56 protein-coding genes and 5 tRNA genes (1 of these 61 cut by a window edge) are annotated in these 56,800 nt (G+C 53.7%); 37 read left to right on the forward strand and 24 right to left on the reverse strand.

Translation table 11 applies throughout. The features are described 5' to 3' along the window. Positions 1-385: 385 nt before the first annotated feature. Both IMQ48_RS17640 and tctD read right to left on the reverse strand, forming a co-directional pair. Positions 386-1,798, reverse strand: coding sequence for a sensor histidine kinase (locus IMQ48_RS17640; RefSeq protein ID WP_196210049.1), 1,413 nt, complete (start codon positions 1,796-1,798; stop codon positions 386-388). Then, positions 1,785-2,459 (reverse strand): transcriptional regulator TctD, encoded by a 675-nt coding sequence (tctD, locus tag IMQ48_RS17645; protein WP_196210050.1) that lies wholly within the window; start codon positions 2,457-2,459, stop codon positions 1,785-1,787. The genes IMQ48_RS17640 and tctD overlap by 14 nt, the downstream gene beginning before the upstream one ends. Positions 2,460-2,611: 152 nt before the next feature. Between tctD and IMQ48_RS17650 the strand changes: the two genes are divergently transcribed. From IMQ48_RS17650 to IMQ48_RS17660, 3 genes are read left to right on the forward strand one after another with little or no spacing between them, the layout of a single operon-like run. Then, positions 2,612-3,589 carry a tripartite tricarboxylate transporter substrate binding protein gene (locus tag IMQ48_RS17650; RefSeq protein WP_196210051.1) on the forward strand — a complete coding sequence of 326 codons (978 nt, stop codon included), beginning with the start codon at positions 2,612-2,614 and terminating at the stop codon, positions 3,587-3,589. Between the two features lie 14 nt (positions 3,590-3,603). Continuing rightward, positions 3,604-4,038 carry a tripartite tricarboxylate transporter TctB family protein gene (locus IMQ48_RS17655; protein ID WP_196210052.1) on the forward strand — a complete coding sequence of 145 codons (435 nt, stop codon included), beginning with the start codon at positions 3,604-3,606 and terminating at the stop codon, positions 4,036-4,038. 10 nt (positions 4,039-4,048) lie between these two features. Beyond that, on the forward strand, positions 4,049-5,563 hold the full coding sequence (locus IMQ48_RS17660) for a tripartite tricarboxylate transporter permease (RefSeq protein ID WP_096756024.1): 1,515 nt from the start codon (positions 4,049-4,051) through the stop codon (positions 5,561-5,563). A gap of 99 nt (positions 5,564-5,662) precedes the next feature. Here the strand turns inward: IMQ48_RS17660 and IMQ48_RS17665 are convergent, their stop codons facing one another. Continuing rightward, a complete protein-coding gene (locus IMQ48_RS17665) occupies positions 5,663-6,553 on the reverse strand; it encodes a LysR family transcriptional regulator (protein WP_196210053.1) in 891 nt (296 codons plus the stop codon). 98 nt (positions 6,554-6,651) lie between these two features. Between IMQ48_RS17665 and IMQ48_RS17670 the strand changes: the two genes are divergently transcribed. From IMQ48_RS17670 to csiR, 7 genes are all read left to right on the forward strand, one after another. Further along, on the forward strand, positions 6,652-7,254 hold the full coding sequence (locus IMQ48_RS17670) for a short chain dehydrogenase (protein ID WP_181695343.1): 603 nt from the start codon (positions 6,652-6,654) through the stop codon (positions 7,252-7,254). Positions 7,255-7,514: 260 nt separating this feature from the next. Further along, complete coding sequence (glaH, locus tag IMQ48_RS17675; protein WP_196210054.1) at positions 7,515-8,492, forward strand: glutarate dioxygenase GlaH; 978 nt, start codon at positions 7,515-7,517, stop codon at positions 8,490-8,492. 19 nt (positions 8,493-8,511) lie between these two features. Next, a complete protein-coding gene (gene lhgO / locus IMQ48_RS17680; RefSeq protein WP_196210055.1) occupies positions 8,512-9,780 on the forward strand; it encodes an L-2-hydroxyglutarate oxidase in 1,269 nt (422 codons plus the stop codon). Positions 9,781-9,803: 23 nt separating this feature from the next. After that, entirely contained in the window at positions 9,804-11,252 is a 1,449-nt protein-coding gene (gabD, locus tag IMQ48_RS17685) for an NADP-dependent succinate-semialdehyde dehydrogenase (RefSeq protein ID WP_096756019.1), read from the forward strand. A 24-nt stretch (positions 11,253-11,276) separates the two neighbouring features. Beyond that, a complete protein-coding gene (gabT, locus tag IMQ48_RS17690) occupies positions 11,277-12,560 on the forward strand; it encodes a 4-aminobutyrate--2-oxoglutarate transaminase (protein ID WP_196210056.1) in 1,284 nt (427 codons plus the stop codon). A 144-nt stretch (positions 12,561-12,704) separates the two neighbouring features. Beyond that, positions 12,705-14,105, forward strand: coding sequence for a GABA permease (gene gabP / locus IMQ48_RS17695; RefSeq protein ID WP_196210057.1), 1,401 nt, complete (start codon positions 12,705-12,707; stop codon positions 14,103-14,105). A 45-nt stretch (positions 14,106-14,150) separates the two neighbouring features. Beyond that, positions 14,151-14,843: a DNA-binding transcriptional regulator CsiR gene (csiR, locus tag IMQ48_RS17700; protein WP_196210058.1), complete on the forward strand. Its 693-nt coding sequence runs from the start codon at positions 14,151-14,153 to the stop codon at positions 14,841-14,843. Here the strand turns inward: csiR and IMQ48_RS17705 are convergent. Beyond that, the gene (locus IMQ48_RS17705; RefSeq protein ID WP_015585265.1) at positions 14,840-14,998 is read right to left on the reverse strand and encodes a YqaE/Pmp3 family membrane protein; all 159 of its coding nucleotides are present in this window, start codon (positions 14,996-14,998) and stop codon (positions 14,840-14,842) included. The genes csiR and IMQ48_RS17705 overlap by 4 nt on opposite strands. A gap of 184 nt (positions 14,999-15,182) precedes the next feature. On the opposite strand from IMQ48_RS17705, the gene IMQ48_RS17710 reads away from it, so the two are divergent. The 3 genes from IMQ48_RS17710 to IMQ48_RS17720 all read left to right on the forward strand — a co-directional run bounded on the left by IMQ48_RS17710 (position 15,183) and on the right by IMQ48_RS17720 (position 16,279). Further along, positions 15,183-15,482 (forward strand): helix-turn-helix transcriptional regulator, encoded by a 300-nt coding sequence (locus IMQ48_RS17710; protein ID WP_196210059.1) that lies wholly within the window; start codon positions 15,183-15,185, stop codon positions 15,480-15,482. Between the two features lie 9 nt (positions 15,483-15,491). Further along, positions 15,492-16,019, forward strand: coding sequence for a rhodanese family protein (locus IMQ48_RS17715; protein WP_196210060.1), 528 nt, complete (start codon positions 15,492-15,494; stop codon positions 16,017-16,019). A gap of 80 nt (positions 16,020-16,099) precedes the next feature. Next, complete coding sequence (locus tag IMQ48_RS17720; protein ID WP_115257657.1) at positions 16,100-16,279, forward strand: hypothetical protein; 180 nt, start codon at positions 16,100-16,102, stop codon at positions 16,277-16,279. A gap of 35 nt (positions 16,280-16,314) precedes the next feature. Here IMQ48_RS17720 and stpA read toward each other — a convergent pair whose 3' ends face one another. Further along, positions 16,315-16,716 (reverse strand): DNA-binding protein StpA, encoded by a 402-nt coding sequence (gene stpA, locus IMQ48_RS17725; RefSeq protein WP_196210061.1) that lies wholly within the window; start codon positions 16,714-16,716, stop codon positions 16,315-16,317. 487 nt (positions 16,717-17,203) lie between these two features. Here stpA and alaE point away from each other — a divergent pair, with 487 nt between their 5' ends. After that, entirely contained in the window at positions 17,204-17,653 is a 450-nt protein-coding gene (gene alaE, locus IMQ48_RS17730; protein WP_096756011.1) for an L-alanine exporter AlaE, read from the forward strand. 35 nt (positions 17,654-17,688) lie between these two features. Here alaE and IMQ48_RS17735 read toward each other — a convergent pair whose 3' ends face one another. Both IMQ48_RS17735 and IMQ48_RS17740 read right to left on the reverse strand, forming a co-directional pair. Beyond that, positions 17,689-18,039 carry a DUF2002 family protein gene (locus IMQ48_RS17735; RefSeq protein ID WP_196210062.1) on the reverse strand — a complete coding sequence of 117 codons (351 nt, stop codon included), beginning with the start codon at positions 18,037-18,039 and terminating at the stop codon, positions 17,689-17,691. Positions 18,040-18,162: 123 nt separating this feature from the next. Continuing rightward, a complete protein-coding gene (locus tag IMQ48_RS17740; protein ID WP_196210063.1) occupies positions 18,163-19,497 on the reverse strand; it encodes a PLP-dependent aminotransferase family protein in 1,335 nt (444 codons plus the stop codon). Positions 19,498-19,587: 90 nt separating this feature from the next. Here IMQ48_RS17740 and IMQ48_RS17745 point away from each other — a divergent pair, with 90 nt between their 5' ends. From IMQ48_RS17745 to emrB, 14 genes are all read left to right on the forward strand, one after another. Then, a complete protein-coding gene (locus tag IMQ48_RS17745) occupies positions 19,588-20,019 on the forward strand; it encodes a carboxymuconolactone decarboxylase family protein (RefSeq protein WP_196210064.1) in 432 nt (143 codons plus the stop codon). A gap of 225 nt (positions 20,020-20,244) precedes the next feature. Beyond that, positions 20,245-20,490: a glutaredoxin-like protein NrdH gene (gene nrdH / locus IMQ48_RS17750; RefSeq protein WP_196210065.1), complete on the forward strand. Its 246-nt coding sequence runs from the start codon at positions 20,245-20,247 to the stop codon at positions 20,488-20,490. Beyond that, entirely contained in the window at positions 20,487-20,882 is a 396-nt protein-coding gene (gene nrdI / locus IMQ48_RS17755) for a class Ib ribonucleoside-diphosphate reductase assembly flavoprotein NrdI (RefSeq protein ID WP_196210066.1), read from the forward strand. Before nrdH ends, nrdI begins: the two co-directional genes overlap by 4 nt. A gap of 26 nt (positions 20,883-20,908) precedes the next feature. Continuing rightward, positions 20,909-23,014 carry a class 1b ribonucleoside-diphosphate reductase subunit alpha gene (gene nrdE / locus IMQ48_RS17760; RefSeq protein WP_370551868.1) on the forward strand — a complete coding sequence of 702 codons (2,106 nt, stop codon included), beginning with the start codon at positions 20,909-20,911 and terminating at the stop codon, positions 23,012-23,014. A 10-nt stretch (positions 23,015-23,024) separates the two neighbouring features. Beyond that, positions 23,025-23,984, forward strand: a complete 960-nt coding sequence (nrdF, locus tag IMQ48_RS17765) for a class 1b ribonucleoside-diphosphate reductase subunit beta (RefSeq protein ID WP_196210068.1) — start codon at positions 23,025-23,027, stop codon at positions 23,982-23,984. A 354-nt stretch (positions 23,985-24,338) separates the two neighbouring features. Next, complete coding sequence (gene proV / locus IMQ48_RS17770; protein ID WP_196210069.1) at positions 24,339-25,541, forward strand: glycine betaine/L-proline ABC transporter ATP-binding protein ProV; 1,203 nt, start codon at positions 24,339-24,341, stop codon at positions 25,539-25,541. Beyond that, positions 25,534-26,598: a glycine betaine/L-proline ABC transporter permease ProW gene (gene proW, locus IMQ48_RS17775; RefSeq protein ID WP_196210070.1), complete on the forward strand. Its 1,065-nt coding sequence runs from the start codon at positions 25,534-25,536 to the stop codon at positions 26,596-26,598. Before proV ends, proW begins: the two co-directional genes overlap by 8 nt. Before the next feature lie 189 nt (positions 26,599-26,787). Next, positions 26,788-27,783, forward strand: coding sequence for a glycine betaine/L-proline ABC transporter substrate-binding protein ProX (gene proX, locus IMQ48_RS17780; protein WP_196210071.1), 996 nt, complete (start codon positions 26,788-26,790; stop codon positions 27,781-27,783). Positions 27,784-27,983: 200 nt separating this feature from the next. Next, positions 27,984-29,168, forward strand: coding sequence for an MFS transporter (locus IMQ48_RS17785; protein WP_196210072.1), 1,185 nt, complete (start codon positions 27,984-27,986; stop codon positions 29,166-29,168). Positions 29,169-29,290: 122 nt separating this feature from the next. Further along, positions 29,291-30,028 carry an AzlC family ABC transporter permease gene (locus IMQ48_RS17790; protein WP_196210073.1) on the forward strand — a complete coding sequence of 246 codons (738 nt, stop codon included), beginning with the start codon at positions 29,291-29,293 and terminating at the stop codon, positions 30,026-30,028. Then, entirely contained in the window at positions 30,018-30,353 is a 336-nt protein-coding gene (gene ygaH / locus IMQ48_RS17795; RefSeq protein WP_196210074.1) for an L-valine transporter subunit YgaH, read from the forward strand. Before IMQ48_RS17790 ends, ygaH begins: the two co-directional genes overlap by 11 nt. A gap of 90 nt (positions 30,354-30,443) precedes the next feature. Then, a complete protein-coding gene (gene mprA, locus IMQ48_RS17800) occupies positions 30,444-30,974 on the forward strand; it encodes a transcriptional repressor MprA (RefSeq protein ID WP_196210075.1) in 531 nt (176 codons plus the stop codon). A gap of 129 nt (positions 30,975-31,103) precedes the next feature. Continuing rightward, positions 31,104-32,276, forward strand: coding sequence for a multidrug efflux MFS transporter periplasmic adaptor subunit EmrA (emrA, locus tag IMQ48_RS17805; protein ID WP_196210076.1), 1,173 nt, complete (start codon positions 31,104-31,106; stop codon positions 32,274-32,276). Positions 32,277-32,292: 16 nt separating this feature from the next. Then, positions 32,293-33,831: a multidrug efflux MFS transporter permease subunit EmrB gene (gene emrB, locus IMQ48_RS17810; protein ID WP_181596333.1), complete on the forward strand. Its 1,539-nt coding sequence runs from the start codon at positions 32,293-32,295 to the stop codon at positions 33,829-33,831. A 47-nt stretch (positions 33,832-33,878) separates the two neighbouring features. Here emrB and IMQ48_RS17815 read toward each other — a convergent pair whose 3' ends face one another. The 16 genes from IMQ48_RS17815 to mltB all read right to left on the reverse strand — a co-directional run bounded on the left by IMQ48_RS17815 (position 33,879) and on the right by mltB (position 47,219). After that, positions 33,879-35,249 carry a carbohydrate porin gene (locus tag IMQ48_RS17815; RefSeq protein ID WP_196210077.1) on the reverse strand — a complete coding sequence of 457 codons (1,371 nt, stop codon included), beginning with the start codon at positions 35,247-35,249 and terminating at the stop codon, positions 33,879-33,881. Between the two features lie 470 nt (positions 35,250-35,719). Next, entirely contained in the window at positions 35,720-36,235 is a 516-nt protein-coding gene (gene luxS, locus IMQ48_RS17820; protein ID WP_016154160.1) for an S-ribosylhomocysteine lyase, read from the reverse strand. Between the two features lie 149 nt (positions 36,236-36,384). Beyond that, a complete protein-coding gene (gene gshA / locus IMQ48_RS17825; RefSeq protein WP_196210078.1) occupies positions 36,385-37,941 on the reverse strand; it encodes a glutamate--cysteine ligase in 1,557 nt (518 codons plus the stop codon). A 77-nt stretch (positions 37,942-38,018) separates the two neighbouring features. After that, positions 38,019-38,447, reverse strand: a complete 429-nt coding sequence (locus IMQ48_RS17830) for a YqaA family protein (protein WP_038633018.1) — start codon at positions 38,445-38,447, stop codon at positions 38,019-38,021. Next, positions 38,444-39,010, reverse strand: a complete 567-nt coding sequence (gene yqaB / locus IMQ48_RS17835) for a fructose-1-phosphate/6-phosphogluconate phosphatase (protein WP_196210079.1) — start codon at positions 39,008-39,010, stop codon at positions 38,444-38,446. Before yqaB ends, IMQ48_RS17830 begins: the two co-directional genes overlap by 4 nt. Before the next feature lie 301 nt (positions 39,011-39,311). Then, a tRNA-Arg gene (locus IMQ48_RS17840) sits at positions 39,312-39,388 on the reverse strand. A 194-nt stretch (positions 39,389-39,582) separates the two neighbouring features. After that, positions 39,583-39,659: transfer RNA gene (locus tag IMQ48_RS17845), tRNA-Arg, on the reverse strand. Between the two features lie 194 nt (positions 39,660-39,853). Then, positions 39,854-39,930 (reverse strand) — tRNA-Arg (locus IMQ48_RS17850). Between the two features lie 60 nt (positions 39,931-39,990). After that, positions 39,991-40,067: transfer RNA gene (locus IMQ48_RS17855), tRNA-Arg, on the reverse strand. A gap of 3 nt (positions 40,068-40,070) precedes the next feature. Then, a tRNA-Ser gene (locus IMQ48_RS17860) sits at positions 40,071-40,163 on the reverse strand. A 379-nt stretch (positions 40,164-40,542) separates the two neighbouring features. Next, the gene (gene csrA, locus IMQ48_RS17865) at positions 40,543-40,728 is read right to left on the reverse strand and encodes a carbon storage regulator CsrA (RefSeq protein ID WP_000906486.1); all 186 of its coding nucleotides are present in this window, start codon (positions 40,726-40,728) and stop codon (positions 40,543-40,545) included. Positions 40,729-40,966: 238 nt separating this feature from the next. Continuing rightward, the gene (gene alaS, locus IMQ48_RS17870) at positions 40,967-43,594 is read right to left on the reverse strand and encodes an alanine--tRNA ligase (protein WP_196210080.1); all 2,628 of its coding nucleotides are present in this window, start codon (positions 43,592-43,594) and stop codon (positions 40,967-40,969) included. Positions 43,595-43,722: 128 nt separating this feature from the next. Next, positions 43,723-44,223 (reverse strand): recombination regulator RecX, encoded by a 501-nt coding sequence (gene recX, locus IMQ48_RS17875; RefSeq protein WP_196210081.1) that lies wholly within the window; start codon positions 44,221-44,223, stop codon positions 43,723-43,725. Between the two features lie 68 nt (positions 44,224-44,291). Then, positions 44,292-45,356 carry a recombinase RecA gene (gene recA / locus IMQ48_RS17880; protein WP_196210082.1) on the reverse strand — a complete coding sequence of 355 codons (1,065 nt, stop codon included), beginning with the start codon at positions 45,354-45,356 and terminating at the stop codon, positions 44,292-44,294. A gap of 92 nt (positions 45,357-45,448) precedes the next feature. Then, entirely contained in the window at positions 45,449-45,946 is a 498-nt protein-coding gene (pncC, locus tag IMQ48_RS17885) for a nicotinamide-nucleotide amidase (protein ID WP_196210083.1), read from the reverse strand. Between the two features lie 193 nt (positions 45,947-46,139). After that, a complete protein-coding gene (gene mltB / locus IMQ48_RS17890) occupies positions 46,140-47,219 on the reverse strand; it encodes a lytic murein transglycosylase B (RefSeq protein ID WP_096755985.1) in 1,080 nt (359 codons plus the stop codon). Positions 47,220-47,481: 262 nt separating this feature from the next. Here mltB and srlA point away from each other — a divergent pair, with 262 nt between their 5' ends. The 7 genes from srlA to gutQ all read left to right on the forward strand — a co-directional run bounded on the left by srlA (position 47,482) and on the right by gutQ (position 52,585). Next, complete coding sequence (srlA, locus tag IMQ48_RS17895) at positions 47,482-48,045, forward strand: PTS glucitol/sorbitol transporter subunit IIC (RefSeq protein WP_196210084.1); 564 nt, start codon at positions 47,482-47,484, stop codon at positions 48,043-48,045. Then, positions 48,042-49,013, forward strand: coding sequence for a PTS glucitol/sorbitol transporter subunit IIB (locus IMQ48_RS17900; RefSeq protein ID WP_196210085.1), 972 nt, complete (start codon positions 48,042-48,044; stop codon positions 49,011-49,013). The genes srlA and IMQ48_RS17900 overlap by 4 nt, the downstream gene beginning before the upstream one ends. Positions 49,014-49,026: 13 nt before the next feature. Further along, positions 49,027-49,389 carry a PTS glucitol/sorbitol transporter subunit IIA gene (gene srlB, locus IMQ48_RS17905; protein ID WP_196210086.1) on the forward strand — a complete coding sequence of 121 codons (363 nt, stop codon included), beginning with the start codon at positions 49,027-49,029 and terminating at the stop codon, positions 49,387-49,389. A 17-nt stretch (positions 49,390-49,406) separates the two neighbouring features. Further along, positions 49,407-50,186, forward strand: a complete 780-nt coding sequence (gene srlD, locus IMQ48_RS17910) for a sorbitol-6-phosphate dehydrogenase (protein ID WP_196210087.1) — start codon at positions 49,407-49,409, stop codon at positions 50,184-50,186. A 101-nt stretch (positions 50,187-50,287) separates the two neighbouring features. Further along, on the forward strand, positions 50,288-50,647 hold the full coding sequence (gutM, locus tag IMQ48_RS17915; protein WP_196210088.1) for a transcriptional regulator GutM: 360 nt from the start codon (positions 50,288-50,290) through the stop codon (positions 50,645-50,647). 206 nt (positions 50,648-50,853) lie between these two features. Further along, the gene (gene srlR, locus IMQ48_RS17920) at positions 50,854-51,627 is read left to right on the forward strand and encodes a glucitol operon DNA-binding transcriptional repressor SrlR (protein ID WP_196210089.1); all 774 of its coding nucleotides are present in this window, start codon (positions 50,854-50,856) and stop codon (positions 51,625-51,627) included. After that, complete coding sequence (gene gutQ, locus IMQ48_RS17925) at positions 51,620-52,585, forward strand: arabinose-5-phosphate isomerase GutQ (RefSeq protein ID WP_096755978.1); 966 nt, start codon at positions 51,620-51,622, stop codon at positions 52,583-52,585. The genes srlR and gutQ overlap by 8 nt, the downstream gene beginning before the upstream one ends. On the opposite strand, the gene norR is transcribed toward gutQ, so the two are convergent. Next, a complete protein-coding gene (gene norR / locus IMQ48_RS17930) occupies positions 52,582-54,105 on the reverse strand; it encodes a nitric oxide reductase transcriptional regulator NorR (RefSeq protein ID WP_196210090.1) in 1,524 nt (507 codons plus the stop codon). The two genes, gutQ and norR, sit on opposite strands and share 4 nt — an antisense overlap. A 191-nt stretch (positions 54,106-54,296) precedes the next feature. On the opposite strand from norR, the gene norV reads away from it, so the two are divergent. Then, positions 54,297-55,745: an anaerobic nitric oxide reductase flavorubredoxin gene (gene norV, locus IMQ48_RS17935; RefSeq protein WP_096755976.1), complete on the forward strand. Its 1,449-nt coding sequence runs from the start codon at positions 54,297-54,299 to the stop codon at positions 55,743-55,745. Further along, positions 55,742-56,800: the 5' portion of an NADH:flavorubredoxin reductase NorW gene (norW, locus tag IMQ48_RS17940; protein ID WP_196210091.1), read on the forward strand. Its footprint extends 75 nt past the window's final position; 1,059 of the gene's 1,134 nt are visible here — the first part of the coding sequence; the start codon lies at positions 55,742-55,744; the stop codon falls past the right edge of the window. Before norV ends, norW begins: the two co-directional genes overlap by 4 nt.

Genomic DNA, 56,800 nt, shown 5'->3' on the forward strand with positions numbered 1-56,800 from the left:
GTTTGGCGCTAAAAATTAGAGTAAAATTGATCACAAGGAAATCGACCAGTTTTATATAAACTGGATATCCTTGACTGCTAATCTTTAGCGAATTTTTAAGCATATCTCAGCCTATTATCGATTGATTTTAATTATTTTTTTATCGCTTGATATGGCTAATTATATCACAAGTTCAAAAATCGCAATGTCAGAGTGTCAGTAAATGTAATCCTTGGTATTACAAATTGTGACTACAGTCTCACGTAAAATTCATACCCATATGATTTAATTGAATATTAATTTCATGGCGATTTAATTTTACTCATTAGAAATATATGGTTATCTACAACGGATATATTATTGACAGATAGCCACGCCTCGACTACCAAAATAGTTTATAGCTCTTTTAACCCGCTACGCATAAAAACCTCACCCGCACGCTTAACCCTCCCAATATTTCACTGCGCGACAATTGCGGATGCGTGCGGTGCAAGCGGGCAATATCATTGACCAGGGCCAACCCAATCCCCGCCCCGGGGACGTTGCCCACATTATCCAGGCGATGAAACGGTAACAGCGCCTGATGCACCCGATCGTCATCAATACCAGGCCCGCTGTCCTCAACCACCAGCACCACACCTTCTCCCTCGCGTAGCAGTCGGGCGGTCACTATCCCCTGTGATGGCGTGTATTTCAGCGCATTGTCCAGCAGATTCCCGCACAGTTCGCCGAGCAGAACATCATCTCCTTCAATCCACACCGCCTCTTGTTCCCCTTCATAGCCGAGATCGATGGCTTTGCTGCGCGCCTGCGCCAGGCGGGTAAAACAGCTGGTTTGCACCACCTCAAACAGATTGACCGGTGAAAAGTGCCTTTCTCCCTGCTCTTTGCGCTTCACGGCAGAAAGCTGTAACAATCTCTCCGTCAGTTGAATAGTGCTATCCAGCGTGGTGCTCATAGCCTGTAAACTCTCATACCACTGCTGCGGCTGCGGACTGGCCAGTGCCACCGCAGCCTGGGTTTTTAGCACCGCCAGCGGAGTTTTTAACTGATGCGATGCATCTGCGCTGAAGCGCTCCTGGCGTGAAATCATCGCACGTAGCCGGTCAATGTAGCGGTTGAAGGCCACAATCAGCAGACGAGTTTCCGACCACGGCAGCAGCTCCGGCAGCGGCGTCAGCAGACCCGGCTCGCGGCGCACCATCAGTGATGACAGCTGGCGCATCGGGCGTAATACCCGTCGCAGCAGCCAGCCGACCAGCACCAGCGTCAGCAGTACCAGCAGTCCCTGGGATACCCAGGATGAGAACAGCAGCTGTCGGGCCAGATAGCGTCGTGATTGCAGCGTTTCAGCGACATAAATCTCCGCCATACCGACAATCCCGCCTTCGTTCACCGGCTGGAGCAGGCGGGCCACACGAATAGCCTCCCCGCGATACTCGGTATGATAAAACCACGCCAGCGCCGGGTATAACCGAGTGCGCGAGGTAGAAGGCGGCATCGCCGGCAAATCGTCATAGCCAGAAATGACCTTCCCCGCCGGGTCCACCACCTTGTAGTACAACCGATCGTTCATGTTCAGCTCAAAGCTGTCCAGCACCACCCACGGTACGTTGACTTCCAGGCGTTTATTGCGCACCACCAGCCGCTCGGAAACCGTTCTTGCCGATGAAAGCAGCGTCCGGTCATACGCCTGGGTCGCCGCCTGTAGGGCACTGACGTAGCTGTTAAACGCCGACAGCCCCCACAGCAGTAGCAGCGGTAAGCCAAGGAACATCAGCAGCTGCAGATACAGCGACTGCGGCTTAACCCACTTCATCGCTGCGCTCCAGCACATAGCCCAGGCCGCGCAGGGTCGCGATACGCACGTCGCTGCCGTGCAGTTTTTTACGCAGACGGTGGATGTAGAGTTCAATACTTTCGGGGCTGACCTCATCGCTCAGGCTGAAGACCTGTTCAAACAACTGCTGGCGCGAGACCGGACGCAACCGTCTGTACATCAGCACCGTCAGCAGCGCCTGTTCGCGCGGCGTCAGCGCCAGCGGTTGTCCCTGCAGCAGAAAATAACCCTCATCATGAAACGCCAGCTCACCGAGTTGCTGTATACCCTGCACTTGTCCCGCGCTACGCCGCAGCAGCGCCCGCAGCCGGGCATCCAGCTCTTCAAGCTCAAACGGTTTTGCCAGGTAATCATCCGCACCGGCGTTAAGCCCCTTTACCCGATCCGCCACCGCACTACGTGCTGTCAGCAGTAAAACGGGAAGTGTTTGCCCGCGCTTACGCAGCCGCTGAATCACCTCAAGACCGTCCAGCCCAGGCATATTGATGTCCAGCACCGCCAGCGCGTAGGTTTCTCTGTGCAAAAGGTGATCGGCCGCCAGACCGTCAAACACGCAGTCAACGGCAAACCCGTTTTGCACCAGCGCTTTCTCCAGCCAGTGAGCGAGCTCACGGTTATCTTCCGCTAATAAGAGACGCATATCACATCCTGTAAAGTTTCTGCCGCATTGAAAGGGAATTGAAAGGTTAATGTTTTAACAATCACGCAACCGAACTGCTACACATCGGCTCACATAATCACAAAAATAATCTTGCGTACCCGAAATCCGGTCATCCGGCGTGAGGATAAATAATGAAAAAACAATTACTTCGTACCCTTACTGCAAGCATGTTACTGATGAGTACCTCTGTTCTGGCGGAACAAGCGCCTTCGCGCACCGAATGTATCGCCCCGGCAAAACCCGGCGGCGGTTTTGACCTCACCTGTAAGCTAATTCAGGTGAGCATGATGGAAACCGGCGCCATCGAAAAACCGATGCGCGTGACCTATATGCCTGGCGGCGTCGGGGCGGTCGCGTATAACGCCATCGTCGCCCAACGCCCTGCCGAAGCGGGCACCGTGGTGGCCTTCTCCGGCGGGTCACTGTTGAACCTGTCGCAGGGTAAATTTGGCCGCTACGGCGTCGACGATGTGCGCTGGCTGGCGAGCGTCGGCACCGACTACGGCATGATTGCCGTGCGCAACGATGCCCCATGGAAAACGCTGAAAGATCTGCTGACAGCCATGGAGAAAGATCCCAACAGCGTGGTGATTGGCGCAGGCGCCTCTATCGGTAGCCAGGACTGGATGAAGTCGGCGCTACTGGCGCAAAAAGCTAACGTCGATCCGCACAAAATGCGTTACGTAGCGTTCGAAGGCGGCGGCGAGCCGGTCACAGCGCTGATGGGCAATCACGTGCAGGTGGTCTCTGGCGATCTCAGCGAGATGGTGCCCTACCTTAGCGGCGACAAAATCCGCGTCCTGGCGGTGTTCTCCGACCAGCGTTTACCGGGTCAGTTAGCCAGTGTACCTACCGCCAAAGAGCAAGGATATGACCTCGTATGGCCAATAATCCGCGGCTTCTACGTCGGACCAAAAGTCAGCGACGCCGAGTATCAGTGGTGGGTGGACGCCTTTGCCAAACTCCAGCAAACCGATGAATTTAAAAAGCAGCGCGATCTGCGCGGTCTGTTTGAATTCAACATGAGCGGGAAGCAACTCGACGCCTATGTGAAAAAGCAGGTCACCGATTATCGTGAGCAGGCAAAAGCCTTCGGTCTGGCTAAGTAAGCGCGGGAGCCACAATGATGAGCGATCGTATTTTTGCGGGTATCTGGCTGTTGCTCTGTATAGCCGGGCTGTTCGTGGCCTGGCAAATTACCAGCGAATACAGCTATGAGCCGGTCGGGCCACGTCCCTTCCCGCTGGGCATTATCGGCCTGATGCTGCTGTGCGCCGCAGCGTTGTTACTGCGCCACCCGGACACCATCAGCTGGCCTCGTCGTCACGTGCTGCAAAAACTGCTGACGATGGTGATTATTCTGTTTATGTACGCCTGGGGGTTCGAATGGCTGGGCTTTCCCATTGCCACTGCCATTCTCACCGTGGTAATTGGCCTGCTGTTCGGGGCCACCATCCCGGCGGCAGGTATTTCCGGCTCGGTTCTTGGCATTTTGCTGTGGTATGCCTTCGATCGGCTGCTTGACGTCACCTTACCTCTCGGCGCCTGGCTGAGTTAACGGAGAAACGATGGATACCTGGATATATCTTTCTCAGGGTTTTGCGGTGGCAATGACGCCGGAAAACCTGGTTATCGCGCTGATCGGCTGCTTTGTTGGCACCATTGTCGGGCTGCTGCCGGGGCTTGGGCCGATCAACGGCGTGGCGATCCTGCTGCCGCTGGCCTTTGCGTTACACCTGCCCGCAGAATCTGCGCTGATCTTATTAGCAACCGTCTACATCGGCTGTGAATACGGTGGGCGAATCTCGTCGATTCTGCTGAATGTGCCCGGCGACGCTGCCGCTATTATGACCGCCCTCGACGGCTACCCGATGGCACAACAAGGACGCGGCGGCGTCGCGCTTTCTATTTCTGCGGTCAGCTCTTTCTTTGGTTCTCTCATCGCCATCGGCGGCATCATTCTATTTGCCCCGGCGCTGGCCCAATGGTCGCTGGCCTTCGGCCCGGCAGAATACTTTGCCTTAATGGTCTTCGCCATTGCCTGCCTCGGCAGCATGATGGCACAAAATCCGCTGAAATCATTTCTGGCAGCGCTGATCGGTCTTGGTCTTGCGACCGTCGGCGTAGACGCCAACACCGGGGTATATCGCTTCACCTTTGACAGTGTCCATCTCTCCGACGGCGTGCAGTTTATCGTGGTGGTGATTGGGCTGTTCTCTGTCTCAGAAATACTATTAATGCTGGAACATACCAGCAGCGGCCAGGCGTTAGTGCGTAAAACAGGCCGCATGATGTTCAATGCCAAGGAAGGCGCGCAATGCGTGGGCGCGACGCTGCGCTCGTCGGTAATAGGCTTTTTTGTCGGCGTGTTGCCCGGCGCCGGGGCTACCATCGCCAGCGCCATCACCTACATGACCGAGAAAAAGCTCAGCGGTAACAGCGACAGCTTCGGTAAAGGGGATATTCGCGGCGTTGCCGCACCGGAGGCGGCAAACAACGCCTCGGCCTGCGGCTCGTTTATTCCTATGCTGACGCTCGGCGTACCGGGCTCCGGCACCACGGCGGTAATGATGGGCGCGCTGACGCTGTACAACATCACGCCGGGGCCGGCGATGTTCACCGAGCAACCGGACATCGTCTGGGGATTGATTGCGGCACTGTTGATTGCCAACGTGATGCTGCTGGTGATGAACATCCCGCTGATCGGCCTGTTTACCCGCATGTTGACCATCCCGCTGTGGTTTTTGGTGCCGGCCATCGCGGCGGTCTCCGCAGTTGGTGTGTACGCGGTACACAGTACGACGTTCGATCTGGTGCTAATGGTCGGGCTCGGCGTCTTCGGCTACATTTTGCGTAAAATGCACTTCCCGATGTCGCCGTTGATTTTAGGCTTTGTACTGGGCGAAATGCTGGAGCAGAACCTGCGCCGTGCGCTGTCGATCAGCAACGGCAGTATGGATATCCTGTGGGCCAGCGGCGTGGCAAAAGTCCTGCTGGCGATGGCGGTGATGGTTATCGTGATCCCGCCGGTGCTGCGCCTGATCCGCAAGCGCAACCGCAAACCGCAGGTGGATATCGGCTAATAATAGGCCGGATGGGACGCTGACGCGTCTAATTCGGCCTACAACAGCTACCTCCCGTAGGCCGGATAAGCACAGCGCTGCCATCCGGCATTTTTATTTTCAGCGTAACTCTTGCGTGCCTTCCAACATATGCTCGACAAACTGCGTCAGTTTCGGCAAGGGGCGTAAATCCTGACGCCAAAGCAGATGAATCGGTCTCGGCTCTGGCGTAAAATCCTCCAGCACCCGAACCAGTTTGCCGCTGGCAAGCTCGTCTGCCAGCAACACTTCCGGCTGTAACAGCAGCCCCGCGCCCGCCACCGCCGCCATGCGCAGACCGTGTCCATCGTTACAGCGCAGGATCGCATCGCGTTTCCATCTGACTTCACCTTCCATACCCGGCAACGTCCATTCGTTACGCGCCGTCCACACCGTGTGGGACAAGCACAGATGATCCACCAGATCCGCAGGCGTCCGGGGCGTACCGTAACGCGCCAGATAGTCCGCTGACGCGCAGATCGCCATACGGTACGGGCACAGGTATTTCGCCACCACATCCGTCTGGTGAATATCACCGATACGGATCGCCAGATCGACCCCCTCGTTCACCAGATCAACCATCCGGTTGGTCAGATCCAGCTCAATGCGTACCTCCGGCCAGCGTTGTAAAAACGCCGCGGCCAGCGGCGAAACGACACAGGCGCCAAAAGAGGTGGGCGCGCTGATACGCAACGTCCCCGCCGGTGCCAGCCGCAGTCGTTCCACCGAGCGTTCGGCTATCGACACCTGTTCCAGCACCCGCCGGGCTTCCTCAACATAGACTCGCCCGGCGTCGGTCAGACTTTGACGACGGGTGTTGCGCTCCAGCAGCCGCGTCCCGAGCTGCGCTTCCAGCTGCGCGATATATTTCCCCACCATCACCGCCGACATTTCCAACCGCGTTGCCGCCCCGGTAAAGCTGCCGCTTTCCACCACAGCGACAAACGTTTCCATACCGCGTAGCTTATCCATATTACAAACCTTTGGTTAGCAATCATCTAACTTTTAGCCAGTTTATCTGATTTCATTTTCATTAAAGAATAGTGCCTCACACAATTGCGGAGGTGGTTATGAAAATCGTCATTATTGGTGCCAGCGGTACCGTCGGTCGCGCAGTCGCAGAAGAACTGGGCCGCAAACATGAGATTGTTCGCGTGGGCCGCACGCAGGGTGATTACCAGGTCGATATCACCTCACAACACAGCGTGCAGGCGCTGTTTGAAAAAATCGGTCGGGTAGATGCCATCGTTTCCGCCACCGGTAGCCTGTTCTTTGGCCCCCTGTCGACCATGACCGACAGCGAGTTTAATCAGGGTTTGCAGGATAAGCTGCTAGGCCAGGTACGGTTGGCATTAACCGGTCAACATTACCTCAACGAGGGCGGGTCGATTACGCTGATTAGCGGCATTATCGCCCATGAGCCGATTGCACAAGGGGCAAGTGCTGCCACGGTCAACGCCGGACTGGAAGGGTTTGTACGCGCCGCAGCCTGTGAATTAGGGCGCGGCATACGCATTAACCTGATAAGCCCCACCGTGCTGAGTGAATCCGCCGCAGCGTATGACGGTTTCTTCCCAGGCTTTGAAAGCGTCCCCGCCGCCACGGTCGCTAACGCCTATCGCCGCAGCGTCGAAGGCATTCAAACCGGTCGTATTTACAAAGTCGGTTACTGATATTTTGGCTGTCGCGGCACTCCGCCAGCGGCAGCCTGATTAACCCTCTGTTTTAAAAGATCCTTCTCCGTATTTCCTCCCGTTCTGCGTAATTACCCTCACCTTTTATAATGTTAAATATTTGCTGTTTTTGATCACAAATAATAAACAAACAAGTTCATTCTGTGCGCGTTTTCCAAAAATGTAGATATTTTTAATTTATGGCTACGAAACGAGCAGCGCCATGTCTCCCTGACAATCTACTGAGAGGATCGATTCTGATGAACGCACTGACTGCCGTACAACCGACCGCTGAAGATCCAGCCCAGCACTACCGTGGCTTCACGCTGAAACCGTCAGCCCAGTCTCCACGCCTGCTGGAGCTGACGTTTTCTGCCCAAACCGCTGAGCAATTTCTGCAGGCCGTGGCGCAGTGGCCGGTGCAGGCGCTGGAATATAAATCCTTCCTGCGCTTCAAAGTGGCAAACATCCTCGACGACTTGTGCGGCAATCAGCTGCAACCGTTGCTGCTAAAAACGCTGCTGGATCGCGCCGAAGGTGCATTGCTGATCAACGCGGAAGGCGTCGATGACGTGGCGCAGGCGGAGGAGATGGTCAAACTGGCAACGGCGGTGGCGCATCTGATCGGCCGCTCCAACTTTGATGCGATGAGCGGTCAGTACTACGCGCGTTTCGTGGTGAAAAACGTCGATAACTCCGACAGTTACCTGCGCCAGCCGCACCGCGTGATGGAGCTGCATAACGACGGCACCTACCTCGAAGAGATCACCGACTACGTGCTGATGATGAAAATCGATGAGCAGAACATGACCGGTGGTAACTCGCTGCTGCTGCACCTCGACGACTGGGAACATCTGGAGAACTACTTCACCCATCCGCTGGCCCGCCGCCCAATGCGCTTTGCCGCGCCGCCAAGCAAAAACGTCAGCCAGGACGTGTTCCATCCGGTGTTTGACGTAGACCAGCAGGGGCGTCCGGTAATGCGCTACATCGATCAGTTCGTCCAGCCAAAAGATTATGAAGAGGGTGTCTGGTTGAGCGATTTGTCCGATGCGCTGGAAACCAGCAAGAGCATTATTTCCGTTCCGGTTTCGGTCGGTAAATTCCTGCTGATCAACAACCTGTTCTGGCTGCACGGTCGCGATCGCTTTACGTCGCATCCGGACCTGCGCCGCGAACTGATGCGCCAGCGTGGTTACTTTGCCTACGCGACAAACCACTACCAGACGCATCAGTAAGCGCGAAGGAATTAAGCGGATGTATGATTTTGTGATTATTGGCGGCGGCATTATCGGCATGTCGACCGCCATGCAGCTGATTGATGTCTACCCGGACGCCAGAATTGTGCTGCTGGAAAAAGAGTCCGGTCCGGCCTGCCATCAGACAGGCCACAACAGCGGAGTGATCCATGCGGGGGTCTATTACACCCCCGGCAGCCTGAAGGCGAAGTTTTGTCTGGCCGGCAATCTCGCCACCAAAGCCTTTTGCGATCAAAACGGCATCCGCTATGACGTCTGCGGAAAGATGCTGGTCGCCACCTCAACGCTTGAAATGGAGCGTATGCGCGCCCTGTGGGATCGCACCGCCGCCAACGGTCTTGAGCGCGAATGGCTCAATGCCGAAGAACTGCACGAACGCGAGCCTAACATCACCGGGCTGGGCGGGATTTTTGTGCCATCAAGCGGGATTGTCAGCTACCGCGACGTCACCGCCGCGATGGCGAGAATTTTCCAGGCCAAAGGCGGCGAGATTGTTTACAACGCCGAAGTCAGCGGCCTGAAAGAACACGCCGCAGGCGTTATCGTACACACCCGCCAGGGCCAGGAGTATGAGGGCGCGACGCTGATTAGCTGCTCCGGGTTGATGGCTGACCGACTGGTGAAAATGCTCGGCGTTGAGCCGGGCTTTATCATCTGTCCGTTTCGCGGGGAATATTTCCGTCTGGCGCCGGAACATAACCACATCGTCAACCACCTGATCTACCCGATCCCCGATCCGGCGATGCCGTTTCTCGGCGTGCATCTCACCCGCATGATCGACGGCAGCGTCACGGTCGGCCCTAACGCGGTGCTGGCGTTTAAGCGTGAAGGCTATCGTAAACGTGATATTTCGTTGAGTGACACGCTGGAAATCCTCGGCTCTTCCGGCATCCGTCGGGTGCTGCAAAACAATTTACGTTCCGGCTTAAGCGAGATGAAAAACTCGCTGTGCAAAAGCGGCTACCTGCGCCGGGTACAAAAATACTGCCCGAGCCTGACGCTAAAAGACCTACAACCCTGGCCTGCAGGCGTGCGGGCACAAGCGGTATCGCCGGATGGCAAACTGATTGACGATTTCCTGTTTGTCACCACGCCGCGTTCGATTCACACCTGCAACGCACCTTCTCCGGCGGCGACGTCGGCTCTCCCCATCGGGGCGCATATCGTCAGCAAAGTTCATGCGCTACTGGAAAACCAGAGTAATCCCGGACGCACGCTACGTGCGGCACGTAGCGTGGAGACATTACACGCCGCCTTTACCCGTTAACCCTTTTACGACAGGACGCTATTATGCAACTTAACGATCCCACTTTATTTCGCCAGCAGGCGCTGATTGACGGCCACTGGCGCGACGCCAACGGCGGCGAAACTATCGCGGTGACCAATCCCGCCAACGGTCAGCAATTGGGTAGCGTACCGAAAATGGGCGCGGATGAAACCCGCGAAGCCATTGAGGCGGCTAACCGTGCGCTGCCTGCCTGGCGTGCGCTAACCGCCAAAGAACGGGCGACTATTCTGCGCCGCTGGTTCAACCTGATGATTGAGCACCAGGACGATCTCGCCCGTCTTATGACCCTCGAACAAGGTAAGCCGCTGGCGGAAGCCAAAGGCGAAATCACCTATGCCGCCTCCTTTATTGAATGGTTTGCCGAAGAGGGTAAACGCATTTATGGCGACACCATTCCCGGCCATCAGGCCGATAAACGCCTGATCGTCATTAAGCAGCCCATCGGCGTCACCGCCGCGATTACGCCATGGAACTTCCCGTCGGCAATGATCACCCGCAAAGCCGGTCCGGCGCTGGCCGCAGGCTGCACCATGGTGCTTAAACCCGCCAGCCAGACTCCATTCTCCGCGCTGGCGCTGGCAGAGCTGGCTAACCGCGCCGGGATCCCGGCGGGCGTCTTCAGTGTGGTCACCGGTTCGGCGGGCGCGGTCGGCAATGAGCTCACCAGCAACCCGCTGGTGCGCAAGCTGTCGTTTACCGGCTCCACTGAAATTGGTCGTCAGCTCATGCAGCAGTGTGCCAAAGACATCAAAAAAGTGTCGCTGGAGCTGGGCGGCAACGCGCCGTTTATCGTTTTTGACGATGCCGATCTCGACAAAGCGGTCGAAGGCGCGCTGGCCTCGAAGTTCCGCAATGCCGGGCAGACCTGCGTCTGCGCCAACCGTCTGTATGTCCAGGATGGCGTGTATGAGCGCTTTGCCGAAAAACTTCAGCAAGCCGTAAGCAAGCTGCACCTCGGCGACGGCCTGCAACCTGACGTCACCACCGGACCGCTGATCGATGAAAAGGCAGTCGCCAAAGTAGAGGAACACATTGCCGACGCACTGGATAAAGGCGCCCGGATTATCAGCGGCGGTAAGGCTCACGCGCTGGGCGGTAATTTCTTCCAGCCAACCATCCTGGTCGACGTGCCCAACCATGCCAAAGTTGCCAAAGAAGAGACGTTCGGCCCGCTGGCACCGCTGTTCCGCTTTAAAGACGAAGCTGACGTCATCGCGCAGGCCAACGATACCGAGTTCGGCCTGGCCGCCTATTTCTACGCCCGTGATTTGAGCCGCGTTTTCCGCGTCGGTGAAGCGCTGGAGTACGGCATTGTCGGCATTAATACCGGCATTATCTCCAACGAAGTCGCTCCCTTTGGTGGCATCAAAGCCTCCGGTCTTGGCCGTGAAGGATCGAAATACGGTATCGAAGACTATTTAGAAATCAAATACATGTGTATCGGACTTTAATAAAACAATACTGGAGAACACCTGATGAGCACCAATAAAGAACTCATGCAACGTCGTAGCAACGCAGTTCCACGTGGCGTAGGACAGATCCACCCGATTTTTGCCGAACGCGCAGAAAACTGCCGGGTCTGGGACGTTGAAGGCCGTGAATTCCTTGATTTTGCTGGCGGCATCGCAGTGCTGAACACCGGCCACCTGCACCCACAGATTGTCTCGGCGGTAGAAGCGCAGTTGAAAAAGCTGTCGCATACCTGCTTCCAGGTACTGGCCTACGAACCGTACCTCGAACTGTGTGAAATCATGAACCAAAAGGTGCCGGGCGATTTCGCCAAGAAAACCCTGCTGGTGACAACCGGCTCCGAAGCGGTAGAGAACGCGGTAAAAATCGCCCGCGCCGCCACCAAACGCAGCGGTACCATTGCCTTTAGCGGCGCTTACCATGGTCGTACCCACTACACCCTGTCGCTGACCGGAAAGGTAAACCCTTACTCTGCCGGTATGGGGCTGATGCCGGGCCACGTTTATCGCGCCCTGTATCCTTGTGCGCTGCATGACATCAGCGAAGACGATGCCATCGCCAGTATCCACCGCATCTTCAAAAACGATGCCGCACCGGAAGACATTGCCGCCATTGTCATTGAACCTATCCAGGGCGAAGGCGGTTTCTATGCCGCCTCCCCTGCCTTTATGCGGCGCCTGCGCGCCATTTGTGACGAGCATGGGATCATGCTGATTGCCGATGAAGTTCAGAGTGGCGCGGGCCGTACCGGCACGCTGTTCGCGATGGAACAAATGGGCGTCGCGCCGGATATCACCACGTTCGCCAAATCCATCGCCGGCGGCTTCCCGCTGGCGGGCGTAACCGGACGCGCCGAGGTAATGGACGCGATCCCACCGGGCGGTCTGGGCGGCACCTATGCCGGGAACCCGATTGCCTGTGCCGCCGCACTGGCGGTGCTGAACATCTTCGAGCAGGAAAATCTGCTGCAAAAAGCCAATGACCTCGGCAACACCCTGCGCAACGGCCTGCTGGCGATTGCCGAAACCCACCGTGAGATTGGTGACGTGCGTGGCCTGGGGGCGATGATTGCGATTGAACTGTTCGAAGACGGCGATCGCCATAAGCCTAATGCGAAATTGACCGCCGAAATTGTCGCCCGCGCCCGTGATAAAGGGCTGATCCTGCTCTCCTGCGGACCGTACTACAACGTGCTGCGCATTCTCGTTCCACTGACCATTGAAGACGGGCAAATCCGCCAGGGGCTGGACATTATCGCCGAGTGTTTTGCCGAGGCGAAACAAGGCTAAACCCCGTATCTGAGCGGGGATTGTAGGCCGGATAAAGCGCACGCGCCGCCTCCGGCAATATTGTGATGCCCGGTGGCGCTCCGCTTACCGGGCCTACGGGTAAGGTGCAGGAAGCGACGTCAATAACAATAACGAGGTTAAAAGATGGGGCAAGTGTCACAATCACATGATTTAGGGGGCGGGCTGAAATCACGCCACGTCACCATGTTGTCTATTGCCGGGGTTATCGGCGCCAGCCTGTTTGTCGGTTCAAGCGTAGCGATTGCTGAAGCCGGTCCTGCGGTGCTACTGGCCTATCTGTTCGCCGGGTTACTGGTGGTGATGATTATGCGCATGCTGGCCGAAATGGCCGTCGCCACGCCGGATACCGGATCGTTTTCCACCTATGCCGATAAGGCCATCGGCCCGTGGGCTGGGTATACCATTGGCTGGCTGTACTGGTGGTTCTGGGTGCTGGTTATTCCGCTGGAAGCCAACATTGCCGCCATCATTCTGCACTCCTGGATCCCGGGCGTGCCCATCTGGTTATTTTCCCTGGTTATCACGCTGGCGTTAACCGGCAGTAATTTGCTGAGCGTCAAAAATTACGGCGAGTTTGAGTTCTGGCTGGCGCTGTGCAAAGTGATTGCCATCCTGGCGTTTATCGCCCTCGGTGCGGCGGCGATTAGCGGGTTTTATCCGTACGCCGAGGTTAGCGGAGTATCGAGGCTATGGGATCAGGGCGGCTTTATGCCCAACGGTTTTGGCGCAGTGCTGAGCGCGATGCTGATCACCATGTTCTCTTTTATGGGCGCAGAAATTGTCACCATTGCAGCCGCCGAGTCCGACACGCCGGATAAACACATCGTGCGCGCCACAAATTCGGTCATCTGGCGTATCTCCATTTTCTATCTGTGTTCCATTTTTGTGGTGGTCGCGCTAATCCCCTGGAACATGCCGGGGCTGAAAGAGGTGGGCTCTTACCGCTCGGTGCTGGAGTTACTGCACATCCCGCACGCTAAGCTGATCATGGACTGTGTCATTTTGCTGTCAGTCACCAGCTGTCTGAACTCCGCGCTGTATACCTCCTCCCGTATGCTGTTTTCCCTGAGCCGTCGCGGCGATGCCCCGGCCTTTATGGGTAAACTCAACCGCAGTAAAACGCCTTATGTGGCCGTGCTACTCTCTACCGGGGCGGCGTTTCTCACCGTGATTGTGAATTATTACGCACCGGCAAAAGTGTTTAAATTTCTCATCGACAGCTCCGGTGCCATCGCACTGCTGGTCTATCTGGTGATTGCTGTTTCCCAGCTGCGGATGCGCAAAATCCTGCTGGTGGAAGGTGCAGATATCAAGATGAAAATGTGGCTCTATCCGTGGCTGACGTGGCTGGTGATCGCCTTTATTGGCTTTGTGCTGGTGGCGATGCTGTTTCGTCCGGCGCAACAGCTGGAAGTCATCTCAACCGGGCTGCTCGCCATCGCGATTATTAGCACCGTGCCGATTATGGCGCGCTGGAAAAAACTGCTATCGTGGCAAAAAGCACCTTTGCACAGTACGCGCTAACCCCTTTCCCGGCGCAGGCCGGGACACCTTTTCAGGAGTAAGACCATGACCGCCATTTCCCAACCGACGGCCATTGATGGATACCGCTGGCTCAAGAACGACATTATCCGCGGGGTGTTTCAGCCCGATGAAAAATTGCGAATGAGTCTGCTGACGTCACGCTATGAACTCGGCGTAGGACCGTTGCGCGAGGCGCTTTCGCAGCTGGTGGCGGAGCGGCTGGTCACGGTGGTCAATCAGAAAGGGTATCGTGTGGCGTCAATGTCTGAGCAGGAGCTGCTGGATATTTTTGACGCCCGCGCCAATATGGAAGCCATGCTGGTCAGTCTGGCTATCGAACGCGGCGACGACGCCTGGGAAGCAGAAATTCTGGCGCGCGCGCATATGCTCAGCAAACTGGAAGCCGTTGATGCCAGTGAAGAGATGTTGGATGAATGGGATCAGCGCCATCAGGCGTTTCATACGGCGATTGTTGCCGGCTGTGGGTCGCAGTATCTGCTGCAAATGCGTGAACGGCTGTTCTCTCTGGCGGCGCGCTACCGGTTTATCTGGCTGCGTAAAACGGTGCTGTCGGTGGAAATGCTGGAAGATAAACACGATCAGCATCAGACGCTGACCGACGCAATTCTGGCGCGCGATGCCGTACGCGCCAGTGAATTAATGCGCCAGCACCTGCTGACGCCGATTCCGATTATTCAGCAGGCGATGTCCGGCAAACTGCTGACAGAAAAAGTTTAATCGCGGGTCTGTACCCAGAAAGCGTGGATCAGACCAGGGATATAGCCCAGCAGCGTCAGCACAATATTGAGGATAAACGCCCAGCCAAAACCTTTGCCCAGCAGCACGCCAAGCGGAGGTAAAATGATCGTTAAAACAATTCTCCAGAAACCCATACACACTCCCTACAAGCAAAAAATTAATCATTGTTTAGAAAGAGATTTTATCTCTAAGAGTAATCAGTGTAGCTAACTCCACCCATCTCGCCCTGCTGTTTTACCCTCCTTTACGCTCTTGACGCTGGCGTACGTTGCTTCATTATTTTAGAATATGCTTAACTTAGTAATTGCTTAAATAAATATGACTGAACTCGAACAACTCCAGGCCAGCGCTGAACAGGCCGCCAGCTTGTTAAAAGCAATGAGCAACCCGAAGCGGCTGCTGATTTTGTGCATGCTCTGCGGGTCGCCGGGGACCAGCGCGGGTGAGCTTGCGCGGATCACCGGACTCAGCCCCTCTGCCACCTCCCAGCATCTGGCGCGGATGCGCGAGGAAGGGTTAATAGACAGCCAACGTGATGCCCAGCGCATTCTCTACTTCATCAAAAATGCGGCGGTGAATTCCCTCATCGCCACATTAAAAACACTGTATTGCCCGTAAGGAGCCAACATGACCATTGGGACGATTTCCCCGCGCGAGACGCAGACGCTGTTAGCGCAAGGTGCCAAACTGATTGATATTCGTGATGCCGATGAGTATCTGCGCGAACATATTCCGCAGGCACATCTGGCACCGTTGTCCGCGCTCGACCAGGGTTCATTGCCGGATAACTTACGCGCCGAGCGCATTATTTTTCACTGCCAGTCGGGTAAGCGCACACAAAATGCGGCCACAAAACTGAGTGCAATTGCTGCACCAGCCCAGTCCTGGCTGCTTGAGGGGGGAATCGACGGCTGGAAAGCAGCAGGTTTGCCGGTCGTAGAAGATAAATCACAGCCGTTACCGCTGATGCGCCAGGTACAGATTGCCGCAGGCAGCCTTATCTTACTCGGCGTAGTTCTCGGTTACGCCGTTGGCAGCACCTTCTTCCTGCTCAGCGGTGTTGTCGGCGCGGGGCTTATCCTGGCGGGCGTTACCGGCTTTTGCGGCATGGCGCGGTTGCTGGATAAAATGCCCTGGAATCGGCGTACTCATTAAGCAGTAATCGGTGAAACAGCGCTGTACCCGCCGATTGCCCTGATCTATGGTGGGTTTTGCCATCAAGAACGGAGGACAATATGTTTAAACCCGGCGATCTGGTTCAACCGCGTATGGGCGGACCAAAATTGAAAGTTGTTGAAGTGAATGACGAGCAGATTGTGGCCGTGCAGGCCAGTAATGAAAGCGGTGAAAAATTCACCCTGAAAGCAGCAGACGTCACCCGATATAGCGAAGACGGCGATTTTGGCGTTTGCTGAAAATAAGCGGTGAGTTCCTCTCACCGCCTTGCCAATTAGATCAAAAAATCATCGAGTGATTTACCGGCAGCCAGCGCCTGCGCAATAGGTTTTGGCGTGCGGCCTTGTCCAGTCCAGGTTTTCACTTCACCATTGAGATCGGTAAAACGATATTTTGCCGGGCGCGGCTGACGCTTTTTAACGGCTCGTGACGTAGCGGGCGTCATACTCAGCAGCTCTTCAGGATCAATCCCGTCCGCTTTCATCAGCGCCAGCAACGTATCAATTTTTTCCTGCTGCTCTGCACGCTGGCGTTGTAGCTGTTCTTCCTCGTCACGTCTTTCTTTGGTGACAACCCTGAATTTTTCCAGCATATCTTCCAGTACATCGACCGGAAATTCACGAGCCATTGCACGCAGCGAGCGGATATTATTTAAGTTTTTTAACATTGAACTCATATTAATAAAACCTCTTTAACGCATAAAGCAAAAATGGTATTACAGAAAAATTGTATTCGATTGATTATTCTATTTCCAGCCCCAGTGGTTCACAAACTATTAAGCCAACACGTCAGCTTAATATTTATCACGCTATCGCTGGGGCGGTTGCAACACTATTTTATAATAACCTGACAATAGAAATAAATATGTTGGCGTAATGTTCGAAAACATTGAGAAAGGAGCGTAAAAAAACCAGAAAAACAAATCTGTATAACATAATGATTTGCAAGACATTTAATCAACATGACAACGAAAATGCCAAAACGAACAAAAAACAAACCATTACAGAGCATTTTATCGACAAAAAGGCAATAAATAAAAATTTTAAGCTAGTTGCCAGTTATTATGCAGGCAGATATCCTATTGAAACGCGAAAGCAGCAAAACAAATCACTAGCAACAAGGTATGCGATACCTTTTTACCTCTTCTTACAAGGAGCATTAACATGTTCTCTCCGCAGTCACGCTTGCGTCATGCTGTAGCAGACACGTTCGCGATGGTTGTTTACTGTTCTGTCGTGAACATGTTGATTGAAGTATTCCTTTCCGGAATGACCTTTGAGCAGTCGCTCTCTTCCCGATTGGTGGCAATTCCTGTCAACATTCTGATCGCCTGGCCTTACGGTATGTACCGCGATCTGTTTATGCGTGCGGCGCGTAAAGCCACACCGGCGGGATGGGCAAAAAATCTGGCGGATGTGTTGGCATACGTGACCTTCCAGTCACCGGTGTATGTGGTCATTCTGCTCACGGTTGGCGCAGACTGGCACCAGATCACGGCGGCCGTCAGTTCCAACATCGTGGTTTCAATGTTGATGGGTGCGGTGTACGGCTACTTCCTTGATTATTGCCGCCGCCTGTTTAAAGTCAGCAGCTATCATCAGGCGAAAGCCTAAACGTCTCTTAGCGACTGGCCCCGCCAGTCGCGTCTTTAGTTTGCACTTACGTCGCCAAACAACCCATTTAAGTAACGTTCCAGCGCAATACGCGAACTAAAGCCGTGCGGAATACCATAATGCTCATGGGTTTCTCCGGCTAAATAAAGCGGAAATTGCTGATAGTGATCGCAGGTTTTAATATCCGTTGACGGATCTGCTAACGAAGAACTTCGTTCTTTTAACGTGGGGTGGATCACTAATGCTGTGCGTCCCATGCGCGCTTCACGATTAACATACACATAGTTTTCGCCACGCCGATAACCGTAAGTTTTCTGCGTTACTACATCTACGGTAAAGCCCACTTTCTCAAGTACGCGCGCCACCTCATCGGGTCTTAAATACATATATTTTTCCTCGTTATCTTTTACTGCGGGCTTACCTTACCTGATTCAGCATTAACAACGCTTTCAGAAAAGTCCATAAACGCATGAATAGAATGAGGTGGCTGTCTTAAGCATGGCGCTGAATCAGGTTATTGCCAGCCGAAGTTGACGAGCGGCCTGCCGGGCCATTTCCAACGCTGGAATATTGGTAAATGACAGTAATATGCCGCCCTCTCCCGTTGAGGTTATTCGCCATTGGCTTAACGCCTGAACCGCCAGGCCTGCCTGATTTGCTTTGCGCACCAACGCCGTATCTTCGCCGCTTACCGACATCACCAGCTGGATGCCCCCTTGCTGAGGTACAACGGTAAAGCCGTATTCCGTCAGCGCACTTTCCATCCACTGACGCCGCTGGGCATAGTGTTGGCGCATTTTTTTCAGGTGCCGCCAGAAATGGCCATCACGAATAAAATCCGCCAGCGTTTGCTGCCATAACAGCGGCACGTTACAGGCCGTTAGCGCTGCCTGGCGGCGAAAGCGTGCGACCTCCGTCACCGGCACCACCAGCCAGGCTGTACGTAAAGCCGGAAATAATGATTTACTGAAGGTACCGGCATAAATCACCCGCTGCGGCGCATCCAGGCTTTTTAGCGGCGGCAGCGGTTTTCCGTGGTAGCGAAACTCACTGTCGTAGTCATCTTCAATGATCCATGCCCGTGCACGGGCGGCCCACTCCAGCAGTTGGTGTCGACGGGCAAGCGAGAGTGCCACGCCCAACGGGCTTTGATGGGCTGGCGTGAGGAGGGCGAAACGCGCTTGTGGGTAGTTACGGATCCCGGCACTCACATCCAGACCCTCGCCATCGACCGGGACGGGTAGCAGTTCAACCTGTTCTTGCGTTATAACGGGGCGGATCAGCGGAAAACCAGGATCTTCTACCCACATCCCATCTCCAGGCGTTGCCAGCGCGCGCAGGATTAAGGTCATGGAGGCCGCATAGCCCGAAGTGATAAAAATCTGCTCAGGCAGGCACTCAATACTGCGGGATACGCGCAGATAATCAACTATCGCCTGGCGTAGTAACAGTTCGCCGCCGACATCGCCCAAGGCGAGATCAAAGCGTGTCTGCGTGCGTAAACGCCGCCCCATCACCCGCGCCCAGACCTCGCGGGAAAAGAGATCGAGCGCCGGTAATCCCATCTGAAAAAGTTGCAGTGTAGGGTTTTCTCCGGCAAAGACCGTTGGTGCGACGGGCGCGGTGTCCAGTCGCAGTTGCTGACTGACAAACGTCCCGGCCTGCCCGCGTCGTTCCAGCCAGCCTTGCGCCACCAGATCTGCGTAGGCATTTTCCACCGTCGAGCGCGAAACGCCCAGTTCCAGTGACCAGGTGCGGCTGGACGGCAAGCGTGTGCCGGGCTTAAGCTCCCCTTTCTCAATAGCGGTTTTTAACTGACGGGCGATCTGCTGATAGCGTGGCATTTATGGTCTGCTTTTTTGATAACAATATGGCTCTCTTTAGCAGACCATTATAGTGCTACATTGCGGGTCATCAAAACGAGGAGAAATACCATGACGATGTTACGCCAGCCCTATTATGAACTTAGCCCTGAAATCTATAACGCCCTGGTTCAGGCCAGCAAAGCGCTGGAAAACTGTGCGCTGGAGCCTACGCTGACGGAGTTGATTTACCTGCGAGTCTCGCAAATCAACGGTTGCGCGTTTTGTCTGGAAATGCACAGCAAAGCTCTGCGTAAGTCTGGCGTCGAGCAGGCCAAACTGGATGCGCTGGCAGGATGGCGCGTCAGCCACCATTTCAGTGAGCAGGAACGCGCAGCGCTGGCCTGGGCCGAATCCGTTACCCACATCGCCTCAACGCACGCCGAAGACGACGTTTATTTACCGCTGCTGGACCATTTTAGCGCCAAAGAGATAAGCGATCTGACGTTCGCCATTAGCCTGATGAACTGCTTTAACCGCCTGGCGGTAGGCATGCGCATGTAATTCTGTGGTGCCGGATGACGGCGGAAACGCCTTATCCGGCAACCAGTCATGCTACATACCCCTTCCTCCGCCACGCTCATCCCCCGACCCCTCACCACTCTAAAATCCCATATCTTGTATGGTTGAATCTTTTATAAACTACATCTAGTATTACTTGCATCAAGACACACACAACCCGACGCTATTTTCGCGCCGCTTTCTCACCCACAAATGGAAATACGAATCATGCGTATTATTATTTACAATCGCAATAACTGTGTTCAGTGTCACGCCACGAAACGGGCGATGGAAAGCCGTGGGTTTGACATCGAGATGATCAATGTCGAGCAAGCCCCCGAGCTGGCAGAAACCCTGCGCGAGCAGGGGTTTCGACAATTACCGGTGGTGGTAGCAGGGGAAACCCGCTGGTCAGGATTTCGCCCGGACATGATCAATCGTCTGCGTCCGCAGCCCCACGTGGCCAACACATGAGCACCCTCGTCTACTTCTCCAGCAGCTCTGAAAATACCCATCGCTTTATGCAGCGTCTGGGGCTGCCCGCCGTGCGAATTCCGCTTAACGAACGCGAGCGGATCCAGGTAGACGAACCTTACATTTTAGTCGTGCCGTCTTACGGCGGCGGCGGTACGGCAGGCGCGGTCCCACGACAGGTGATCCGCTTTTTAAACGATCCCCACAATCGGGCGTTAATTCGCGGCGTCATCGCCGCCGGCAATCGCAATTTCGGCGACGCCTACGGCCGCGCGGGTGACGTGATTTCACAAAAATGCGCCGTGCCGTGGCTCTATCGCTTTGAGCTGATGGGGACGCCAGGCGACATCGACAACGTGCGAAAAGGAGTGAGCGAATTTTGGCAACAATAACCACAGAACGTGTAGTTCAGCCCACGCTGGATTATCACGCACTTAACGCCATGCTGAATCTGTACGATAACGCCGGGCGTATTCAGTTTGAGAAAAACCATCAGGCGGTGGACGCGTTTATGACAAACCACGTACGGCCCAACTCGGTGGTTTTTGTCAGCCAGGACGCGCGTCTGGATACGCTGGTGAGCGAAGGCTATTACGACGAAAGCGTTTTAACTCGTTACGATCGCGCTTTCGTGGTGAAGCTGTTTGCCCACGCCCACACCAGCGGGTTTCGCTTCCAGACCTTTCTCGGCGCATGGAAGTACTACACCAGCTATACGCTGAAAACCTTTGACGGCAAACGCTACCTTGAAGATTTTGCCGATCGCGTGACGATGGTGGCACTGACGCTGGCGCAGGGTGATGAGACGCTTGCCCTGCGACTCACCGACGATATACTCGCCGGGCGTTTTCAGCCCGCCACACCAACCTTCCTCAATTGCGGCAAAGCCCAGCGCGGCGAACTGGTCTCCTGCTTTCTGTTACGCATTGAAGACAACATGGAATCCATTGGTCGGGCGGTAAATTCGGCACTGCAGCTTTCTAAACGCGGCGGCGGCGTAGCGTTTCTGCTCTCCAGCCTGCGCGAAGCCGGGGCACCGATTAAGCGTATTGAAAATCAGTCTTCCGGCGTGATCCCGGTAATGAAGATGCTGGAAGATGCTTTTTCGTATGCCAACCAGTTGGGCGCGCGTCAGGGCGCGGGCGCGGTGTATCTGCACGCGCACCATCCGGATATTCTGCGCTTTCTCGATACCAAGCGCGAAAACGCCGATGAAAAAATTCGCATTAAAACGCTGTCACTCGGCGTGGTGATCCCGGATGTTACCTTCCGTCTGGCAAAAGAGAATGCGCAGATGGCGCTGTTCTCCCCCTATGACGTGGAGCGTATTTACGGCAAACCATTTAGCGACATCGCCGTCAGCGAACGCTATGACGAATTACTCGCCGACGCACGCGTGCGAAAGCAGTACATAAATGCCCGCGACTTCTTCCAGCGGCTGGCGGAAATCCAGTTTGAATCCGGCTACCCCTACATCATGTTTGAAGACACGGTTAACCGCTCCAACCCGATTGCCGGTCGCATCAATATGAGCAACCTGTGCGCGGAAATTTTGCAGGTCAACAGCGCTTCGACCTACGATGAAAACCTCGACTACGCGCAGATCGGACGCGACATCTCCTGCAATCTCGGCTCGCTGAACATAGCCCACACTATGGATTCGCCGGATTTTGGCCGCACCGTTGAAACAGCAGTTCGCGGCTTAACCGCCGTCTCCGACATGAGCCACATCCGCAGCGTTCCGTCGATTGAAGCCGGGAACAGCGCCTCGCACGCGATTGGGCTGGGGCAGATGAACCTGCATGGTTATCTGGCGCGCGAAGGTATTGCCTATGGTTCACCGGAGGGGCTGGATTTCACCAATCTCTATTTCTACACCGTCACCTGGCATGCCCTGCATACCTCTATGTTGCTGGCCAAAGAGCGCGGCCAGACCTTTGCCGGATTCAGCCAGTCGCGCTACGCCAGCGGCGAGTATTTTGAACGCTATTTAAGCGGCGACTGGCAGCCAAAAACCGAGAAAGTCCGCGCGCTGTTTGCCACTCGCGGCGTGACGCTGCCGACGCGTGAAATGTGGGCACAGCTGCGTGAGGATGTGATGCGCTACGGTATTTATAACCAGAATTTACAGGCGGTGCCGCCAACCGGCTCCATCTCCTACATCAACCATGCCACCTCAAGTATTCACCCGATTGTGTCTAAGATTGAGATTCGTAAAGAGGGTAAAACCGGGCGTGTGTATTACCCGGCCCCGTTTATGACCAACGAAAATCTGGCGCTCTATCAGGATGCCTACGAGATTGGCCCGCAGAAAATCATCGATACCTACGCCGAGGCGACCAAACACGTCGATCAGGGGCTGTCGCTGACGCTATTTTTCCCGGATACCGCCACCACCCGCGATATCAACAAAGCGCAAATCTACGCGTGGAAAAAAGGCATCAAAACGCTGTATTACATCCGACTACGCCAACTGGCGCTGGAAGGCACTGAAATTGAAGGCTGCGTGTCATGCGCGCTGTAAGGAGAGCAGGATGAAGCTAAACCGCGTGAGCGCCATCAACTGGAACAAGATTGAGGATGATAAAGATCTGGAGGTGTGGAACCGGCTGACCAGTAATTTCTGGTTGCCGGAAAAAGTCCCGCTGTCGAATGATATTCCCGCCTGGCAAACGCTGAGCGTCGCCGAGCAGCAGCTCACCATTCGTGTCTTTACCGGGCTGACGCTGCTCGACACCATTCAGAATATTGCCGGCGCGCCCGCGTTGATGGCAGATGCATTAACCCCACATGAAGAAGCGGTGTTGTCGAATATCAGCTTTATGGAAGCGGTACATGCCCGTTCCTATAGCTCTATTTTCTCCACACTTTGCCAGACCAAAGATGTGGATGCGGCCTACGCCTGGAGTGAGGAAAACGCCCCGCTGCAACGCAAAGCGCAGATTATTTTGCAGCATTACGCCAGCGATAATCCACTGAAGAAGAAAATTGCCAGCGTATTTCTGGAATCGTTCCTGTTCTATTCCGGCTTCTGGCTGCCGATGTATTTCTCCAGCCGCGGTAAGCTGACCAATACCGCCGATCTCATCCGCCTGATTATTCGTGATGAAGCGGTTCACGGTTATTACATTGGTTATAAATATCAAAAGGGGCTGGAGCATATTTCACTGTCTGCTCGTGAGGAACTGAAGAATTTTGCCCTCGATCTGCTGATGGATTTGTACGATAACGAAGTTCACTACACGGAAGCGTTGTATGCCGAAACCGCCTGGGCCGACGAGGTGAAAGCGTTTCTGTGTTACAACGCCAATAAGGCCTTGATGAACCTGGGTTATGAGGCCCTGTTCCCGGCGGAAATGGCGGATGTCAACCCGGCAATCCTCGCCGCGCTGTCGCCAAACGCCGATGAAAATCACGATTTTTTCTCCGGTTCGGGTTCGTCCTACGTGATGGGAAAAGCCGTCGAAACTGAAGACGACGACTGGAATTTCTAGATCTCATTTTCGCTGGAAATACCCTACATTTTCCGCGTTAATATTTTAACGGGATCACATTTTTATCACACAAATATCATTGTGTGATCTACACTCAATATTAGCCGCATTATTCGCCTGAATTTCAACAATTCAGGCGACTTTTTACTGCCATTTACAAAAAATATCAAAGAAGTTTCATCCACGCTCAGCCCTTATATCATGGGAAATCTCGCCGTCTGGACTTTGGCAATATTCATGCCACAGCCAAATTCAGGGTTGTCTCAGATTCTCAGTATGTTAGGGTAGAAAAAGGTTACTATTTTCACCAGGTACTATATCGATATAAACAAATAACAGGAATAATTCTATTGCATGGCAATTAAATTAGAAGTTAAAAATCTCTATAAGATATTTGGCGAGCATCCCCAGAGAGCGTTCAAATATATTGAAAAAGGATTTTCAAAAGAGCAGATTCTGGAAAAAACAGGGCTATCGCTTGGCGTTAAAGACGCCAGTCTGGCCATTGAAGAAGGCGAGATATTTGTCATCATGGGATTATCCGGTTCGGGTAAATCCACAATGGTACGCCTTCTCAATCGCCTGATTGAACCCACCCGCGGGCAGGTACTGATTGACGGCGTAGATATCGCCAGGATATCCGATGCCGAGCTTCGCGAGGTGCGCAGAAAAAAGATTGCGATGGTATTCCAGTCCTTTGCCCTGATGCCGCACATGACGGTACTCGACAATACGGCGTTCGGTATGGAGTTAGCCGGTATTGCTGCGGATGAACGCCGTGAAAAAGCGCTGGATGCTTTGCGCCAGGTCGGGCTTGAGAATTACGCTCACGGATACCCGGATGAACTTTCCGGTGGTATGCGCCAGCGTGTCGGTCTCGCCCGCGCATTAGCCATTAACCCTGACATCTTATTAATGGATGAAGCCTTCTCTGCGCTCGATCCCTTAATTCGTACCGAGATGCAGGATGAGCTGGTAAAACTGCAGGCGAAGCATCAGCGTACCGTGGTCTTTATTTCCCACGATCTCGATGAAGCCATGCGCATTGGTGATCGCATCGCCATTATGCAAAATGGCGAAGTGGTACAGGTCGGTACTCCGGATGAGATCCTGAATAATCCGGCCAATGATTATGTACGCACCTTCTTCCGTGGCGTTGATATTAGCCAGGTATTTAGCGCGAAAGATATTTCCCGCCGTAGTCCGGAAGGCTTAATTCGTAAAACACCGGGGATTGGCCCACGTTCGGCGCTGCAATTATTGCAGGATAAAGATCGTGAATTTGGTTACGTAATTGAACGCGGAAATAAGTTTGTTGGCGTGGTCTCCATCGACTCATTAAAAACCGCCTTACGTCAGGCGCAGGGTATTGAAGCCGCACTGATCGACGAACCATTAGCCGTGGAGGCGAAAACGCCGCTGAGCGAGCTGCTTTCTCATGTCGGGCAAGCACCATGCGCGGTGCCGGTTGTCGATGAGGAACATCAGTATGTGGGCATTATTTCCAAACGCATGCTGCTACAGGCTTTAGATCGCGAGGGGGCAAACAATGGCTGATCAAACAAATCCGTGGGACACCACACCGGTGGCAGATAGCGCCGCACAATCTGCTGATGCCTGGGGTACCGCGTCAAGCGCACCTGCCGACGGCGGCAGCGCAGACTGGCTGACCAGTGCGCCTGCACCAGCACCTGAGCATTTCAATATTATGGATCCGTTCCATAAAACGCTGATCCCGCTCGATAGCTGGGTTACTGAAGGGATCGACTGGGTGGTGACCCATTTTCGTCCTGTCTTCCAGGGGATTCGTGTCCCGGTGGATTACATTCTCAACGGTTTCCAGCAACTGCTGCTGGGAATGCCAGCGCCGGTGGCGATTGTTCTTTTCGCTTTAATCGCCTGGCAGATTTCCGGCGTAGGAATGGGCGTTGCAACGCTGATTTCGCTGGTCGCGATTGGGGCGATTGGCGCCTGGTCGCAAGCGATGATTACTCTGGCACTGGTGCTGACCGCACTGCTGTTCTGCGTGTTAATCGGTTTACCGATGGGGATTTGGCTGGCGCGCAGTCCACGGGCGGCAAAGATTGTTCGTCCCCTGCTCGATGCCATGCAAACCACACCTGCGTTCGTCTATCTGGTGCCGATTGTGATGTTATTCGGCATTGGTAACGTGCCGGGGGTAGTAGTGACGATTATCTTCGCCCTGCCACCGATTGTGCGTCTGACCATTCTGGGTATTAACCAGGTGCCAGCCGATCTGATTGAAGCTTCGCGCTCCTTTGGTGCCAGCCCGCGTCAGATGCTGTTCAAAGTCCAGCTGCCGCTGGCGATGCCCACCATTATGGCGGGAGTTAACCAGACACTGATGCTGGCGCTTTCCATGGTCGTCATCGCCTCGATGATCGCCGTCGGTGGGTTGGGTCAGATGGTGCTACGCGGTATCGGGCGTCTCGATATGGGGCTGGCTACCGTCGGAGGGGTTGGGATAGTAATCCTTGCCATTATTCTGGACCGCCTGACGCAGGCCGTCGGTCGCGATTCTCGCAGCCGGGGCAACCGTCGCTGGTATTCCACCGGTCCTGTTGGGCTTATCACCCGCCCTTTCATTAAGTAATTCACCTGTTGCCCGGTGGCGCATGGCTTACCGGGCCTACAATTCATTAACTTACACAAAATCATTCAAGTTACATTGCGGCGGCAAACGAATGTATCCCCAGGAGCGTACAAGCAGTACGTGACTGGGGGGCATGAGTGCAGCCAACAAAGAGGCAGCTTGAAGGATGAAGTGTAATAAGGAACAACGATGCGACATACCGTACTTTTTGCCACAGCGTTTGCCACCCTTGTCTCCACCAGCACTTTCGCTGCCGACCTGCCGGGCAAAGGCATTACCGTGCAACCTATCCAGAGCACGATCTCTGAAGAATCTTTCCAGACACAGCTGGTCGCTCGTGCGCTGGAAAAACTGGGTTATACCGTCAACAAAGCCAGCGAAGTTGATTACAACGTCGGCTACACCTCTATTGCTTCTGGCGATGCCACCTTTACCGCCGTGAACTGGCAGCCACTGCATGACGACATGTACGCCGCCGCGGGCGGAGACAAAAAGTTCTACCGCGAAGGGGTATTCGTGACGGGTGCAGCGCAGGGGTATCTGATCGACAAAAAAACCGCTGAGCAGTACAAAATCACCAATATCGCCCAGTTGAAAGATCCAAAGATTGCCAAAATCTTTGATACCAACGGCGACGGTAAAGCCGACATGATGGGCTGTTCACCAGGCTGGGGCTGCGAAGCGGTCATCAACCACCAGAACAAAGCCTTCGATCTGGAAAAAACGGTCGACGTCAGCCACGGTAACTACGCGGCGATGATGGCTGACACCATCACGCGCTTTAAAGAAGGCAAACCGATTCTGTACTACACCTGGACACCATACTGGGTCAGCGACGTGATGAAGCCGGGCAAAGACGTGGTGTGGCTGCAGGTGCCGTTCTCTTCCCTGCCCGGTGAGCAAAAAGACATTGATACCAAGCTGCCAAACGGCGCGAACTACGGCTTCCCGGTCAACACCATGCATATCGTAGCCAATAAGGCGTGGGCAGAGAAAAACCCGGCCGCGGCAAAGCTGTTTGCCATCATCAAGCTGCCTCTGGCGGACATCAACGCGCAGAACGCGATGATGCATGAGGGCAAAGCTTCCGAAGCCGACGTGCAGGGTCACGTTGATGGTTGGATCAAAGCCCACCAGCAGCAGTTCGACGGCTGGGTAAAAGAAGCATTAGCTGCGCAGAAGTAACCCACTCGTAGGCCTGATAAGCGTAGCGCCATCAGGCACAGTAAGTAACCACACCAATGCCGGATGGTGGCGCAATGCGCCTTATCCGGCACGCAGCTCTCCACTCCCCCTAAACCGCACAATCCATCACCTAACAAATCAGCAACATTTATCCACTTCCGTTATGATTGTTTCAGAAATCCATTATTCAGCTGAAAACAATGACAAATTCCTCTCAGGGACTTAGCCGATCGCTGATCCTGCTCATGTCCATCGCCACGGGTCTCGCCGTCGCCAGTAACTATTACGCCCAGCCGCTGCTCGATACCATCGCGCGCAACTTCTCATTATCTGCCAGTACCGCAGGCTTTATCGTCACCGCAGCACAGCTTGGCTACGCCGCGGGTCTGCTGTTTCTGGTGCCGCTTGGCGATATGTTTGAGCGTCGGGGGCTTATCGTGTCCATGACGTTGCTCGCTGCAGGCGGCATGTTGATTACCGCCAGCAGCCAGTCGCTGGGCATGCTGATCCTCGGCACCGCGCTGACCGGGCTGTTCTCCGTGGTAGCACAAATATTGGTTCCGCTGGCGGCCACGCTCGCCACACCGGACAAACGAGGTAAGGTCGTTGGCACCATTATGAGTGGTCTGCTGTTGGGGATTTTACTGGCCCGTACCGTGGCCGGGCTGCTGGCGAACCTCGGCGGCTGGCGCACGGTATTTTGGGTCGCCTCGGTGCTGATGGCGCTGATGGCTATCGCGCTGTGGCGCGGCCTGCCGAAGATGAAATCAGAAACCCATCTCAACTATCCACAGTTGTTAGGCTCGGTCTTCAGCCTGTTTATCCACGATAAACTGCTGCGTACCCGGGCGATGCTGGGCTGCCTGACGTTTGCCAACTTCAGTATTCTCTGGACATCAATGGCGTTTTTACTGGCGGCACCGCCGTTTAACTATTCAGAAGGCATGATTGGCCTGTTTGGCCTGGCCGGTGCCGCCGGTGCGCTCGGCGCTCGTCCAGCAGGTGGATTTGCCGATAAGGGCAAATCCCATCTCACCACGACATTAGGTCTGTTGTTACTGCTGCTCTCCTGGCTGGCAATCTGGTTGGGTCATACGTCAGTACCGATGCTGATAATTGGCATTCTGGTACTGGATCTCACCGTTCAGGGCGTGCATATCACCAACCAGACGGTTATTTACCGCATTCACCCGGATGCGCGTAACCGACTGACCGCCGGCTATATGACCAGCTATTTTATTGGCGGGGCGGCAGGTTCACTGATTTCAGCCTCTGCCTGGCAGCATGCCGGCTGGGCTGGCGTTTGTCTGGCAGGTACGACCGTTGCCATACTCAACCTGCTGGTCTGGTGGCGAGGTTTTCACCGCCAGGAAGCCGTAAATTAAGCGTATAGCGCGTGTTTGCCGCTGATTGAGCTCCTCAGGGTGTTAAGGAGCTCATCAGTCTGCTAAGGTTATAACTCATTGAGCCAGGTTATTTAAATTTCGGTAATGAAGCCTATAATCCTATGGAAAGCCCTGTTCCCCAGTCAGACCCCAGCCCGGCAACGTTCACGGAAGGATTCAAAGACAGCCTGCCGATCGTCATCAGCTATATTCCTGTCGCTTTTGCATTTGGTCTCAATGCCACTCGCCTGGGCTTTACGCCCGTCGAAAGCGTCTTTTTCTCCTGTATTATCTATGCCGGCGCCAGCCAGTTCGTCATCACTACCATGCTTGCCGCAGGCAGTTCGCTGTGGGTCGCCGCGCTCACTGTGATGGCCATGGACGTGCGCCATGTATTGTATGGTCCCTCCCTGCGTAGCCGCATAGCCCAACGACTCAATAAACCTAAAAGCGCATTATGGGCCTTTGGCCTCACTGATGAAGTGTTTGCCGCTGCAACGGCGAAGCTGGTACGGGATAATCGTCGCTGGAGCGAGAACTGGATGATGGGGATCGCACTATGTGCCTGGATTTCATGGGTATTCGGTACGATTATTGGCGCGTTCTCCGGCAGTGGCTTACTGAAGGATTTTCCGGCGGTCGAAGCGGCGCTGGGTTTTATGCTCCCGGCGCTGTTTATGAGTTTTCTGCTCGCGTCATTTCAGCGTAAACAGGCGCTGTGCGTTACGGCGGCGCTCGCTGGAGCAATGGCGGGCGTGACGTTATTTTCCATCCCTGCAGCCATACTCGCAGGTATTGTCTGCGGCTGCCTGACGGCGCTTATCCAGTCATTCTGGCAGGGAGGACCTGATGAGTTATGAGGTTCTGCTGCTTGGTCTGCTGGTCGGCTGCGTCAATTACTGCTTTCGTTATTTGCCGCTGCGTCTGGGGGTGGGAAATGTTCGCCCGACAAAACGCGGCGCAACCGGCATATTACTCGACACCATTGGCATTGCATCAATTTGCGCCCTGCTGGTGGTGTCTACCGCACCAGAAATTATGCACGACGCACGTCGGTTTGTGCCAACACTGGTGGGGTTTGTTGTACTGGGCGCAAGCTATTTTAAGACCCGCAGCATCATCATTCCGACATTGCTGAGTGCTCTGGGCTACGGATTAGCCTGGAAAATGTGGGTTGTTTTATAGGTGAAAATAATCATTTTAAATAAATAATACATTTACTTTATTTGTCACTGTCGTTACTATATCGGCTGAAATTAATGAGGTTATACCCAAATGGATAGTTCGTTTACGCCCATTGAACAAATGCTAAAATTTCGCGCCAGCCGCTACGAAGAGTTCCCGTACCAGGAAGTTCTTCTGACTCGTCTTTGCATGCACATGCAGGGCAAGCTGCTGGAAAACCGCAATAAAATGCTGAAAGCTCAAGGGATTAACGAGACGTTGTTTATGGCGTTGATTACGCTGGAGTCTCAGGAAAACCACAGTATTCAGCCTTCTGAACTGAGTTGCGCACTGGGTTCGTCGCGGACTAACGCCACGCGTATCGCGGATGAGTTAGAAAAACGTGGCTGGATCGAACGTCGTGAAAGCGATAACGATCGCCGCTGCCTGCATCTGCAACTGACCGAGAAAGGCCATGCATTCTTGCAAGAGGTATTACCGCCTCAGCATAACTGTCTGCATCAGCTCTGGTCGTCTCTTAGCACCACTGAAAAAGAACAGCTTGAGCACATCACCCGTAAGCTTCTGACCCGTCTTGATCAGATGGAGCAGGATGGCACGGTACTCGAAGCGCTGCGTTAACGCGCCGACTCGCTCAAAAATCCAGATTGATAAATGAAAAACCGACAGGCCAGCAGGTCACCCTGCTGGCCTTTCTGATAAACAGGTCGGCTCAGCCGATGAGAAAAAAATAAGATCGTGGAGAACAACATGAGCGCAAATGCGGAGACTCAAACCCCGCAGCAACCGGTCAGGAAGAATGGTAAACGTAAAAGTATGCTGCTGCTTCTGACCTTGCTCTTTATTATCATTGCCGTGGCCTATGGGATTTATTGGTTTTTAGTACTGCGTCATGTCGAAGAGACAGACGATGCGTACGTGGCAGGGAACCAGGTTCAAATCATGGCGCAGGTATCAGGCAGCGTGACGAAAGTCTGGGCTGATAACACTGACTATGTCAAACAAGGCGACGTGCTGGTGACCCTCGACCAGACGGACGCTAAGCAGGCGCTTGAAAAAGCCAAAACGGCGCTGGCCTCCAGCGTGCGCCAGACGCACCAGTTGATGATCAACAGCAAGCAGCTTCAGGCCAGCATTGAGGTGCAGAAAACCGCCCTGGCGCAGGCGCAAAGTGACTTTAATCGCCGTGTCCCGTTGGGGAACGCTAACCTGATCGGTCGCGAAGAACTGCAACATGCGCGTGATGCCGTTGCCAGCGCGCAGGCTCAGCTTGATGTCGCAATACAGCAATATAACGCCAACCAGGCGATGATCCTCGGCAGTAAGCTGGAAGACCAGCCTGCCGTGCAACAAGCGGCCACTGAAGTGCGTAATGCCTGGCTGGCGCTGGAACGTACTAAAATTGTCAGCCCGATGACCGGCTACGTGTCCCGTCGTGCCGTGCAACCTGGCGCGCAGATTAGCCCAACCACACCGCTGATGGCCGTTGTCCCTGCCACCAACCTGTGGGTGGACGCCAACTTCAAAGAAACCCAGCTCGCGCATATGCGCATCGGCCAACCGGCAACGGTGATCAGTGATATTTACGGCGATGACGTGAAATACACCGGTAAGGTTGTCGGACTCGATATGGGGACCGGTAGCGCCTTCTCTCTGCTGCCAGCACAAAACGCGACTGGTAACTGGATCAAAGTCGTCCAGCGTCTGCCCGTACGTATAGAGCTGGATGCCCAACAGCTGGCGCAACATCCTCTGCGCATTGGGCTGTCTACGCTGGTAACGGTCGATACCCAAAATCGTGACGGACAAATTCTGGCAAGCCAGGTGCGTACAACACCGGTTGCAGAAAGTAATGCTCGAGAAATCAACCTTGCTCCGGTCAATAAAATGATCGAAGAGATCGTGCGGGCCAACGCGGGCTAATTCAAAGGTGCGTGTGATGCAACAGCAAAAACCGCTGGAAGGCGCGCAGCTCGTCATTATGACGATCGCGCTGTCACTGGCGACATTCATGCAGGTGCTGGACTCCACCATTGCTAACGTGGCGATCCCCACTATTGCCGGGAACCTCGGCTCTTCACTGAGCCAGGGGACCTGGGTGATCACCTCTTTCGGGGTGGCGAATGCTATCTCCATTCCGATCACCGGCTGGCTGGCCAAACGCTTTGGTGAAGTAAAGCTGTTCATGTGGTCCACCATCGGCTTTGTCATTGCGTCATGGGCGTGTGGGATGTCCAACAGCCTGACCATGCTGATTTTCTTCCGCGTGATTCAGGGGATTGTCGCCGGTCCATTAATTCCGCTTTCGCAAAGCCTGTTACTGAATAACTATCCTCCCGCCAAACGGTCCATCGCCCTCGCGCTGTGGTCAATGACGGTGATTGTCGCCCCTATTTGTGGCCCGATTCTTGGGGGCTATATCAGCGACAACTATCACTGGGGCTGGATATTCTTCATTAACGTGCCGATCGGGGCGGTGGTGGTGTTGATGACACTGCAAACTCTGCGTGGCCGGGAAACTCGCACCGAACAGCGGCGCATTGACGCCATTGGTCTGGCGCTGTTGGTCATCGGTATCGGCAGTTTGCAGATTATGCTTGATCGCGGTAAAGAGCTGGACTGGTTCGCCTCGCAGGAAATTATTATCCTGACTGTCGTCGCCGTGGTGGCCATCAGCTTCCTGATTGTCTGGGAGCTTACCGACGATAACCCGATTGTCGATCTCTCGCTGTTTAAGTCGCGAAACTTTACCATCGGCTGCCTGTGTATCAGCCTGGCCTATATGCTCTACTTTGGCGCTATCGTTCTGCTGCCGCAGTTGTTGCAAGAGGTCTACGGATACACAGCGACCTGGGCAGGTCTGGCCTCCGCGCCGGTGGGGATAATCCCGGTGATCCTGTCGCCGATTATCGGTCGTTTCGCCCACAAACTGGATATGCGTCGGCTGGTCACGTTTAGTTTTATTATGTATGCCGTCTGTTTCTACTGGCGCGCATGGACGTTCGAACCCGGTATGGATTTTGGCGCATCGGCCTGGCCGCAATTTATTCAGGGGTTCGCCGTGGCCTGCTTCTTCATGCCACTGACCACCATCACGCTGTCTGGCTTACCGCCTGAGCGTCTGGCGGCGGCGTCAAGCTTGTCTAACTTTACGCGAACGCTGGCAGGTTCAATCGGCACATCGATTACCACAACGATGTGGACTAGCCGTGAGTCGTTGCATCACGCGCAGTTGACGGAGTCAGTAAACCCCTACAACCCTAATGCACAGGCGATGTATAGCCAGTTGCAGGATCTTGGGATGACCCAGCAGCAGGCCTCCGGCTGGCTGGCGCAGCAAATTACCAACCAGGGTCTGATAATTTCCGCCAACGAAATCTTCTGGATGTCGGCGGGGATATTCATCCTACTGCTCAGCCTGGTGTGGTTCGCCAAACCGCCATTCGGTGCGGGCGGCGGCGGCGGCGGCGCGCACTAAGACAGCGCAAAAAGGGATCTGCGGATCCCTTTTTATTAGACTTGCGATCAAAAGTAATATTTGAATCTCAGACGTCCGCCGTAACGCGCATCTTCACTGCTGTTGCCATTATGCGGATCGGCCTCAACCCATGAAGCATAGGCACCGAGATAAATATTAAAGTTTTTCATATCCATCACGTTGGGGAATAAATATGAAGCATGGATGGTGTGGATATCATAATTGCCTGGATCGGTGATCCAGCAATCATCATCACACACAGCATCAATATTAGTTGCGTTGAATGCTTCAATTTTATTATGTGCATAGATGTAACCCAGCTCAAAACGATGCCATAACGCATTTACCCCAGCGGTAAAGTCGGTTTCATCGGTCGCATCCATATACGCTGTGTTGAGGTTAATGACTGCGCCCTCTTCCGGATCGGTTTTTTGTCCATCCCAGGTCATGGTAAAACCATAACCCGTACGATCTGACTGATCGATCCACTTGCCGTTATCGTAATAGCCATAGGCATTATTCACGACGTTACTTTCCATTGCCAGCGCTGTGGAGAAGCGGCCATTTTGCCAGGCGATAACCGGTCGAATATAGGCCACATTTTTATCACTGGTTAAATCCATGCCGTGATACTGCTTCTCGGAGAACAACGTGCTGCCATTTTCAAGCAGTGTGTTCACTTCAAAATACCAGTTATCGAGGGTTTTACTCAGCAGGAAGTTTCCGCCGCTGTCGCTACGACCACGCCCCTCTTTCATCATATAGATGTAGCCATAGCCATCGCTATAGAGGTCATTCGCCGTGTTTCCCGAGTATTCTACAAAGGTATCCTGATTCAGCGGGAACATGTCGTAGGCTTCAAAGCGCCCGACCTTAATTTTCCAGTCATTCTCACGCCCAAAGAAGAAGACCGCATCATCGAGATTCATTTTGCCGGTCAGATCAGCCAGCGGCTGGACCGAGAAACCGGCGAAGTTACCGTTGTTCAGCCGCTGGTAGCCATCAAATCCCAGCAGCAGACGTCCGTTGATATCCCAGCGTTCATTGGTTCCCGGTGCCCAGTCTTTGTTGGCGGAGGTGCGCGTCGAGGTCAGGCTACCGGAACGACTGGCAGCATCCATATTAAATTCAACATCACCGTAGAATTTAATATCGCTGAATCCGGATAACGTCAGTTTCGGTGGATTTGCGTCTACCGTGACAGGTTCAGCTGATTCAACGTTGATCGTTGGCACCGCTGCTACCTGTTGTTGTTGTAGTAACTGGATCTGCGACTCAGCATTCACCGCCCGCTTTTCAGCACTAATAACTCGCTGCTCCAGTTCAGCCAAACGTTGCTCAATCGTGCTGTTATTTGCTGCCCACAGGTTTTGAGATAAGCAAGCCCCGATCATCAGCGCCAAATATTTCACTTTCATTTTTCATCCCTAAAGTTAAATGTATACCTGATAAGTTTTGATAAAAATCTCATCCACCGGCTATAAAGAGAGTCTTGTTATTACCCGGTTATCTGGTGCATTCCATTATGTTTTTCTATTAATTATTTATGTTTTTTAATTTATGTGATCAATGCGATCCAGAAGCATTAATTACGCGTTTCTTTCTGTTTACCAGATCACATTTATTGTTTGAGCGATTATCGACTAATGATTCAAAACTATACCCTAAATAATTCGAGTTGCTTAAAGGCGGCAAGGGAGTGAGTCCCCAGGAGCATAGATAACTATGTGACTGGGGTGAGCGAGCGTAGCCAACACATAAGCAACTTGAAGTATGACGGGTATATATTTCCTCAAGAAATATAATAGTTATGGCTTATATTAAGGAATAAAAAACCCCGGCTATAAACCGGGGTTGATTTAAATACTGGAACAACTAATTAGCTAAACTAAATATGTAATTCCTGCAATTTCTCTTTTGGCAGCGCCAGCTCTTCATTGCTGTTAACGCGCACGTCGTGTTCCAGGATATGACGGGCAATATCCTGCGCTTCGCTGAGAGAGTGCATCTGATAAGTACCGCACTGGTAAACGTTCAGTTCCGGGATCTGATTTTGATCCTGCACTTTCAGCACGTCAGCCATCGCCGCTTTCCAGGCATCAGCCACACGCTGCTCGTCCGGCGTACCAATCAGGCTCATATAGAAGCCCGTACGGCAACCCATTGGGGAGATATCGATAATCTCCACACCATTACCGTTGAGGTGGTTACGCATAAACCCAGCGAACAGGTGTTCCAGTGTATGGATCCCTTTCTCAGGCATCACTTCTTTGTTCGGAATGCAGAAACGCAGATCAAACACGGTGATGGCGTCGCCATGTGGGGTGTTCATCGTTTTTGCAACCCGGACTGCGGGAGCTTCCATCCGGGTGTGATCGACAGTAAAACTATCTAACAACGGCATTTAGCCACCTCCGATAAATTTTTTTAAAATAATCTGAACTCTTTGTTCCGGTGCGAGTCTGAGTATATGAAAGACGCGCATTTGTTATCATCATCCCTGTTTTCAGAGATGAAATTTTGGCCACTCCCGAGTGGCCTTTTTCTTTTGGATCAGGCGTGCTTTTCGAGCCACGCGGCAAACGACTCAGTATCGGCCGCTTCAATCTCCTGCTGACGACGCTTTGAAGCCGCGGTTTCAGCAATAAATTCCTCTTCCTGCACTATCTCTAACGGTTCTTCGCGCAGCAGATTGCGGTAAGCCTCGCCCAACGCTTTACCCGTGCCACCAATCCCTGTATCAATCATAGACCGCAGGATCCGCGCGGAAAACGTCAGTTCAGGATTATCAAAGCAAGCAACCAGTTCGTCACAGACTTTTTGATACTCCTCTCCTCCATGGATGCTGTCCAGCGTTTGCGCCACACGTTTCAGGTCACGGAACAGATCTTTACCCACTTTCGGCAGCGGGAACTGGGCGGTTTCACAGCCAATGCCTAGCGTCAGGCCCGGCTTACGTCCTTCCAGAATCACACGATTCCAGTTGGTACGCGTGCACAGCAGTTCATCGCTGCTCATTTCCGGCGCATCCGCCAGAACGCACCACACCATAAACAGATCGAGGAAACGTACCTGCTGCTCATCTACGCCGATTGGCGAGAAGGGGTTAATATCCAGCGAACGCACTTCGATATATTCAATGCCGCCGCGCAGTAGCGCATCTGACGGAGATTCACCACTGCGCGTCACGCGTTTCGGGCGAATAGGCGCGTACAGTTCATTTTCAATCTGCAGCACGTTGCTGTTAATTTGCAGACGTTTGCCGTCTTTCTCCAGTCCGATTGCCGCGTACTCCTCGGAAGGGGTTTTAATCGCGCGCTTTAATCCTGCCACATACTCATGCAAATCGTTAAACGTAATGCCGAGATTGCTTTGCGACTTATTGGTATAGCCCAAATCGCTCAAACGCAGTGACGTCGCATACGGCAGGTAATACATACCACAATCGGTTTTTTCAAATGGCAGAGTTGTGGGCTTTCCTTGCAGGAAGGAAGAACAAATCGCCGGAGATGCACCAAACAGGTACGGAATCACCCAACCAAAACGGTAATAGTTGCGGATCAAGCGGAAGTAACCTGCGGACACTTTCTCTTTGGCATCTTCATCGTCCGTTACACCGCATTTCGCCTGCCAGAATGCCATCGGCAGCGAGAAATTATAGTGAACGCCGGAAATTGTTTGCATCAACGCGCCGTAACGGTTTTTAAGGCCTTCACGGTAAAGCGTTTTCAGACGACCAATATTGGAAGTGCCATACTGCGCCAGCTCAATATCCTGACCTTCCGCAATATAGCAAGGCATGCTCAGCGGCCACATACGCTCATCGCCCAGGTTTCTGGCGGTATAGCGATGCAGGTCACGCATAAACGTGAGCATTTTATGAATGTCGTCGCCCGGAGGAGTAATAAACTCCAGCAGTGCTTCGGCAAAATCCGTGGTTATCCATTTATGCGTCAGCGCTGACCCTAACACATCCGGGTGGCCTGTCGTCGCCAATGAGCCATCAGCATTAACACGCAGCGTTTCGCGCTCCAGACCACGTTGAATCCCCTTTAATGCCTGAGGATGTTTTTCCAGCCAGGCCAATGCCTGTGATACGTCCGGGATCAAATTGACCTCCCGCCTGTCAAAATCGTTTTAATTAGCATAATGGTATTGGTTACCCTACAGGCTATTCCACAACACAATTAGTGCCACCACATAATGCCCTGCGTCGTAACCGCTGCGACCACAACATAACGCAACGCTTTGCCAAGACATAAAAAAAAGAGTACTGGCCCCCACGAGATGCGCATCCACCCCGCTAGCAGGCACAGCAAATCACCTACCACCGGCATCCAGCTTAATAATAGTGTGACAGCGCCATAGCGCCGCAGCCAACCCGTCGCTTTTTCTTGCCATCGTGACGTTTTACGCAACGGGAAGAAACGCCCAAGGATAACGTTAGTTAACCCTCCAAGGCTATTACCCATTGTTGCTGTTAAGACTAAGACCCAAGGATGACTCACCCCGGAAATCAGCAGAGCCACTAAAACAACTTCAGAATTTCCGGGCAACAGCGTAGCACTGAGGAAACTGCTGGCAAACAGTGACAGGAGTGACAGTCCATCACTCACAATAGCCGGACATCCACGGCATCCATACCGGCTGCACGCGCGGCTTGCAGGCCGAAGTCAGCATCTTCGAATACTACACATTGAGCCGGAGCAACCCCCATACGCTCGGCACACAGCAAAAACGTGTCTGGCGCGGGCTTATGTCGTTGTACGTGGTCAGCAGCGACGACGGCATCAAAATAGTGACGTAGCCCCAAATGAACAAGCAGCGCCTCTGCAATGGCGCTTTCGCTCCCGGTGCCAACCGACATTGGCCGACGACCATGCCAGGCTTTCACGACATCAACCAGCGGTAGTGGCTGAACGCTATCCAGCAGCATGCTTTTAACGCTGTCGGTTTTTTCGCGCGCCAGCGCATGGGGATCGAGATCGGCATGATTCAGTTCAATGACCGACTGTGCAATACGCCACGTTGGGGAACCGTTGAGTGCGACCATGGCCTGCTCGTCAAAACGGAGTCCATAGCGCCCTAATACCTCATGCCACGCTTTACGATGCGTTGGCTCGGTATCGAGAATGGTGCCATCCATATCAAAAATCAAACCCGCATAACGTTCGTACATTGTCTTCTCACAAGCCGAATGACCAGACGTTACTTTATCGTAATTGATTGATTTTGTCGCTGACAGCGAATTAAGGATTGTCTTAGGAGTTTGATTCAGAAAAAGAGAGATGGTGCTGGGGATTATTTCGTAGACTATGCGATGAAAATTAGCGGTTATTCAGGAGAAGATGGTGCATCCGGGGGGATTACTCACTGGCGTTCGCCCTACGGGCCGTTGCTAAAGCAACGTTATCCTCCCTGGTGCTTGCGATTATCTCGCAGACCATGAAACAACGGTTTAACTGTTATTTCCGAGAAGATGGTGCATCCGGGAGGATTCGAACCTCCGACCGCTCGGTTCGTAGCCGAGTACTCTATCCAGCTGAGCTACGGATGCATCAGGGAACTTATTTTACTGCCGATATTGATATCACTATAAAAGCAACATCAAGTAAGAGATGGTGCATCCGGGAGGATTACTCGGCTGCGCCTCGCCCTACGGGTCGTTGCTAAAGCAACGCTATCCTCCCTGGTGCTTGCGATTATCTCGCAGACCATGAAACAACGGTTTAACTGTTATCTCGGAGAAGATGGTGCATCCGGGAGGATTCGAACCTCCGACCGCTCGGTTCGTAGCCGAGTACTCTATCCAGCTGAGCTACGGATGCATCAGGGAACTTATTTTACTGCCGATATTGATATCACTATAAAAGCAACATCAAGTAAGAGATGGTGCATCCGGGAGGATTACTCGGCTGCGCCTTGCCCTGCGGGCCGTTGCTGAAGCAACGTTATCCTCCCTGGTACTCGCGATTATCTCGCATACCATGAAACAACAGTTTTGCTGTTATCTCGGAGAAGATGGTGCATCCGGGAGGATTCGAACCTCCGACCGCTCGGTTCGTAGCCGAGTACTCTATCCAGCTGAGCTACGGATGCATCAGGGAAACTTACTTTACTGCAGAGTTGATATCGCTGCTAAAGCAATATCGGATAATATGGTGCATCCGGGAGGATTCGAACCTCCGACCGCTCGGTTCGTAGCCGAGTACTCTATCCAGCTGAGCTACGGATGCAAATGGCGGTGAGGCGGGGATTCGAACCCCGGATGCAGCTTTTGACCGCATACTCCCTTAGCAGGGGAGCGCCTTCAGCCTCTCGGCCACCTCACCAACAACGCCTCTTGCGAGTGCTTCGAAGAACTTGTTTCTGCTCATCGTCGCTGCGTGGCGCACATATTACTTTCTGGGACTTATAAGTCAAACAATTTTTCCAGTGCTTTTATCGTTTGCACATTTCACGCGCAATTAGTCTGCAAAAACAGCAAAAAGAGTGTTTTATCAACAGATAAATTGGCGTTTTCTCGGGGGGAGGGGCAAACAGAATAATCACCAAAAAAGTAAAAAGGGACGCGCTGCGGTGAACACAGAGAGAAATCAGACGAACAAAGGAGGAATCAGGAGGTAAAGCGAAAAGGAAAAGTAACAGAAGTAAGAAAAGAGTGGCGCTAAATCAGGTTGCGCCTCACCAGAAAGGTGAGACGCGAAAACCTTAGTAACTGGACTGCTGCGATTTTTCAGCCTGGATACGCTGGTAGATCTCTTCCCGATGGACAGAAACTTCTTTCGGGGCGTTTACGCCAATGCGTACCTGGTTGCCCTTCACCCCTAAAACTGTCACGGTGACCTCATCGCCAATCATGAGGGTTTCACCAACTCGACGAGTCAGAATCAGCATTCTTTGCTCCTTGAAAGATTAAAAGAGTCGGGTCTCTCTGTATCCCGGCATTATCCATCATATAACGCCAAAAAGTAAGCGATGACAAACACCTAAGTGTAAGCAGTCACGGCATCACATTCTGTTAAACCTAAGTTTAGCCGATATACACAACTTCAACCTGACTTTATCGTTGTCGATAGCGTTGATGCAAACGCTGCGGATTGAAGTCCGCAGCGTCGACTTACGCTTATAATTATTACAGTTTTGCGCTGACCCAGCCTTTCACACTGGCTAACGCTGCAGGCAGAGCTGCGGCATCCGTACCACCGGCTTGCGCCATGTCCGGACGTCCACCACCCTTACCGCCTACCTGCTGAGCGACCATACCAATCAGTTCCCCTGCTTTCACACGGTCAGTCACATCCTTAGACACGCCCGCAATCAGAGAAACCTTACCTTCAACTACCGTTGCCAGTACGATAACGGTAGACCCCAGCTGATTTTTCAGATCATCAACCATGGTACGCAGCATTTTAGGTTCAACATCGGTCAGTTCGCTGACCAGCAGTTTCACCCCGTTAATATCAACCGCTTTGCTGGAAAGATTTGCACTCTCCTGCACGGCAGCCTGTTCCTTCAATTGCTGCAATTCTTTCTCGAGCTGACGCGTACGCTCCAGTACAGAACGTACTTTGTCACCGATATTCTGGCTATCACCTTTCAACAGATGCGCTATCTCGCTTAAACGGTCGCTCTCAGCATGCACAGTATTGATAGCACCTTCACCGGTTACGGCTTCGATACGACGCACGCCCGCGGCAGTACCGGACTCAGAGATGATGCGGAACAGGCCGATATCACCGGTACGGCTGGCGTGAGTACCACCACACAGTTCGGTAGAGAAATCGCCCATGCTCAGCACGCGCACGTGGTCATCATATTTCTCGCCAAACAGCGCCATTGCGCCTTTGGCTTTCGCCGCGTCGAGATCCATGATGTTGGTTTCAATCGGCAGGTTGCGACGAATTTGCGCATTCACCAGATCTTCAACAGCACGAATTTCAGCCGGTTTCATCGCTTCGGTATGAGAGAAGTCGAAACGCAGAATTTTGTCATTAACCAGCGAGCCTTTCTGTGCCACGTGAGTGCCCAGAACCTGACGCAGCGCCGCATGCATCAGGTGCGTTGCGGAGTGATTTAAACGAATACGAGCACGACGCGCTTCGTCTACGTCAGCCTGTACGGCGTCGCCCACTTTCAGAGAACCCGCAGACAGTTTGCCGATGTGACCAATCGCCTGGCCATATTTTTGCGTATCGCTAACCGCAAACGCAAAGCCCGCACCTTTCAGTTCGCCTTTATCACCAACCTGACCGCCGGATTCCGCATAGAACGGCGTCTGGTCAAGGACGACAACAGCTTCCTGGCCTGCATTAATTGCGTCTACCGCTTTACCATCTACAAACAGCGCGGTGACTTTACCGTTCAGTTCCAGATGCTCATAGCCTTTAAATTCAGAGGCACCCTCAACGCGAATCATCGCATTGTAGTCGGCGCCAAAACCGCTGGCTTCACGCGCGCGACGGCGCTGTTCTTCCATTGCGGCTTCAAAGCCCGCTTCGTCAACCTTGATGTTGCGCTCACGGCAAACGTCTGCCGTCAGGTCAACCGGGAAGCCATAGGTGTCATACAGGCGGAAGGCGGTTTCGCCATCCAGCGTATCGCCAGACAGTTTTGCCAGTTCTTCATCCAGCAGAGCCAGACCACGCTCCAGCGTGCGGGCAAACTGCTCTTCTTCGGTCTTCAGAACCTGCTCAACCAGCGCCTGCTGACGCTTCAGTTCTTCACCTGCAGAGCCCATCACCTCGACCAACGGCCCCACCAGCTTGTAGAAGAAGGTGTCTTTCGCGCCCAACATGTTGCCATGGCGCACCGCACGACGAATGATACGACGCAGCACATAGCCACGGTTTTCATTCGACGGCACAACGCCATCGGCAATCAGGAATGCACAAGAGCGGATATGGTCGGCAATCACGCGCAGTGATTTGTTGCTCAGATCGGTAGCACCGGTGACTTTCGCCACGGCTTCAATCAGCGCGCGGAACAGGTCAATATCGTAGTTGGAGTTAACGTGTTGCAACACGGCTGCAATACGCTCCAGACCCATACCGGTATCTACGGACGGCTTCGGCAGCGGTTCCATAGTGCCGTCAGCCTGGCGGTTAAACTGCATGAAGACGATGTTCCAGATCTCAATGTAGCGATCGCCATCTTCTTCTGCGCTTCCCGGAGGGCCACCCCAAATATGGTCGCCGTGGTCGTAGAAAATTTCGGTGCACGGACCGCAAGGACCGGTGTCACCCATCTGCCAGAAGTTGTCGGAAGCATAAGCCGCACCTTTGTTATCACCAATACGGATGATACGTTCGCGCGGAATACCGACTTCTTTCTCCCAGATTTCAAAGGCTTCATCGTCGGTTTCGTAAACAGTTACCCACAGACGCTCTTTCGGCAGGGCAAACCAGTTTTCACCGGTCAGCAGCTCCCATGCATACTGAATGGCGTCGTGTTTGAAGTAGTCGCCGAAGCTGAAGTTACCCAGCATTTCGAAGAAAGTATGGTGACGTGCAGTGTAACCGACGTTTTCCAGATCGTTGTGTTTACCGCCCGCACGTACGCAACGCTGCGAGGTGGTTGCGCGGGAATAATTACGCTTGTCGAGACCAAGGAAAACATCCTTGAACTGGTTCATCCCGGCGTTGGTAAACAACAAAGTAGGGTCATTGTTTGGGACCAGGGAGCTGCTGGCAACTACCTGATGTCCTTTACTGTGGAAAAAATCGAGAAACGCCTGACGGATCTCAGCGGTGCTCTTGCTCATAATTATCCTGAAGAAATCAAGCTAACGAAATGTCATCACCAGCATAGGCACGTAAACGGCGCCGCTGGCAATCGAAAAGTGGGAATAAGATAAGTTTTCTTTGCGGGGAAGTAAAATCCCGTATGCGCTCAATCGTCAAAATTTCGCCATACTGCCTGAATATCTTCCATCAGATAGCCGCGATAGAGCAAAAAACGCTGGACCTTAACCTTTTCTGAAAAATCCACCGGCAAGGGTTCACCATATTTTCTGATGGCCTGCTCTCGCGTCAGCCTCGCCCAGTCAATCTCACATTCACGCATAGCGCGTTCAATGACTTCGCGGGAAATACCTTTTTGTCCCAACTCCTGACGCACGCGGGCGGGTCCATAGCCTTTGCGGCTACGGCTGGCGATAAATTGCTGAACGAAACGGTCGTCATCCAGGTAGCGGCTTTCTATACACCAAGCGATAACCTTATCGTAATCCTCCGGCGTAGCATCAATTTCTTCCGGTCCATTTTTTCCCATCACCGGAGCTGCCAGTTTGCGTCGCAGTTCCTGCTCACTGTGATCGCGCATGGCAAGAATACGCGCGGCACGGTCAAGCAGACGGGAATACGCGGATCGACGAGGCGTTGAATCTGTCATTGTGAACCTTCAGAAATGGAAAAGGGCCGCATCATATGCAGCCCTTTTTATACGATGAAACCAGATTATCAGAAATCTTCGTTCGTTTCTTTTACGTCTTGACCACTATCATCGACGGAGAAGTCCGGCGTTGAATCCTGGTTATTGAGCAGTAACTCGCGAACTTTCTTCTCGATTTCCTTCGCGGTAGCCGGGTTTTCTTTCAGCCAGTTGGTTGCGTTCGCTTTACCCTGACCAATTTTTTCACCGTTGTAGCTGTACCATGCGCCAGCTTTTTCAATCAGCTTCTCTTTCACGCCCAGGTCAACCAACTCACCGTAGAAGTTGATACCTTCACCGTAAAGGATCTGGAATTCTGCCTGTTTAAACGGCGCGGCAATTTTATTTTTCACGACCTTAACGCGGGTTTCGCTACCAATCACGTTATCGCCCTCTTTCACCGCGCCAATACGACGGATATCCAGACGAACTGAAGCGTAGAATTTCAGTGCGTTACCACCGGTGGTGGTTTCCGGGTTACCGAACATAACGCCAATTTTCATACGGATCTGGTTGATGAAAATCAGCAGCGTGTTGGACTGTTTCAGGTTACCGGCCAGCTTACGCATCGCCTGGCTCATCATACGTGCCGCGAGGCCCATGTGAGAGTCACCGATCTCGCCTTCGATTTCCGCCTTCGGCGTCAGTGCGGCAACGGAGTCGACAACGAGAACATCTACGGCACCGGAGCGCGCCAGCGCATCACAGATTTCCAGCGCTTGTTCACCGGTATCCGGCTGAGAACACAGCAGGTTGTCGATATCAACGCCAAGCTTACGGGCATAAACAGGGTCCAGCGCATGTTCTGCATCGATAAACGCACAGGTTTTACCTTCGCGCTGCGCAGCAGCAATAACCTGCAGCGTCAGGGTCGTTTTACCGGAGGATTCAGGACCGTAGATTTCGACGATACGCCCCATCGGCAAACCGCCCGCGCCCAATGCGATATCCAGAGAAAGCGAACCGGTGGAGATGGTTTCCACATCCATGGAACGGTCTTCACCCAGGCGCATGATGGAGCCTTTACCGAATTGCTTTTCGATCTGGCCCAGCGCTGCCGCCAACGCTTTCTGTTTGTTTTCGTCGATAGCCATTAATTACTCCTGTCATGCCACTCTCGGAGTGAACCGCGAATAGTGAAAGATGATGTTCTGTTGATGCGATTATACTGTATGCTCATACAGTATCAAGTATTTTGTAGAAATTGTTGCCACAGGGTCTGTAACGCATAAGTGGTCGCCTGCCTACGCACCGCGTCGCGGTCGCCATTGAAGCATTCCCGGCGCGTGATCCCCTCACCGCTTACGCTGGCAAAGGCAAACCATACTGTCCCGACCGGCTTGTCTTCGCTGCCACCGTCCGGCCCTGCGATACCGCTAATAGAAACGGCAAAATCAGCGCGGGCCGCTTTTAGCGCGCCAATCGCCATTTCGACAACCACCGGTTCACTTACTGCCCCGTGCTGTACCAGCGTCTCTTCTCGCACGCCGATCATCTGCGACTTGGCTTCGTTACTGTAGGTCACAAATCCGCGCTCAAACCAGGCGGAACTGCCGGCGATATCCGTAATGGCTTTCGCTACCCAACCGCCGGTACAGGACTCTGCGGTGGTCATCGTCGCGCCGCGCGCTTTCAATGCCAACCCAACCTGTTCACTTAACTGCATCAGTTCACTGTCGGTCATTTCAGCCTCTGTCAGTTAAAAAAATATGCCGGACAAGATAGCACTTTCACGACAAAGATGGGGATGAGGAGAACATTTTACGAGGGGGATTCAGAAAATAGATGAACCACATTAAAAATAGTGCCAGATGGCGATGCCTGGACGTCTTATCCGGTCTACAAGAGATATCCTCCTGTAGACCGGTAGCGAATAATTACTGTACGCGCGCCAGCGCTACCGCCTGACCTAACTGCCAGACAGCCATCGCGTAATGCGTGCTGTGGTTATAGCGGGTAATGGTGTAGAAATTCGGCAGCCCGTACCAGTATTGATAACCGGTGCCAATATCCAGACGCAGCAGGCTGGCCTGCTGATGGTTACCCAGCGACTGCTGTGGCGTCAGACCTGCGGCCGCAAGCTGAGAAATGCTGTACTGGGTTTTAAACCCGTTAGCCAGCCCTGGCGCCTGGCCATTTGCCGGCACCGCCACCGTATCGCCTTTCACCCAACCGTGGCCTTTAAAGTAGTTTGCTACGCTACCGATGGCATCCTCCGGATCCCACAAGTTAATGTGTCCATCGCCATTGAAATCAACCGCATATTCTTTGTAAGAGGACGGCATAAACTGCCCGTAGCCCATTGCTCCGGCGAAGGAGCCTTTCAGGTCCAGCGGGTCATCGCTTTCATCCCGAGCCATTAGCAGGAAGGTTTCCAGCTCGCCGGAGAAGTATTCCGCCCGACGCGGATAGTTAAACGACAGCGTCGCCAGCGCATCCAGAATACGCGTTTTGCCCATCACACGACCCCAGCGGGTTTCGACACCGATAATGCCGACAATAATTTCCGGTGGTACACCGTAGACCTGCCATGCGCGCTTCAGCGCATCTTCATGCTGGTTCCAGAACGCCACACCATTTTGCACGTTATCCGGCGTGATGAACTGCTTGCGATAGCGCAGCCATGCACCGTTAGGCCCGGCTGGCGGCTGCGTTGTCGGTGCCTGACGGTCCATCAAGCGCAGAACATAGTCCAGACGTTTGGCCTGCGACAGGATCTCCTGCAACTGCTGACGGTCAAAGCCGTGCTTGCTCACCATTTTATCGATGAACTGCTGCGCATTCGGATTATTGGCGAAGTCGCCGCCCGACAGCATGACGTTGTGTTGCGGCTCAAGCAGGAAGCCGCCAGAAGGCGTACCCGTTGTCGTTTGAGTCTCTGAAGGTTTTGGTTTGCTACTACAGGCAGCAAGCAACACACAAAGGGGAAGTAATGCTACATAACGACGCTTGAACATGAGACATCCATTAAACAGATTCAGCCAGAGAGAAGTATGGTAAAGCATCCACCGCCACACAAGGAAGCGGTAGTCGCCCTCCTTCGCAGAATTTACTTCCCCTTTCATCGTTTACCACCCCATTTGCGATCTCTCACGCATTAACTTTCAAATTAAAATATTTATCTTTCATTTTGCGATCAAAATAACACTTTAAAACCTTTCATTGTGATTAAAATAAACCACGTTCTAGCAAATTCCCAACCCCCTACAGGAGAGAATAATGATCGACACCATCACCCTGGGCGCAGAGTGGTTCATCGGGCTGTTCCAGAAAGGCGGAGAAGTATTTACCGGCATGGTAACCGGGATTCTTCCGCTATTAATTAGCCTGCTGGTCATCATGAACGCGCTCATTAACTTTATTGGCCAGCAGCGTATTGAACGTTTTGCTCAGCGCTGCGCCGGAAACCCGCTATCTCGCTATCTGCTGCTGCCGTGCATCGGCACCTTTGTTTTTTGTAACCCGATGACGTTGAGTCTGGGCCGGTTTATGCCTGAGAAGTACAAACCCAGCTACTACGCAGCGGCCTCCTATAGTTGCCACTCAATGAACGGGCTGTTTCCACACATCAATCCCGGCGAACTGTTTGTCTATCTGGGGATCGCCAGCGGCTTGACCACGCTTGGCCTGCCGCTCGGTCCACTCGCGGTGAGCTATCTGCTGGTTGGTCTGGTGACAAACTTCTTCCGCGGCTGGGTGACCGACCTCACCACCTCCATCTTCGAAAAGAAAATGGGCATTCAACTTGAGCAAAAAGTCCATCTGGCGGGAGCGACATCATGACGCGTATTCGTATTGAAAGAGGTACCGGTGGCTGGGGTGGCCCGCTTGAACTGGACGCAACACCCGGCAAGAAAATTGTCTATATCACCGCAGGAACGCGCCCGGCGATTGTCGACAAACTGGCACAGTTAACCGGTTGGCAGGCTATTGATGGCTTTAAAGAGGGCGAGCCTGTAGAAGACGAAATCGGCGCAGCCATCATCGACTGCGGCGGCACGTTACGCTGCGGTATTTACCCAAAACGCCGGATTCCGACAATCAACATTCATTCCACCGGAAAATCCGGCCCGCTGGCGCAGTACATTACCGAAGATATTTATGTCTCCGGCGTCAAAGAAGACAACATTACCGCAGTCGGTGAAGCCGCCGCGACGCCACCACCGGCAGGCACCACGGCGGGTCGCGACTACGACACCAGTAAAAAAATTACCGAACAGAGTGATGGCCTGCTGGCGAAGGTCGGCATGGGCATGGGTTCCGCCGTGGCGGTACTGTTCCAGTCCGGACGAGACACGATTGATACCGTACTGAAAACCATTCTGCCGTTTATGGCATTCGTCTCGGCGCTGATCGGCATCATCATGGCCTCCGGCCTGGGTGACTGGATCGCTCACGGCCTGGCGCCGCTGGCCAGCCATCCGCTGGGGCTAGTGACGCTGGCATTAATCTGTTCCTTCCCGCTGCTGTCGCCGTTCCTCGGCCCAGGCGCGGTGATCGCCCAGGTTATCGGCGTGTTGATTGGCGTGCAGATTGGTCTGGGCAATATCCCTCCACATCTGGCGCTGCCAGCCTTGTTCGCGATTAACGCCCAGGCCGCCTGTGACTTCATCCCTGTGGGGTTATCACTGGCAGAAGCTCGCCAGGACACCGTGCGCGTCGGCGTGCCGTCCGTATTGGTAAGCCGCTTCCTGACCGGCGCACCTACCGTTCTTATCGCCTGGTTTGTTTCCGGCTTTATTTATCAATAAGAGGCTCTCAAAGATGACCGTGATCTATCAAACCACCATCACCCGCATTGGTCAGAGCGCCCCGGATGCACTCTGTGACCAGATGCTGATTACCTTTCGTGAAGGCGCGCCTGCGGATATCGAAGAGTTTTGCTTCATCCACTGCCACGGCGAGCTTAATGGCGTTCTGCAGGCAGGCATTCAGTTTGAGCTGGGCCAGCATCGCTACCCGGTCACCGCCGTCGGAAGCGTGGCAGAACTGAATTTGCGTGAACTGGGGCATATCACCTTGCGCTTCGATGGACAGAGCGAGGCAGAGTTTCCTGGCACCGTACACGTTGCGGGGCCGGTACCGGACGCCATCGCGCCGGGCTGTATTTTGAAATTTATTGCTTAAGCGTAAAGGAGAGAAAAATGAATCAAGTTGCCGTTGTCATTGGTGGAGGCCAGACCCTGGGGGCATTCCTTTGCCGTGGGCTTGCGACAGAAGGATACCGCGTTGCGGTCGTCGATATTCAAAGCGATAAAGCGGCGAATGTGGCGCAGGAAATTAATGCCGAGTTTGGGGAAGGAACTGCTTACGGCTTTGGCGCTGACGCCACCAGCGAACAGAGCGTGCTGGCACTATCACGTGGGGTAGATGAGATATTCGGTCGCGCTGACCTGCTGGTTTACAGTGCGGGTATCGCCAAAGCAGCGTTTATCAGCGACTTTGAACTCGGGGATTTCGACCGCTCGCTGCAGGTGAATCTGGTCGGTTATTTCCTCTGTGCGCGTGAATTCTCGCGCCTGATGATCCGCGACGGCATTAAGGGACGCATTATCCAGATCAACTCAAAATCCGGCAAAGTGGGTAGCAAACACAACTCGGGCTACAGCGCGGCAAAATTCGGCGGCGTGGGCTTAACCCAGTCTCTGGCACTGGATCTGGCGGAATACGGGATTACCGTACATTCGTTAATGCTTGGCAATCTGCTGAAATCGCCGATGTTCCAGTCGTTGCTGCCGCAATATGCCACCAAGCTTGGCCTTAAGCCGGATGAAGTAGAACAGTATTACGTGGATAAAGTCCCACTCAAGCGCGGCTGTGATTATCAGGATGTGCTGGACATGTTGTTGTTCTATGCCAGCCCGAAAGCGTCTTACTGCACCGGACAATCGATTAACGTCACCGGCGGTCAGGTGATGTTCTAATGTTGAATTGCCGGATGGCGGTTTCACCTTATCCGGCCTACGCCCTCCCTGTAGGCCGGGTAAGCGCAGCGCCACCCGGCATATAATCAAGGAGCAATAATATGGTTTCCGCACTGATTACCGTCGCCGCCATTGCCTGGTGCCTACAGCTTGCGCTGGGCGGCTGGCAAATTTCCCGCTTTAATCGCGCGTTCGACAAGCTTTGTCAGCAGGGTCGGGTCGGCGTCGGGCGTTCCGGCGGACGTTTTAAACCGCGCGTTGTGGTCGCTATCGCTCTGGATGAGCAACAGCGGGTAACTGATACGTTATTTATGAAAGGTCTTACCGTATTCGCCAGACCAGCCAAAATTGCCCCGATAATGGGCAAACATCTTGATGAATTACAGCCTGATGTGATCTTTCCCCATGATCCTCTCTCCCAGAATGCACTATCATTGGCGCTTAAACTGAAACATGGATAATTTCGTTATGAATGCTATTAGCTTGCGAAATTATCATTTTGCAACCTATATCCCAAATAATTCGAGTTGCAGGACAAAACGCCTCGGCTGTTTTGAACAGCGCTTGCGCTGGCCCCGAAGGGGTGAGGCCGTAAGGCCGAGTCAAGCCAACGCACATGCAGCTTGAAGTATGACGGGTATATACATAAGTCAGGGTAATCACGCCTATGAAACCTCGTCAGCGTCAGGCTGCCATACTGGAGCATCTGCAAAAGCAGGGAAAATGCTCGGTTGAAGAACTGGCCCACTACTTTGACACAACCGGCACGACCATTCGCAAAGACCTGGTCACTCTGGAAAATGCCGGCACCGTCATTCGTACCTATGGCGGCGTAGTATTAAACAAAGACGAATCTGACCCGCCCATCGATCACAAAACGCTAATCAACACGCATAAAAAAGAGCAAATTGCCGAAGCCGCCGTGCGCTTTATTCACGACGGCGACTCAATCATTCTCGACGCGGGCAGCACCGTTTTGCAGATGGTGCCGATGCTCACCCGCTTTAGCAACATCACCGTGATGACCAACAGCCTGCACATTGTTAACGCCCTTTCGGAGCTGGACAACGAGCAAACTATCCTGATGCCCGGCGGTACGTTTCGCAAAAAATCGGCGTCATTTCACGGACAGCTGGCAGAAAATGCCTTTGAGCAGTTCAGCTTTGATAAACTCTTCATGGGGACCGACGGCATCGATCTGAATGCGGGCGTGACCACCTTTAATGAGGTCTATACCGTCAGCAAGGCGATGTGCAATGCCGCTCGCGAAGTCATTCTAATGGCGGACTCGTCGAAATTCGGGCGCAAAAGCCCCAATGTGGTATGCAGTCTGGAAAGCGTCGACAAGCTGATTACCGATGCGGGCATTGACCCTGCATTTCGTCAGGCGCTGGAAGCAAAAGGGATAGAAGTGATCATAACCGGAGAAACCAATGAGTGATGCACTACTGAATGCTGGCCGTCAGACGTTAATGCTGGAACTTCAGGAAGCCAGCCGACTGCCAGAGCGCCTCGGCGATGACTTTGTTCGCGCCGCCAATACTATCATCCACTGCGAAGGCAAAGTGATTGTCTCCGGAATTGGTAAATCTGGCCATATTGGCAAAAAAATCGCCGCGACCCTCGCCAGCACCGGCACTCCTGCGTTCTTCGTGCATCCAGCGGAAGCATTGCACGGCGACTTAGGCATGATTGAAAGCCGCGATGTGATGCTCTTCATCTCCTACTCCGGCGGCGCAAAAGAGCTGGATCTCATCATTCCGCGTCTGGAAGACAAATCCGTCGCGCTGCTGGCAATGACCGGAAAACCGACCTCGCCATTAGGTCTGGCCGCCAAAGCCGTACTGGATATCTCGGTTGAACGTGAAGCCTGTCCAATGCGTCTGGCACCCACCTCCAGCACCGTCAACACCCTGATGATGGGCGATGCGCTGGCAATTGCCGTGATGCAAGCTCGCGGTTTTAACGAAGAAGACTTTGCGCGTTCTCATCCAGCCGGTGCGCTGGGCGCTCGTCTGTTAAACAAGGTGCACCACCTGATGCGCCGCGACGATGCCGTACCGCAGGTGACGCTCACCACCAGCGTTATGGACGCCATGCTGGAACTGAGCCGCACCGGTCTGGGTCTGGTGGCGGTCTGCGACGAGCAGTCTCTGGTGAAAGGTGTCTTTACTGACGGCGACCTGCGCCGTTGGCTGGTCGGTGGCGGCGCACTCAGCACTGAAGTTCGTGAAGCAATGACCCCGAATGGCGTCACGCTGCAGGCACAAAGCCGTGCGATTGACGCCAAAGAGGTTCTGATGAAGCGCAAAATCACTGCCGCACCGGTGGTGGATGAAAACGGCAAACTCACCGGCGCGATTAACCTGCAGGATTTTTATCAGGCAGGCATTCTCTAATCCTTCAGCCCCAGACGCTTCGCCAGCCGATGCAGGTTGGCGACGTCGGTTTCCAGCGCCCGCGCGCTTGCCGCCCAGCTATGGTTATTCTGCGCCAATGCCCGGCGGATCATCTCCCGCTGAAAAGACTCCGTGGCTTCGCGCAGGTTGTGATTGAGCGGGATCTCCACCATAGCGTCGGCTTCAGCCTGCGGCGTATGTGCCTCTTCCTGTAGGGCAAAATGCTGCGGCTCCAGCACCACTTCATCCCCTGCCCTTGTCGCCCTCGCCAGCACCACCGCACGATGAATAGCATGTTCCAGCTCACGCACGTTACCCGGCCAGCCGTAGTTCAACAGATGACGACGCGCACCAGGGCTTAGCACCACGCGGGAAAGCCCCAGCCGCAGCCGGCACTGTTCGCAAAAATAACCTGCCAGCAAAACCACATCTTCACCGCGCTCACGCAGCGGCGGCACCGAAAGGGGAAAAACGCTCAGGCGGTGGAACAGGTCGGCGCGGAAATTCCCGGCCAACACCTCTTCGCGTAAATCACGGTTGGTGGCCGCCAGCACGCGAACATCCACCCGCAGGCTGCGATCGTCACCCACTCGCTGAATATCACCGTACTGCAACACGCGCAGCAGCTTGGCCTGCAACGCCAGTGACAGTTCGCCAATCTCGTCCAGGAACAGCGTGCCGTTGTCCGCCATTTCAAACTTGCCGCTACGGTTGCTGATGGCCCCGGTAAAGGCGCCTTTCACATGGCCAAACAATTCGCTTTCCGCGACGCTTTCTGGCAACGCGGCACAGTTGAGGTACACCAGCGGATTCACCGCACGCGGCGAGCCTTCATGGATTGCTTTCGCCACCAGCTCTTTCCCGGTTCCCGTTTCACCGCTGATTAAGACGTTAAGATCGGAGCCTGCGACAATCTCAATCTCTTTTTTCAGCTGCATCATATTAGGCGACAGGCCAATCATCTGCGTTTCCGTCACCTGTTCGAAAGCGGTGGACGAGCCCGGCAGCATATTCTGGCTTTCCAGCTGTTCAATCAGCAGCGCATTGCTCAGCGCCCCCGCCGCCAGTGCGGCAATCAACCTAAGCTCTTCATCGCTGAAGACATCGAACTGGTCTGGCTCCATGCCATCCAGCGTCAGCGCGCCAATCAAATTTTGTCCGGCAAACAGCGGCAGCCCAATGCAGGCATGGACCTTCAGGCTTTCCTGGCCGGGGATCAGCCCATCGTACGGATCGGGCAAATCGCTGTCGGCGGGAAAACGCACCACGTCCCCGGCGCGGGCAATCGCTTCCAGACGCGGATGCCCCTCCAGCGTAAAACGTCTGCCGAGAACATCCTGCGCCAGCCCGTCGATCGCCAGCGGAATAAACTGTCGTGATTCATAGCGCAGCAGCGCCGACGCATCACACTCCAGCACCTGACGCAGCGTGGTGATCAGGCGTTGAAAACGATCCTGATGCCCAATACCGCTTTGTAATTCAATGGCGATACCCGCCAGCACGTCAACGGAAAAACTCATGGCTACCTCATTGTCATTTTGACAATGCATATTGTCATATTGACAACAAAAAGCATAGTCATTTTGACAATCAATTTAGAGGGGTAAAACATTAAATTGTTATAAATCAATAAAATAAAAAGTTGGCACGCAACCTGCAATAAGCAAAACATCTTTTTTAGAAACACGCTAAATTAATTACTGAGGTTGCTATGTCTATTCTGGTTAAAAATAACATTCATTGGGTTGGCCAACGTGACTGGGAAGTTCGTGATTTCCACGGGACCGAATACAAAACGCTGCGCGGTAGCAGCTACAACAGCTATCTTATCCGTGAAGAAAAAAATGTCCTGATCGATACAGTAGACCACAAGTTTAGCCGTGAATTCGTGCAGAATCTGCGCAATGAAATTGACCTGGCAGATATTGACTACATCATCATTAACCATGCAGAAGAAGACCACGCCGGTGCGCTGACCGAGCTGATGTCCTGCATCCCGGACACCCCGATTTACTGCACCGCTAACGCTATTGACTCCATCACCGGTCACCACCATCACCCGGAATGGAACTTCAACGTGGTAAAAACCGGTGACTCACTGGATATCGGTAACGGCAAACAGCTGATCTTCGTTGAAACCCCGATGCTGCACTGGCCGGACAGCATGATGACTTACATGACCGGTGACGCCGTGCTGTTCAGTAACGACGCCTTTGGTCAGCACTACTGTGACGAACGTCTGTTCAACGACGAAGTGGATCAGACTGAACTGTTCGAACAGTGCCAGCGCTACTACGCCAACATCCTGACGCCGTTCAGCCGCCTGGTCACGCCGAAAATCACGGAAATCCTCGGCTTCAACCTGCCGGTTGACATGATTGCCACCTCTCACGGTGTGGTATGGCGCGACAACCCAACGCAGATCGTTGAGATGTACCTGAAATGGGCGGCGGATTATCAGGAAGACCGCATCACCATTTTCTACGACACCATGTCCAACAACACCCGTATGATGGCCGACGCCATTGCCCAGGGCATCAACGAAGTTGACCCGAACGTGGCAGTGAAAATCTTTAACGTCGCCCGCAGCGATAAAAACGAAGTCCTGACAAACGTCTTCCGCTCTAAAGGCGTGCTGGTCGGTACTTCCACGATGAACAACGTGATGATGCCGAAGATCGCCGGTCTGGTCGAAGAGATGACCGGCCTGCGTTTTCGCAATAAACGCGCCAGCGCCTTCGGCTCACACGGCTGGAGCGGCGGTGCGGTAGACCGTCTGTCCACGCGTCTGCAGGATGCTGGTTTTGAAATGTCCCTGAGCCTGAAAGCCAAATGGCGCCCGGATCTGGATGCGCTGGAACTGTGCCGTCAGCACGGTCGTGAAATTGCACGTCAGTGGGCGCTCGCTCCACTGCCGGAAACCAGCGTCAAAGCCGCAACCAAAGAGGAAGAGTGCGCCTGTGCCGCCGCCGCGGCCGCTGACCTCGGACCTTGCATGCAATGCAGCGTTTGCCAGTGGATCTACGATCCAGAGAAAGGTGAACCGCTGCAGGATGTCGCACCGGGTACACCGTGGAGCGACGTGCCGGAAAACTTCCTGTGCCCGGAATGTTCATTAGGCAAAGACGTCTTCGACGTACTGGCTACGGAGGCAAAATGAGCCGCGGAATTGTCATTATTGGTTCGGGCTTCGCCGCCCGCCAGTTAGTCAAAAATATCCGTAAGCAGGATGCGACTGTCCCGCTGACCCTGATTGCCGCTGACAGCATCGACGAGTACAACAAGCCCGATCTCAGCCATGTTATCAGCCAGGCACAGCGTGCCGACGACCTCACCCGCCAGTCGGCGGGGGAGTTTGCCGAACAGTTTAATTTGCGCCTGTTCCCGCACACCTGGGTGACCGACATCGATGCCGATGCTCACGTAGTGAAAAGCCAGGACAAGCAGTGGCAGTATGACAAGCTGGTGCTGGCTACGGGGGCATCAGCCTTTGTACCGCCGGTGACCGGACGTGAGTTAATGCTCACACTGAACAGCCAGCAGGAGTATCGCGCCTGTGAAACGCAACTGCGCGATGCGCAGCGAGTCCTGATTGTTGGCGGTGGTTTGATTGGCAGCGAGCTGGCGATGGATTTCTGCCGCGCCGGTAAAGCGGTAACGCTTATCGATAACGCCGCCAGCATTCTGGCCTCGTTAATGCCGCCAGAAGTCAGCAGCCGTTTGCAGCATCGTCTGACCGATATGGGCGTACACCTGCTGCTGAAATCACAGTTGCAGAGTCTGGAGAAAACCAGCACCGGTATTCGCGCCACGCTCGATCGTAACCGCAGTGTAGAGGTTGATGCGGTGATTGCCGCAACCGGTCTGCGAGCAGAAACCGCGCTGGCGCGTCGCGCCGGGTTAACCATCAATCGCGGCGTTTGCGTCGACAGCTATCTGCAAACCAGCCACCCGGATATTTACGCCCTCGGTGACTGCGCAGAAATTAATGGTCAGGTCCTGCCGTTCCTGCAGCCGATTCAGCTCAGCGCAATGTATCTGGCGAAAAACCTGCTCGGCGGCAATGCTCCGCTGAAACTGCCGGCCATGCTGGTAAAAATCAAAACGCCTGAGCTGCCATTACACCTGGCAGGGGAAACCCAGCGTCGCGATCTGAACTGGCATATTGCGGCTGAAGCAGAAGGTATGGTCGCCAGAGGAATGAACAGCGAAGGC

This window comes from Citrobacter sp. Res13-Sevr-PEB04-36, from assembly GCF_015672735.1.
GTDB lineage: Bacteria > Pseudomonadota > Gammaproteobacteria > Enterobacterales > Enterobacteriaceae > Citrobacter.

Coding starts and splice junctions, on each gene's coding strand:
- IMQ48_RS17640 (WP_196210049.1), bottom strand. CDS start 1,798: ATGAAGTGGGTTAAGCCGCAGTCGCTGTATCTGCAGCTGCTGATGTTC.
- tctD (WP_196210050.1), bottom strand. CDS start 2,459: ATGCGTCTCTTATTAGCGGAAGATAACCGTGAGCTCGCTCACTGGCTG.
- IMQ48_RS17650 (WP_196210051.1), top strand. CDS start 2,612: ATGAAAAAACAATTACTTCGTACCCTTACTGCAAGCATGTTACTGATG.
- IMQ48_RS17655 (WP_196210052.1), top strand. CDS start 3,604: ATGATGAGCGATCGTATTTTTGCGGGTATCTGGCTGTTGCTCTGTATA.
- IMQ48_RS17660 (WP_096756024.1), top strand. CDS start 4,049: ATGGATACCTGGATATATCTTTCTCAGGGTTTTGCGGTGGCAATGACG.
- IMQ48_RS17665 (WP_196210053.1), bottom strand. CDS start 6,553: ATGGATAAGCTACGCGGTATGGAAACGTTTGTCGCTGTGGTGGAAAGC.
- IMQ48_RS17670 (WP_181695343.1), top strand. CDS start 6,652: ATGAAAATCGTCATTATTGGTGCCAGCGGTACCGTCGGTCGCGCAGTC.
- glaH (WP_196210054.1), top strand. CDS start 7,515: ATGAACGCACTGACTGCCGTACAACCGACCGCTGAAGATCCAGCCCAG.
- lhgO (WP_196210055.1), top strand. CDS start 8,512: ATGTATGATTTTGTGATTATTGGCGGCGGCATTATCGGCATGTCGACC.
- gabD (WP_096756019.1), top strand. CDS start 9,804: ATGCAACTTAACGATCCCACTTTATTTCGCCAGCAGGCGCTGATTGAC.
- gabT (WP_196210056.1), top strand. CDS start 11,277: ATGAGCACCAATAAAGAACTCATGCAACGTCGTAGCAACGCAGTTCCA.
- gabP (WP_196210057.1), top strand. CDS start 12,705: ATGGGGCAAGTGTCACAATCACATGATTTAGGGGGCGGGCTGAAATCA.
- csiR (WP_196210058.1), top strand. CDS start 14,151: ATGACCGCCATTTCCCAACCGACGGCCATTGATGGATACCGCTGGCTC.
- IMQ48_RS17705 (WP_015585265.1), bottom strand. CDS start 14,998: ATGGGTTTCTGGAGAATTGTTTTAACGATCATTTTACCTCCGCTTGGC.
- IMQ48_RS17710 (WP_196210059.1), top strand. CDS start 15,183: ATGACTGAACTCGAACAACTCCAGGCCAGCGCTGAACAGGCCGCCAGC.
- IMQ48_RS17715 (WP_196210060.1), top strand. CDS start 15,492: ATGACCATTGGGACGATTTCCCCGCGCGAGACGCAGACGCTGTTAGCG.
- IMQ48_RS17720 (WP_115257657.1), top strand. CDS start 16,100: ATGTTTAAACCCGGCGATCTGGTTCAACCGCGTATGGGCGGACCAAAA.
- stpA (WP_196210061.1), bottom strand. CDS start 16,716: ATGAGTTCAATGTTAAAAAACTTAAATAATATCCGCTCGCTGCGTGCA.
- alaE (WP_096756011.1), top strand. CDS start 17,204: ATGTTCTCTCCGCAGTCACGCTTGCGTCATGCTGTAGCAGACACGTTC.
- IMQ48_RS17735 (WP_196210062.1), bottom strand. CDS start 18,039: ATGTATTTAAGACCCGATGAGGTGGCGCGCGTACTTGAGAAAGTGGGC.
- IMQ48_RS17740 (WP_196210063.1), bottom strand. CDS start 19,497: ATGCCACGCTATCAGCAGATCGCCCGTCAGTTAAAAACCGCTATTGAG.
- IMQ48_RS17745 (WP_196210064.1), top strand. CDS start 19,588: ATGACGATGTTACGCCAGCCCTATTATGAACTTAGCCCTGAAATCTAT.
- nrdH (WP_196210065.1), top strand. CDS start 20,245: ATGCGTATTATTATTTACAATCGCAATAACTGTGTTCAGTGTCACGCC.
- nrdI (WP_196210066.1), top strand. CDS start 20,487: ATGAGCACCCTCGTCTACTTCTCCAGCAGCTCTGAAAATACCCATCGC.
- nrdF (WP_196210068.1), top strand. CDS start 23,025: ATGAAGCTAAACCGCGTGAGCGCCATCAACTGGAACAAGATTGAGGAT.
- proV (WP_196210069.1), top strand. CDS start 24,339: ATGGCAATTAAATTAGAAGTTAAAAATCTCTATAAGATATTTGGCGAG.
- proW (WP_196210070.1), top strand. CDS start 25,534: ATGGCTGATCAAACAAATCCGTGGGACACCACACCGGTGGCAGATAGC.
- proX (WP_196210071.1), top strand. CDS start 26,788: ATGCGACATACCGTACTTTTTGCCACAGCGTTTGCCACCCTTGTCTCC.
- IMQ48_RS17785 (WP_196210072.1), top strand. CDS start 27,984: ATGACAAATTCCTCTCAGGGACTTAGCCGATCGCTGATCCTGCTCATG.
- IMQ48_RS17790 (WP_196210073.1), top strand. CDS start 29,291: ATGGAAAGCCCTGTTCCCCAGTCAGACCCCAGCCCGGCAACGTTCACG.
- ygaH (WP_196210074.1), top strand. CDS start 30,018: ATGAGTTATGAGGTTCTGCTGCTTGGTCTGCTGGTCGGCTGCGTCAAT.
- mprA (WP_196210075.1), top strand. CDS start 30,444: ATGGATAGTTCGTTTACGCCCATTGAACAAATGCTAAAATTTCGCGCC.
- emrA (WP_196210076.1), top strand. CDS start 31,104: ATGAGCGCAAATGCGGAGACTCAAACCCCGCAGCAACCGGTCAGGAAG.
- emrB (WP_181596333.1), top strand. CDS start 32,293: ATGCAACAGCAAAAACCGCTGGAAGGCGCGCAGCTCGTCATTATGACG.
- IMQ48_RS17815 (WP_196210077.1), bottom strand. CDS start 35,249: ATGAAAGTGAAATATTTGGCGCTGATGATCGGGGCTTGCTTATCTCAA.
- luxS (WP_016154160.1), bottom strand. CDS start 36,235: ATGCCGTTGTTAGATAGTTTTACTGTCGATCACACCCGGATGGAAGCT.
- yqaB (WP_196210079.1), bottom strand. CDS start 39,010: ATGTACGAACGTTATGCGGGTTTGATTTTTGATATGGATGGCACCATT.
- csrA (WP_000906486.1), bottom strand. CDS start 40,728: ATGCTGATTCTGACTCGTCGAGTTGGTGAAACCCTCATGATTGGCGAT.
- alaS (WP_196210080.1), bottom strand. CDS start 43,594: ATGAGCAAGAGCACCGCTGAGATCCGTCAGGCGTTTCTCGATTTTTTC.
- recX (WP_196210081.1), bottom strand. CDS start 44,223: ATGACAGATTCAACGCCTCGTCGATCCGCGTATTCCCGTCTGCTTGAC.
- recA (WP_196210082.1), bottom strand. CDS start 45,356: ATGGCTATCGACGAAAACAAACAGAAAGCGTTGGCGGCAGCGCTGGGC.
- pncC (WP_196210083.1), bottom strand. CDS start 45,946: ATGACCGACAGTGAACTGATGCAGTTAAGTGAACAGGTTGGGTTGGCA.
- mltB (WP_096755985.1), bottom strand. CDS start 47,219: ATGTTCAAGCGTCGTTATGTAGCATTACTTCCCCTTTGTGTGTTGCTT.
- srlA (WP_196210084.1), top strand. CDS start 47,482: ATGATCGACACCATCACCCTGGGCGCAGAGTGGTTCATCGGGCTGTTC.
- IMQ48_RS17900 (WP_196210085.1), top strand. CDS start 48,042: ATGACGCGTATTCGTATTGAAAGAGGTACCGGTGGCTGGGGTGGCCCG.
- srlB (WP_196210086.1), top strand. CDS start 49,027: ATGACCGTGATCTATCAAACCACCATCACCCGCATTGGTCAGAGCGCC.
- srlD (WP_196210087.1), top strand. CDS start 49,407: ATGAATCAAGTTGCCGTTGTCATTGGTGGAGGCCAGACCCTGGGGGCA.
- gutM (WP_196210088.1), top strand. CDS start 50,288: ATGGTTTCCGCACTGATTACCGTCGCCGCCATTGCCTGGTGCCTACAG.
- srlR (WP_196210089.1), top strand. CDS start 50,854: ATGAAACCTCGTCAGCGTCAGGCTGCCATACTGGAGCATCTGCAAAAG.
- gutQ (WP_096755978.1), top strand. CDS start 51,620: ATGAGTGATGCACTACTGAATGCTGGCCGTCAGACGTTAATGCTGGAA.
- norR (WP_196210090.1), bottom strand. CDS start 54,105: ATGAGTTTTTCCGTTGACGTGCTGGCGGGTATCGCCATTGAATTACAA.
- norV (WP_096755976.1), top strand. CDS start 54,297: ATGTCTATTCTGGTTAAAAATAACATTCATTGGGTTGGCCAACGTGAC.